This is a genomic window from Providencia sp. PROV174 (assembly GCF_028480685.1).
Taxonomy (GTDB): domain Bacteria; phylum Pseudomonadota; class Gammaproteobacteria; order Enterobacterales; family Enterobacteriaceae; genus Providencia; species Providencia rettgeri.
Window position 1 is genome coordinate 57,672 of sequence record NZ_JAMPOT010000005.1, and the last position, 57,671, is coordinate 115,342.

Below are 57,671 nucleotides of genomic sequence, written 5' to 3' on the forward strand. Positions count from 1 at the left end.
GGTATCAAAAAGGTATTACTCCTTGGTTTAATCACCGCAGCTATCCGTTATGCTTTCTTTATCTATGGTGATGCAGACCATCTATTCACCTATGGATTACTCTTCCTTGGTATTTTATTACACGGAGTTAGCTACGATTTTTACTATGTCACCGCATATATTTATGTCGACAAAAAGACGCCTGTACATATGCGGACAGCGGCTCAAGGCTTAATTACTCTCTGTTGCCAAGGCTTTGGTAGCTTACTGGGTTATAGCCTAGGTGGGCAAATGATGGAAAAACTTTTTTCTTACGGTGAACCTGTCAACGGCCAAACCTTTAACTGGGCCGGTATGTGGGGCTTCGGCGCTGCCATGATCGTCGTAATCACGATTGTTTTCATGTTGATGTTTAAAGAGTCGAGCCGTGATATTCAAGAAATTGATATTAATAAAAGTGGCGTAAAACCCACATCCAATTAGTTAAGCAATCATTAATTAAACGCCTTTATTGACCGACTGCCAACACATAAGGGCGCTGTTTTTAGCCAAAATTGAAGGAATTATAATGAACAAAGAGAACCGTATTTTAGGCACGTTTTATGGCCAAGCCTTAGGTGATGCAATGGGAATGCCTTCTGAATTATGGCCTCGTTCTCGTGTTAAAGCACATTTTGGTTGGATAGACCGCTTCTTACCTGGGCCAAAAGAGAATAATGCAGCTTGCTACTTCAATACGGCAGAATTTACAGATGATACCTCAATGGCGCTCGCTCTTGCGGACGCGATTATAGAATGTGATGGCACAGTAAATCCTGAACTTATTGGCCGTAATATTTTAAAATGGGCAGAGCAATTTGATGCCTTTAACAAAAATGTCTTAGGACCGACCTCTAAAATTGCATTAAAAGCAATAAAACAAGGAACCCCGATTTCTCAGTTAGAAAACAATGGCATGACAAATGGTGCCGCAATGCGAGTTTCCCCACTCGGTTGTTTACTGCCAACGCATTCTATTGATGAATTTATTGATGAAATTACACTCGCCTCATCGCCAACGCATAAATCGGATGTGGCAATTGCAGGGGCAGTTGCTATTGCTTGGGCGATTTCTAAAGCGATAGATGGCGAAAACTGGTCGCAAATTCGTGACCAATTACCCGCTATAGCGAAGTTAGCACAAGAAAAGCATGTCACAACCTTTAGCCCCTCAATAGCTGCACGTATTGAACTTGCTTTACACACAGTGAAAAATGCAGTTGGTCCCGAACAAGCAATGGAACAGCTTTATCAACTCGTTGGCGCTGGTACTAGCACCATTGAGTCCGTTCCTGCCGCCATTGCTATGGTTGAATTAGCGGAAACTGATCCCAACCGCTGTGCCATTCTGTGTGCTAATTTAGGAGGTGATACCGACACCATAGGGGCAATGGCCACCGCCATTTGTGGCGCACTCCACGGCGTTGATGCCATCGACAAACAACTCAAAAAACAATTAGATGATGTGAACCAACTTGATTTTGCACAATATAGCCAAGCCTTTATGGTACTGAGAACTGCAAGAGAAAAAGCTTATGAAAACCGCTGAACTTATTGCCCATCTTCCATTGCAAGCAGAGCATCGTCCTGTCTGCCTAATTGGTGCAGCCGTTATTGATGTGATTGCAGATGCATATTCACTGCCTTATCGCGGAAGTGATATCGAATTGCACCAGCAGAGTGTCAATATCGGTGGATGTGCTCTGAATATTGCAGTGGCCTTGCAACGTCTTGGTATCCAGTCACTCAATGCATTACCTATTGGGCAAGGTGTGTGGGCAGATATCATCCGCAACCAACTCAATAAAAAAGGTCTGAGTTCAGTTATAGAAACGAATAAAGGTGACAATGGCTGGTGTTTAGCCTTGGTTGAACCCGATGGAGAAAGGACATTTCTTTCCATTAGCGGTGTAGAAAACCAATGGGAGCGCCAAACCCTAGATGATTTGCCAATTACATCTAACAACATCATCTACCTTTCTGGCTACCAATTAGCCGCAAAATGTGGCGAAACTCTGCTTTCATGGCTGGAGTCACTCTCCGATAACGTCACTTTATTTATCGATTTTGGCCCTCGGATCGCCGACCTTTCGAAAACACAATTATTACGATTAATGGCTTTAAAACCAATCATTTCGTTGAACCGCCAAGAAGTCGAACATATCGTCACGTTATTCCCTGATATCGCACACCAAGGAATGGATACAGCAGCATTAGCCAATATTTGGCATTCTCAATTTTTAGTTCCCGTAATTGTTAGAGTCGACAAAGAAGGTGCGTTCTTTCAAGAAAGTGGTCGTTCATCAGGCTGGGTGGCACCATTTAAAACCACCGTTGTCGATACCATTGGAGCAGGAGATAGCCATGCAGGAGGCGTGATTGCGGCATTGGCGTCCGGCTGGGCACTACAAGATGCCGTATTACTCGGAAATGCGGTCGCATCCTATGTTGTTAGCCATCGCGGAGGAGATTGTGCACCTTCGTCAGAGCAACTCACCACATATTTACAGCAATATTAATCATCAGAGAAAAAAGAGGCCTAGCCTCTTTTTTATTCTTCAGAGACAAATACATACATATCACTGCGACATTGATTAAAACTGTATTCAATGGGCACATTTTTATGGTCGAAAGCCACCTGCTTAATCACTAAAACAGGCACGGTCTTTTCTAATTTAATGTGCGTTTGAAAGTCTTCATCTGGCATTCGAGCACTCACCTTGCTCTTTGTTCGCGTAGGATAAATATTTTGGCTGCGGAAATAATCGTACAAAGATAAGCCAATATCGTCTACGTCACCAATCAACCCAATAGGAACATATGACTCCTCAATAGAGACAGGCTGTTCATCCACATAGCGAATACGTTTTAACATAAATACATCACTATTGATGGGGAGCGCGAGTGACTCTGCCACCTCCTGTGAACAAGGTACAATACTTTTATTGACCCAAAGTGTGTTGGGTTTTTTTCCAAGTAAAACCGCTTGTTGTGAAAAACCTTTAGCTTCTTTGAGTGAATACTCAAACTTATCGCTAATTTGGGTGCCATAACCTTGTGACCGAATGATAACGCCTTCTTGTTCAAGTAACTCTAACGCTTTTCGAACGGTAATACGCGACACCCCTGTCTGCTGACCTAATTCCCTTTCACTGGGCAGCATATCACCTTGATGCAAAACCCCTGTTCGCACGGCAAATTTCACCGTTTCAGCAAATTTTACATATAAAGGTGTATTGTCTATTTCAGCAAGACGGGTGCAAAGTTGTTGGATCAGAGATAAATGCGCATCATTCATATTGAGTTAGTCACCTAAAAATCGCAGCAATAATCAATAGTACCATTATCCATAGATTTATTGCAGGTAATTGAATTAGATAAATTTATTACCAATGAAAAACAGAATGCTACAGGGTACTATTTCTGGTGAGGTACACGCTTTTCTCTGATATAGGTAAAGTCAATTGCTGTTGATAACCATCCAGTGTTTCTTTCGCTAATATTGCCAATGCACGGTAAAAATCACTGTTAGCCGAATCTATCAACACTTCGAGAAAATGTGCCGACCAAGGTAATAAATGCCAAGCGAGCAACTCTTCTAAATCCGCTCTGCGATTTTGCTCAGCCAGCCAAGCCGCTAACATCAAAATCAACCCAAAGTGGTCTTCAGGCTCTTTTTGTGTCGTTACGGATTCAACACCTTTAGTACGCATCCACTGGCGCAACTCAACGGTTGAGTCGCCAAAAACAATCTTTTCTTTATCTAGCCAAACCGAACCCCAAGGTGGAGCTGCTAAAGCATAAGGCCCAATAAACAAGCGCTGCCATGCTTCACTCAGTGGTTCATTTTCCTGAGCACTGGATTGCAAAAGCTGGCTAATTTTCACTAAGGAAGGTAAAGCAAATGGCCATTCTTCATGCCAAGTCGGCTCTTGTAAAATCGCGATAATTTCTGCATTGTTTTCATTCTCTGGGGAGAAATAAAATAAAGATCCCAAAACCCGCCCTGTCACTGCGACGTGTTCAAGAAAGTGCGCTTGTTGCATATTGATTGTCTCTGAAGTTATCAGCGCAGGGAAATCACACCCTGCGCTGAAAGTTTACCAATTAAGCTACAGCCATGCCGACTGTCATATGTAAACCATAGAATAGCCCACGACCAATAAATTCACCAACCAGTACCAGCACGGTACCAAGAAGTAAGCTCAGCACCGAAGGCTGATTTTGTCGCACAACAGGTAAAATCCATAACAACAGCCCAAGACTTGTCACCACAATACGTACCACTTGTAAAACACCAAAATCAGGGACTAAATCCACGGCTTTTTGTACTGAGGTGGTGATTAGCGCAATCTCACCACTTTGCAGTAGTACTGATGCAATAGTCACGATATAAGCAACGATGCTAATTGCCGCTAATTTACCACTATTAAATGGAAATTTAGCCACGCGTAATAGTAAAGTACCTAAAATTGGCCCCACAACAAACAGAGTCATAAAGAAGCCGATAGTGGTATGTGGCGTGTTCCATGTCGGAACTGTGCTTATCATATAGACTCGTGTCATTGCCCAAACAAATAGCAATCCCATCAACATGGTGATGATTAACCACACCTTATCGAGTCCTGTTGGCATCTTTTTGATTGCGGATAACAACCACCATAGGCCACCCAACACAAAGAAAATAGAGCCGAATAACACTTCGTTACTCAGTGACGAGGCAAATACACGATTCATCGAGTTAAATGCGCGCATCGGTGAGCCCATATGCATCATAGAAGCGAGAAAGCCTAAGCCCATCAATACCCATAATGCCAACATCGCATTCACAATGCGCTGTTTTTGGGGTTTATCGTCTGTCGATAACCATGCAAGCCCGGTTACAATCACACCACCTGCAATACTTTGGCCTAATACCGTAAATAAAATTAGCGGCCATTCATGTAATCCATTGCCCATGTTATACCTCCCGAGGATTGGCTAAATGGCCTGTCGTATCATTGACAGGGCGACTATTGGCATTCGGTTTAATGACAAGATTGGGTTTGGTATAGTGCGCTTCAGGTAGTGGCGCAATCTCGGCCAAATTACCATGTTTTTCACGTAATTCATCAATGGGGCCAAAGTCTAATGCACGCAGTGGGCAAGACTCGGCACAAATCGGTTTTTTACCGACCGCAACACGCTCATAGCAACCATCGCACTTGGTCATATGCCCTTTTTCGCTATCAAATTGCGGTGCACCATATGGGCAGGCCATATGACAATAGCGGCAACCAATGCACACGCTTTCATCTACAACAACAAAGCCATCTTCACGTTTGTGCATCGCACCGCTTGGGCACACTTTGACACAAGCAGGGTCTTCGCAGTGGTTGCATGAAATCGACAAATAATAACTAAATACGTTTTGATGCCACACACCGTTATCTTCTTGCCAATCTCCCCCTGCATATTCATAAATGCGCCTAAAATTCACCGCAGGAGATAAATTTTTGTAGTCCTTACACGCTAACTCACATGTTTTGCATCCCGTACACCGTGCGGAATCAATATAAAAACCATATTGTGTTGTCATGATTTATCCCCCTATACCCTTGCCACTTCAACCAAATTACTGTGTTGCGGATTACCTTTCGCTAACGGTGACGGGCGTTGAGTCGTCAGGACGTTTAGGCTACCACCATGGTCCACCTTGTTTTCATCAGGCGCGTACCAAGCCCCTTCCCCCATTGCGACAACGCCTGGGATGATGCGTGGAGTCACTTTGGCAGCAATCTGCACTTCCCCTCTATCGTTGTAAATTCGCACCATGTCGCCATCTTTAATATTGCGACGTTTTGCATCAATAGGGTTGATCCACATCTCTTGTAAACAAGCCGCCTTGATCACATCAACGTTACCGTAGGTGGAGTGAACTCGTGATTTATAGTGGAAACCACTCAATTGCAGTGGATATTTTTCGGTGAGCTTATCATCATGGCTTTCAAAGCCTGGGGAATACATTGGGAGTGCTGATATCAAATCACCTTCCGCTAGCGTCCATGTTTTCGCAATATCCGCTAAGCGTGATGAATAGATCTCAATCTTTCCTGACGGGGTATTTAATGGATTACCAATAGGGTCTTCACGGAAAGCTTTGTGCGCCACAAAATGCCCTTGCGGGTCCATTTTTTTATAAATTCCTTGCTGCTGGAATGTCTCAAAATCAGGTAGCTCAGGTAACTTTTGTCGTGAGATTTCATACAAATGGCGTAGCCACTCTTCTTGAGTTCGCCCTTCGGTAAATTTCTCTTCAACGCCCATGCGACGCGCAATTTGTGTACACATTTCATACACTGTTTTACTCTCAAAACGTGGTTCGATGGCTTGGCTAGCGAAAATGACATACCCCATATTACTGGCAGCGCCATCCAAGCAAAAATCCATTTGTTCAGAGGCAGTGCAATCTGGTAGGACTAAATCCGCATATTTCGCTGAGGCGGTCATATGGTTATCAATCACTACTATCATTTCGCATTTTTTATCATCCTGAAGAATGTCATGCGTTTTATTAATATCAGAGTGTTGATTAATTAAGCTGTTGCTGGCGTAGTTCCAAATAAACTTAATCGGAACATCCAGTTTATCTTTACCGCGTACGCCATCATGAGTTGCAGTCATTTCTGGGCCACGCTCTATTGCATCAGTCCATAAAAATACAGAAATGCTTGCTTTGACTGGGTTTTCTAACGTTGGCATCCGCTCAAATGGAATATCATAATTCCCTTCACGAGCCCCTGTATTACCGCCATTGATGCCAACATTACCGGTTAAAATCGGTAACATCGCAATCGCACGTGCGGTTTGTTCACCATTCGAATGACGTTGTGGCCCCCAACCTTGGCTAATATAAGCAGGTTTTGCAGAACCGATTTCACGCGCGAGTTTAATGATTTTATCAGCCGGAATACCGGTAATCTGCGCAGCCCATTGTGGTGTTTTTTCTACGCCATCATCCCCTTGGCCTAAAATATACGCCTTGTAGTGACTGTTTTTTGGGGCATCTGCTGGCAGAGTTTTCTCATCATAACCCACACAATATTGGTCTAAGAAGGGTTGATCAACCATACCTTCAGTGATCAACACATGGGCGATCCCAGCTACTAATGCGGCGTCTGTTCCTGGGCGGATTGGGATCCACTCATCTTCACGCCCTGCTGCTGTATCAGTATAACGCGGGTCGATCACTATCATTCTTGCATTAGAACGCTCACGGGCTTGTTCTAATTGATAAGTAATCCCACCACCGCTCATACGGGTTTCTGCAGGGTTGTTACCGAATAGAACCACCAGCTTTGAGTTTTCGATATCGGAAACGCTATTACCCGCCCCGCTACCATAGGTATACGGCATTGCACAGCTGATTTGTGCCGTACTGTAGGTTCCGTAATGGTTTAAATAGCCGCCCATACAGTTCATCAAACGGGCGATGGGTGAATTCGCTGGCGGCCATGAACGTGCGACTGTGCCACCTAATGTGCCAGTTCCATAGTTCAAATACACCGCTTCATTACCATAATCGGCAATAATTCGTTTTAGATTATCACTGATTAAATCGTAGGCTTCATCCCAACTGATTTGTTTGAATTTACCTTCACCACGCGCCCCAACGCGCAACATTGGGTATTTCAAGCGGTCAGGGTTATAGACACGACGACGCATTGAGCGCCCACGTAAACAGGCTTTAACTTGGTGCTTATTACCGTAAACATCATCACCAGTATTGTCGGTTTCAACATATTTGATTTCACCATCAACCACATGCATACGCAGTGGACAGCGGCTCCCACAGTTAACGGTACATGCACTCCAAACTATTTTTTCTTCAGGTATGGCTGTTTTGGGTGTTATTTCACTGGTTTCAGCAACACTATTAAAAGGTAAACTTAGCGCTCCACTTGCAAGTGCGAGTCCCCCGACGGTACTGGTTTGCATTAGCTTCCTGCGGCTGATCTCCGATTGGAGTACTCCCTCAGATAATGCTTTACTCATATCTGCCTCACTTTACATTGCTTCAGCGTTTTAAAATGGTTTTCTGAAATTTATTTTTATCTTTAATTTACTTATCTACTCTCAATGACCATTCTATCGCTGAGGCTTGGTAGGGCATTTGTGCACGATCAATAATCCAATACAAAGTGTATGGTTTTTATCTATTCATAATCATTAAACAGCATTGAAAATAAAATCATCCCAGTTTTTATCATTAAAAATTAATTTAATTAAAATAAATATAGCGAAGTTATTTCTTTAAATTAGTTGATTTAACTATTTCAAAGTCTTTTTATATACCTATTATTTTCTGCTTAATACATTGTGCCATTCGCTTCTATTGTGCAAATGAACAATCAAATTAACAATTAGCCGTATAATAAACACAGCTATCTTCACATTATTTTAATGGCACTTCCCTACTATTAAGATTACCTCCAACCACAGCCAATCATATATATCACATCATATCTAAATTAATTAGATACATTCCTTCTAATCAATCGGTATTATTAATAGGACTGTAAAAATGAAAATAAACATATTATTAGATTTAAAGAATAATTTAGGGGAAGGCCCTGTTTGGGATACGCAACAGCAACGCTTATATTGGATTGACAGTTTAGATGGTCGCGTATTTTCCTGCACAGAACGTGGAACTGAAATTAAAAGTTGGGATGTTAGGCAAAAAATCGGTTCAATGGCTTTGTGTAAAGATGGAAACTCCGCAGTCGTTGCACTCGAAAAAGGAATTTATCTCCTTGATTTCACTACGGGTGAAACAAACCTTCTACATTCACCGGAAAGTGATAAACCCCATAATCGATTCAATGATGGAAAAGTTGATAGACAAGGACGCTTTGTTGTCGGCTCAATGGATATGCAAGAAGAGACCGCGTCAGGTGCGTTATATCGGCTAGATACGGACTATTCCCTTCATAAAATTGAACAAAATATCATTGTCTCGAATGCGCCTTGCTGGTCGCCTAAAGGCGATATTTTCTATTTCGCCGATACATGGACAGGTGAAATATGGAAATACGATTATGACGGCTCAACAGGCAATATCAGTAACCGCCAAACATTTTGTGCCGTTGACACCTCATCGGGCGGGGCTGCTGATGGTGCGACCGTTGACAGTGAAGGCTATCTTTGGAATGCCCTTGTTTATGCAGGAAAAATCGTTCGGTATAGCCCTTCTGGCGAGATTGACAGAATTATCGAAATGCCTGTTAAGAAAGTCACCAGCGTCGCTTTTGGTGGTGAAAACTTAGATATTTTATATGTCACATCAATGGCAAGACCACCATTACCTCGCTTTCCTGAAGATGGCCAGTTACGCGGAAGTGTCTTCTCTATACATAATCTTGGTGTAACCGGTATTCCTGAAAAACGATTTGGGGGTTAAATAACGTTTAAATCACAAGTGAATATCACGGGTTCTCAAATTATTATACTTATAAAAGAGCTGCAATTATGATTAAAAATAACGCTTCAAATCATAAAATATCATTTAAAAAAATACACCGTTTCTCATGGGTTTCATTATTTGTTTGTTGGCTTATTTGGTTATTAAATGCTTATGATAGAGAAATGATATTAAGGCTAGGCCCTGTTATTTCTCAGGAATTTAATTTAAGCCCTGAAGAGTGGGGGAATATTGTCGCTATTATTATGATAGCCCTCGCTATTTTAGATATACCCGGTTCAGTTCTCAGTGACCGATATGGTTCGGGTTGGAAACGCGCTCGTTTTCAAGTTCCTTTAGTATTAGGTTATACCGCTATTTCATTTATTTCTGGTTTTAAAGCCATTAGCCATAACTTAACCTATTTTATCCTATTACGGTTTGGTGTGAATCTCGGTGCAGGTTGGGGTGAGCCGGTTGGAGTAAGTAATACGGCAGAATGGTGGCCGAAAGAAAAAAGAGGTTTTGCTCTCGGTGTACACCATACTGGATATCCCATCGGGGCTTTATTAAGTGGCGTTGTAGCAAGTTTTATTATTTCTGAATTTGGGGAAGCGAACTGGCGATATAGCTTCTTTATACCACTCGTGGTCGCGCTGCCTATTATGATTTTTTGGGCTAAATATTCAACCGCCGCACGAATTTCAATATTATATGAACATATTGAAAAATCAGGTATGACCAAACCCGCAGAAAGTAGTAGCACCCAAGTACAAAAAGGCCAAGGTGTTAAAATTTTTCTCGCCACATTAAAAAATAGAAATATTGCACTAACAGCAGGGAACACATTATTAACTCAGATTGTTTATATGGGGATCAGCATGGTATTGCCTTCCTATTTATATCATGTCTCTGGGTTATCTTTAGCCGCCTCAGCAGGGCTGAGTATTATTTTCACATTAACAGGCGTGCTCGGGCAAATTATTTGGCCTTGGTTATCCGACATTCTCGGTAGAAAAAGAACCTTAATTATTTGCGGTTTGTGGATGAGTATTGGTATCGCTTTATTTTACTTCGCAACGTCAATGCCAAAAATTATCGCGATACAACTGTTCTTCGGCTTGGTAGCCAATGCCGTTTGGCCAATTTACTACGCCATGGCATCTGATAATGCTAATGACCAATCCATTTCGACTGCAAATGGTATTATCACCACATCTATGTTTATTGGTGGCGCATTATCACCGTTATTAATGGGCTGGTTAATTAATCTTGGGGGCGGCTGGAATAGCTCTTTAGGTTATATTTATACCTTCTTTGCGATGGCAGGCTGCGCACTACTTGGCGTTATATTACAGCTCTTTACTACCCACACATCACTACATGAAAGCCATACATCAGGCGAATAAGTCACCTTAAATAAGGTTGTTTAAACACATAAAAAATCCCCTTAAACGAAAATTAACTAAAACGTTTAAGGGGAAACATAGAAACCAACCTTATCTAGTGACTTTTTTCTTTTAACAGCACTCAAAACTGGCAATTACGCCGTTAACCCACCATCTAAGACCAATGTTTGCCCTGTTAAGTATTGGCTGTTATTACCAATCAAAAATTCAACTAACTCTGCCACTTCTTGAGGTTGCCCTAAGCGACGTAAAGGGATGTTTTGGCACATCGCTTTTAATTTAGCTTCAGGCATTGCACGGGTCATATCACTATCAATAAGCCCCGGAGCAATACAATTCACACGTAATCCAAAACGCCCAACTTCATGAGCCAATGAACGCGTCAACCCCATCATCGCCGATTTACTTGCTGCATAAGCTGTTTGGCCAATATTGCCTTTTAACCCAGTAATTGATGACATCAAGACGATTGAGCCACTCCCCGCCATCAACATGGCAGGTAATAATTTACGGTGCCAATTCATCACGGAAATGACGTTGTTCTCTAGCACATCTCGCCAGATTTCAGCATCTTGATGAATATGTAAGGCATCCCTAGTGATACCTGCATTATGAATAATCGCCGTAGGCGCTCCAAATTGTTCCAATAACGAGCTAGAAAGCGCATCAACTTGTGCTTCATTCTTACCATCACACGGAGATCCTTTCACCCATGTATCTAAATCGGGGTTTTCAAGGTTCGCTTGAGTTTCATTAACACCATCAACGCTACGCCCAGTAAAAACCACATTCCAGTGGCGTCGCAATTCGCTAACCAGTGCAAGTCCAATTCCTCGGCTGCCCCCCGTCACGAGTACCCATTGATTATTTGCCATATTAAGATTTCGACTCCTTATCAATATGTTCACACAACGCTTTCACCGAAATTTCTGGATGTTCTAGGAAAAATTCCGCATCTAAAGCAACATTAAAATCACGTTTAACAAGCACCATCAGTTCAACATAATCTAAGCTATCAAACTCTAACTGGACTAAAGTCATATCCGCATTCAGCTCTTCTGCTTCTAAATCTTTTGCGTCACAGATCATGTCACTAATTTTGGTATAAATTTCTTGGTATTGGCTCATTTGTTTTATCCTTGCATTCTTATTGAGTTATTGAATTAACTTTCAATGTTATTGAATTATTTATTATTTTTTCTTTGTAACGAGCAGCGATACTAATACTCACTAATCGACCGCTCTCACTATCCGCGATCACTAAGGCCGGTAAAATACGTAGATAAATAGGCTCAGGAGAGGTGATAGGAACCCATTTCGTTAGAAGTTCACGGTCAAACACCACCTCTTGATGGGTTTGTACGATAGGATAACGGCAAAAAATATCTTTCAATGTTGAGCCGACCGGCAGCCATTGTGCGATCTCTTGTTGTTCAAATAACGAGCTATCATGAATTAAGTACCAGAACAAAACTGCATCAATAAACTGCCATTCATACATTTCGTTGGAAAACTGAGAGAATATTGACTGCAATTTCACTATCTCTGCGGTCGAAATCATTATTTCATTCGCAATTTCATGTAATACCGGTGGAGGGGTGAGTGACAATTGGCAAGTTAAGCAATTTTGTTGTTCATCAGAAGAGAGTAAAGCCACAGACCCCGCTTTATTTCGTGCAACTAATTGATAATCTTTATCGTTCCACAGGGGATTGCGCAGCCGCACAACACATTTGATAAACTCAGGGGCGGTAACCTCTTTTGAAGCCAATAATGGGTGATTTAATGATTCACTTGCGAATTGTTTCACATCGAGTAGTGCACGCATGCCATGCACACTCAGTTGATCTCCACCCTTTGCTTTGACCCATTCAAGATCGAAATGAATAGGGTTATCATCACCAGAAAATGAGGCCCACTGTTTTGCATCCTCAAGGGTATAGCGTAAAGTCCTCATGACGCTTTCTCTAAAATCAGTGCCGCATTTGCCCCACCGAAACCAAAACTCAGATTTAGTGCACGCTTAACGTCACCAATGCGGTGCTCATTAGGGATATAATCGAGGTCACATTGCGGGTCCGATTGATGTAAGTTCGCGGTTGCGGGCATCACGCCATGCGCCATCGCTTGCAAGCAAATAATGGTTTCAAAGCTACCAGCAGCGGCGATTAAATGTCCGGTATAGGATTTCGTACTGGATATTGGGACTTGGTAAGCTGCCGCACCTAATGCCTTTTTCAATGATTCTGTTTCATTTAAGTCATTAAGAGCCGTTGAGGTTCCATGAGCATTGATATAATCGAGAGATTCAGGAGCGGCTCCCGCTTGTTGTAAAGCCATTTCAATGGTTTTCACTCGGGCAACACAATCTTCTGCTGGTGAGGTAAAATCAAAGGCATCAGAAAAATTCGCATACCCTGTAATCTCGCCCAAAATGGTGGCGCCACGAGAAATAGCGCTCTCACGCTCTTCTAAGCACAACACGGCCGCACCTTCAGAAAGGACAAAACCACTGCGATCTGCGCTAAATGGACAACTGGCACGAGTCGGGTCTTCCGCTTCACGTGTTAAAGCACCAAGAACATCGATATTCCATACAGCACAATCTGTCCGCAAGGACTCCCCTGCACCAGCGAGCATCATATCGGCTCGTCCATGACGAATCGCTTCAAAAGCATCACCAATCGCAATAGTGCCAGTCGCACAAGCCGCGATGGTGGTATTTTGATACCCACGCAGGTTCCAAAACTGGCTGCACGCCGCCGTTGTCACATTTGGCATTGCATAAAAACAGTTGAAAGGCGAGGTCATCCCTGTCGCTTCAAATTCACTTACTGACATATAACTTTCATCAAGCCCTGCCCATCCCGTTCCCATAATGACACCGCACATCAGTGGGTCATAAAAATCAGTTAATGGCGTGCCTGCGAAGGCCATATCCATGGCTTCTCGCGCTGCCCCCAAGGCTAAACGCGTATGGCGTGGTAAACGACGACGAATAGCCGCAGGAACCCCTTTTAAGCTGGGTTCATTATCAATAAGCCCTAAAAAATGACTGTGGATATTTTGCGCAGTTTTATCAACGTAACGATAACCGAGCTTTTTATCCATAATCGCTTGCCAACATGCTGAAGCCGTATCCCCCAAAGGAGTGACAGCCCCATAGCCTGTGACAACAACGCGTTTAAAGTGAGATTTTTGGTTCATAATGGGTTGTCCTCCTGTCGAGCGCTACCGCCACCTTGTGCTAGCCAAAGTTGTAGCGTTGCATAAAGATAATCGTATTGATTTTGCGCTAATGAGTTCTCAATAGTTAAAAGGTCATCTTGCGCATTAAGCAGTGTTTGATAATCGACAGCACCTGCTCGGTAACGGCTGCTGGTTAGTTTTAGCCGCTGCTGGCTAAGTGATAATGACTGTTGCAATTGCTGACGAATTTCATCCGCAGCAAAACGGGCCTCCATCGCATTATCGACTTCTGACAAGGCGGTATAAGCCGCGCTACGAAATGCCACTGCAGCTTGTTGCACTTGTAAATCGGATTGTTCAATGGTCAATTTCACTGTGTTCCACTGAATAAATGGCAAAGAAATCGAACCCCCAACAACACGTGTTGGGTCACTAAACCATTGAGAAAACAGCTGGCTACCCGCATTAAGCGCACCTTGCAAAGACAGTGTCGGGTAGAAGCTCAATTTAGCAGCGTCAGAATCAGCAAGCGCGGAACGTAGACGTGACTCGGCAGCTTGAATATCCGGACGCTGTGCTAATACGGCCAATGGTGTTGCGTTAAGAATTTCAATCCGTTGATTTCGATTAAGTGCGCTAAGCTCACGCACATGCTGCTCCGCAGGGCGGTTTAACAATAGCGCTAATGCATTACGGGAACTGTCACGTTCTTTAATGAGTCGTCGCAATTCATTTTTTCGACTAATCACCGTTTGCTGTGATTGTAAGAAATCCAGCTGGCTAACTTTTCCTGCCAAATACCATGACTTAATTTGCTGCTGACTTTTTTCTGCAATCTTTTGGCTCGCTATCAGGTTATCAACCTGTTGATTTAACAGTGCAATATTCCAATATAATTGCGCCGTCGTATTAATAACCACCAATGCTGTTGCATGGTAATCCTGTTCGGTTGCTATAGCTTCCCACTCATTCTTTTCACGAATACGTGCCAATTTTCCCCATAAATCAATTTCATAATTTAAGGTTAGATTTGAGCTATAACTCTCTTGGGGGGAGGTTCCATGGCGTATAGATTTTGTATTACTTGCTGAGCCCCCAAGGGAGAAATCTGGGGTTATATTGGTATTTGCTAACCCAGCAGTACTTCGCGCAAGCTTTAATTTAATTGCCGCTGTGGCTAAATCATTATTATTTTCTAATACCTGATTGATCAGTTGGGATAGCTGAGGATCTTTAAACTTATCCCACCAATTTCCAGCAACATTCCCCCCCTGCACTGACGTAATCACGTCATTCGCACCAGATTGGCGTATTTTATCATCCCACTTCTGAGGCAATGTGAGTTCAGGGCGTTGGTATTCGGTACGCGTAAAACTGCCGCAGCCATTAAGCAAAAATAAAGCAGAAATAATATAAAGTGATTTGATATTCATTCGCGTGCCAATGCCTCCGTTGGGTTGAGTTTGGCAGCTCGGCGAGCAGGAAAATAACCAAAAACCAAACCAATTAAAGCTGAGAAACCGCACGCTAATAAAACAGGGAACAGAGTAAACACCATCGTAAATTCAGTGGTGAAATAAGAGAAAATCCACCCCGTTAACCATGAACCGACAATACCAATTAACCCGCCAAGCGAGCAAATCATCACGGCTTCTATCAGAAATTGGTTCATAATATCTTGAGGACGCGCACCGACGGAAAGGCGGATCCCGATTTCATGAGTTCGTTCCGTTACAGAAACCAACATGATATTCATCACCCCAACCCCCCCAACCAATAAAGAAATCGCGGCAATCGAAGTGATCAGTAATGACATCGAATCGGATGTTTTTTGTAATGCATTGGCGAGCTGGTCATCCGACTGAATAAAAAAGTCCTTTTTACCATGTTCGCGTAGTAACAAACGCTCAACCTGTAATTCAGCTTGTTGAGAGGTTAAGCTTTCAGGGAAGCGCAATGAAATAAACTCAATGGGTTTGTCCCCGACCACACGTTGCTGCAACGATGAGTATGGTACCCACCCCATAACAAAGCCGCTCGACATTTTGGGCCCCGGTTTACGGGCAATACCAATAATTCGCCATGGTGAATGGCCAATCTGCACAATTTGCCCTAACGGTTCTTCTTCTGGCTGAAAAAGTACTTCTCGGCTTCCTTCATCCAATACAATAACGGGCTCGCTGTCAGCCATATCGAGCGTACTGAATAAACTGCCATGTAAAAGCTGAAACCCTTGTGCCGCAAAATACTCTTCTGAAACACCATTAAGCATGATGGAGTTATCCAAGCCTTTATTAACGACCATCGTCATGCTACTCGCGACGGGGGAAACAGACTCAATCCATGGCAGTTGCTTTAAACTTTTAACATCATTTAACGATAACGCACGCTCCATATCAGGCCGCTTAGCCCCCCACCCAGTACCGGGGCGAATTTCCAGAGTCGTGCTGCCGAGCTTCCCGATTTCATCCATGATGGAGCGTCTTGCTCCTTCCCCCACGGCCATTGATGACACCACCGAAGAAATACCAATGATAATTCCCAACATCGACAGAAATGCACGCATGCGATGACCGAGTAAGGCCCGCCATGCCATACGAATGGACTCAATAATATTGCGCCACATCGATGCACGGCCATTATCTTCAACAGCAGGAAGCTGATGCCGCTGTTTTGTGTCTGTCTGCGCTTGGTTCTGCTTATCAGAAACAATTTTTCCATCACTAATTTCAATAATTCGCTGAGTTTGCTGGGCGATATTTTTATCGTGGGTCACAATCACAACAGTGTGCCCATCGAGATGAAGCTGATGTAAAATATCCATCAATGCGTGGCCACTGGCACTATCTAATGCCCCTGTAGGTTCATCCGCAAGAATGATTTGTGCACCATTGACCAAGGCGCGACAGACACTAACACGCTGCTGTTGCCCACCAGATAACTGATAAGGTTTGTGATCCAAGCGTGTTTGTAACCCTAACTTTTCTGCTAATAAAGCAACTCGTGCGCTCCGCTCATCTTCTGGCATTGCCGTATACAAAGCTGGGATCGCAATATTTTCCTCTGCAGTCAGGTAGGGCATCAGGTGATAACGTTGAAAAATAAATCCAAGATATTGGCTACGCAATTCCGCCAGCTGGTCACTGTTCACCTCATGAACCGCAATCCCATTGATAAACACTTCTCCTTGAGAAGGTTTATCTAAACAACCAATGATGTTCATCAGAGTCGATTTACCTGAACCTGATGCGCCAATAATCGCGACCATTTCTCCTTGGTTAATTGATAGCGAAATATCATTCAAAACAGGAATAGTTTGCGTACCGGCTGAAAACTCACGGTAAACATGATGAAGTTCAATCAGAGGACGGGTTAAAGATACATTTCGTGTCGTCGCCATCATTAACTCGCCACATTATCTGATTGAATAACAACGTGTTCACCCTCGCTAATCCCCTCAAGTACTTCGACGAAATGGCGATCATTAATCCCCACTTTGATAGTGCGAATTTCCGGTTTTTGATTGTTGATCACGGTCACTTCATATTGGTTTGCACCCACCGCTCGCCCCAGCGCACTAACGGGGAGTCGTATGGCATCTTTTGCTTGTGCAACACGAATAAATACTTGCGCTGTCATTGATGTCTTTAATGCACGATCGGTGTTATCAACCTCAAATGTTCCGTTGTAATAAATTGCACTGTTCTGTTGCCCCCCAGAATTATTGTTATTTTCATCAAGAGCTTCGGGAGGAATGGGTTGAACATACCCCATGGTACTTTCGTAGTGCGTTTCAGGGTCCGCAATCACATAGAATGTGAGGGGTTGGCTTGGGCGAATTTTTTGAATATCCGCTTCCGAAATTCGTGTCTGAACCTGCATTTTATCTAGGTTCGCCAGCACTAAAATGGTCGGTGCTGTCTGTGAAGAAACGATGGTTTGCCCTTCGTTCGCCACAATACCCAGTACTTCGCCACTAATCGGCGCGATGATCCGTGTAAAATTGAGGTTAGCTTGTGCAGTTTGCACGTCCATTTCTGATTGCGTGATTAACGCCTCATTGACATTAACCTGCTGTAATTGCGCCTCATATTGGGCTTGTGCTTGTTCATATTCACTGCGAATACCAGAGCCATCTCGTTGCATCACCACCTGACGCCGATAGGCTTTGATATACTGTATTAATGTCGCTTCTGCAGCCCGTTTTTGCGCCTGAGCACTGGATAACCGAGCGGTTGCATTTTTGAGCTCAGACTGCTGGATAGTTGGGTCGATTTCTGCCAACAATTCCCCTTTAACTACTTTGTCGCCTTGTTTTACATACAGTTTTTTGATTTGCCCGTTAACCTGAGCCCCTACGTTAACTTGCATTGAGGGCTTTAATGTCCCCGTGACCATGACAACTTTTTCAATATCGCCACGTTCCACCGATAAAATTACGTTTTCATGCAACGCTGGCGCGGGTGATTCCCAAACAAAACGGCCGATCACCACAATCAGCACAAGTAGTGCTACCAACCCACCTAAAATGCGTAATCGTTGAGTCGTTAAACCCAATTTTGGTGCTACGTGGCGAGAGGTCATAAGGAAGTTCCTTCCATTGCCGCTAACAAAGAAGGTTCAGATTGAGGCATGCCTGTTGCCACACAAGGGGCTTTATTGGGGTTGTTCTCAAGACTTAATTTCCCATCTACGATTCGGTAAAGTGCATCGAAATTAGCCGCCAGCTCTTCACTGTGAGTGACAACAATCAATGTTTTACCCGTTTTCTGGCAATGTGACTGAATGGTCGCCATGACTATTTTCGCCGTTTCTTCATCCAAATTGGCAGTGGGCTCATCCAATAACAAAATAGGACGGGCACTGTATAACGAACGAGCCAATAACAAACGTTGACGTTGCCCAAGCGACAGCGCCGCATGGCTTTCTCTTATCAACGCATTAACCCCACCAGGTAATTGATTAATCACTGCACCGAGTGCCAATTTATCAAGCAGCACTTCGACTCTTTTTTTATCTTTTTCGCGGAAGTTAGGGTCAAATAGCGTGATGTTATCTAAGACGGTCGCATTAAATAAAATATCTTCTTGGCTTTGCAAGCAAACCAATTGCGTAAGCTGCTGCACACTGACGGCCTCACCGTTGGACTCGCATATTCCTTGCTGTGGGCTGAATAAACCCGCAATTGTCCGTAATAACGTGCTTTTTCCTGCCCCTGACTCCCCAACAATGGCAACCTGCGTGCCTGAAGGTAAGTCTAATGACACATTATTTAAAATCGGTTTCGCAGGGTCATAACTGAAATGAATCCCGTTGAATGATAAGTGAGGTGCTTTTCCTAGCGCTGCGGCGTGTTTTTCATGGAATGGCGCGGTGTCCTGCTCACTTTTCTTAGGGAATAAAGAATGGGCGCGTGTATCAATAATATGCAGTTGCGACTTATGGATAATCGCATAAAAAATACGCGTCACATAATTGGTGAAAATTTGACGCAAGAAACTATAAGCAAAGAAATCCCCCAAAGAAATTAACTCATTGGCCACCATGGGTAAAACCACTAACATAAAAATGACCATCTCCAAACTACCGGTTAATTGATAGATGCCATCTTTAATTTGTTGATACACATTTCTGCGCTGCATACAGGTAAACAATTCACGGCTTAACCATGCAAATTGCGCCTTACGCTGATTTTCAATCCCTGCTGTTTTTATGGTCAGAATGCCTTGCAGCGTCTCCATAAAAAAGTCATTTAATTCTGCTGATTTTAACTGTAACTGTTGGGTATACCACCGATCACGAATTATCGCCCATACACTAATTAAGCCCATCACAGTGACACCCGCAGCTGAAATAGCCGCTAATACGGGCGCAATCCAAAACATGGTACCTAATGCTATCGCACAAATAACCCAATCTGTTCGTAGCCCGTTATCCAGCTCAATTTTTTCAGTTAAGGCCCCCTGCCAAGCGACAAAACGGCTAAAAACATCCCCAGGTGCGCGTTTTTCAAAAAAGCGCAATGGATTACTCAATAAACGTGAAAAACCCACCCCGCTTTTAATCAACACAAAGTGTTTTACGAAACGCTCGCTTAGTATTCTCACCCCGAGTGCTAATAGTGTTGCAACCACAAAGGCAACAATGAACCAGCCGTAAGGAAAAATGGCATTTTTAGCGTCGGAAAAGGCTTGGTTGATCGCATTGCTCACCATGGCTGGCATTAAAAATAGCGTTAACGAAACCAAAAAAGCGAATATCATCAACCAATAAACACCGCGAATTTCTGAGGTTTCTTTCAGGCTCATTGCATGAGGAGCTTTTTTCCCTGTAGTCCCATCATTTCTGTCTTCTGGTGCTAATGATTCAATTTTTTCCAGCGCGGTATCTGGTTCTAAAATTAATGCATAGCCGCTAATTTCCGCTTTTAATGCAGAGAAAGGTAACCACTGCTGCCCAATTGCAGGGTTCATCACGCACACGTTATTTCCTTTGCGATAAGCAAGCAGCACAAAATGGCTTGCTCCGTAATGTAAAATAGCGGGAAGTGGTAAGCTATTGAGCTCTTGGTGCTCAAATAGCACCGGTGTCGTCGCAACACCGTAATTAGCTAAAATGGACGAAAGGTCAATCAAAGAAGTTCCATGATCCGATGCTGGATACACCTCTCGCAGCGTTTCAAGAGAAACATTGAGACCTTGAGTTTGTGCTAACATCGCAATACATGCTAAGCCACATTCATTGGTTTCTTCTTGAGAAACAAAATTTGGAATAATATTTTTCATTATTATTTAATGGCTAATAAAATAAAGTGAATGGCTATGCCATAAAAGCCAATCATTGGGATAATGACGAACCGCATTTTCAATGATGGCGGGCATTTGAGTTGCAACATCTTTTGCTGCAACAGGCGGATAAACCTTGATTTTTAAACCGTTTTGGTAGTACAGATGATAAAAAACCACCTGTGCCGAAATCGCACTGGATAAACGCACGACACCATTGTGCAGCTTCGCTGCACGGTTGAATAAATGGCACGATAATTTGCTCGACGCCCCTTCCTCTGTTTGAACCGTGTAATCAGGGGTGATATCAGGAAAAACAATTATATTCTTTTGCCCTGTCGCCGTTTCTGTCATCGCAGTCATTAACTGGCTAGCTAATACTTTATTTCCCTGATGAATAGAGCAATATGATAAATTCACCTGGCCTAACTCACGTGCCGAAGCGTTATACTTTTGCTGTTCTGCACTCGACGAAACCACCACCGTCGCATTGCCTGGGGTCACCCCTGCACCAACCATGGTGGCTAAAACATCAGAAACCATATGCAATGGAGCAAGCACAACGGGTTTATTTTGTTGGTGCAAAGGCGCAACGATGCTATCAAGTTCAAGAGTACAAACTCGAACTTGCGCCATGATTTTTTGGTTTTGTCCCCATGTTGCAGCTTCTTCCAAAATGAAGCGTCGAACAGCTATCCAGCTCATATCAATATGCCCTTTCGTTTCCATTAAACTACGAAAGTTTTCCGTGGCGACTTTATTCCGATTACGATATTGACGACCTAATAAGCCTACGCGACATAATAAATTGGAGACAAATAATACCGATGTGATATAGCCCCGGCGCAGTAACAACCGTAAAAAGGTAAGTCCACTATGATTAAGTTTTTGATATCCTTTTTTAAACGGCATCAAACAGTTTTTCGCTGTAAATACCGTCCAGACAATGCAAAACCGGATCACCGTAACTCCTCATTGCTTTTGTCTAATAATTCAAGCATATAAGCAGTAAAGTCTGCAAAATCACGGTCTTGATAGACGACATAGCGTTTATTGATAATAAATGCAGGTGTTCCAGTAATTTGATAAAACTTGCTAATTTCAAGCATGTTTTTCAGACGTTCTTGAACCGCTTGGCTTTCACTGGTTTTTAGATATTGGGTTGAATCAACATTGTGCTGTTTTAACCATTGGTTTAAGACATCTTTATTAGCTAAATCAAGCTTATCATTGATAACTGCGGTATAAAGATCCTGACGGTATTGAGATTCCACCCCCATCTCTTCCAATGTCGCAAAAATAGGCGCATAGGCAGCAAGCCCCAGATTATTATCCATGGCTAAATGCACGACTTTAAAGTTGACGTTCTCAGGGAGTGTTTTTTCGAATTGACTGACATTATCATGATTTACGGCACAATAATGGCAACCATAAGAAAGGACTTCTATGATGCTGTTATTTTCTTTTATTGGACTCAATAGAACTTGTTCACTATTAAATTCAATAAAAGAAGAGCTTTGTGCATCATCATTTGAAAAAGTATTAAAAACAAAAATATGATAGAACAAAACCGTCATGAGTGAAGAAGCGATAATAACAAATAGAGTATAAAGTGTAATAGTTATTGGTTTAAAACGAGTATTCATAACAGTTAATTCCATTCAGGTACGAAAAATACATGGGGATAACTCCCCATGTATCAATTAATAAAAATCAAATTTAATACTATGGAGCTGTTACATCACAGTTTGATGCACCAACAGCTTTTGCTTTGTATGTTTTATTACCGTGCTTATCAGTACAAGTGGTCACTAATTGGCAAGATTTAACACCACCAACAGTGATGCTCTCGTAAGAATTAGTACAAACTTGTTTTGTTCCACCAACTACAGCAGCAGCTTCGATAGCATTTAACTTTTTCATGTTATTTCCTTTAATATAGATTTAAATTAATAAAACGCCCTATTTATTGATAATTAACACCAATAAATCCTTTAGATTTTTAATTAATATACAAATTACCGCATGAATAATTAAAAATTCAATCCTTCTAATTTCTCATTATTATCAAATAAAAAAATCGCTTTTTCTTTGACGCTTTTTGCTTTCTCTTTCTCACCTAATTCATTTAAAACAAGGATCCAAGAAAAATAAACATTAAGATCTGAGCAAGAACGTGAATAGTTTTCTGCCCAAGATGAAAATAAATTCAAATAATAAGGGTCTTGCGTCTCGTTATAGCGTAATAAATACCCCATATTGAGATCCAATTTGTAACGATCATCGATTAAATAGTATTTCCATTCACTATAATCAGGCTCATTCATCGAAAGAAGATACTGCTGCCCTGTTTTTTCGATATACGTTAAATATTGCTGTGTTTGCAAAGTAAAATACAGCAACCCCATGGATAATAAACCACCTAACGCAATAATTGTTTTCGAAAAATACCCTACAAACTTATTCAATGAATATTTTTTAGTTGGAACATCGGCACAACGCATTAACAATATCAATACCACCCCATGAGGTATTGATAACCACAATGGAAACTCTGTCATCATATGAAAAACAATTGGTAACGCAATAACTAAAAAAACATAATTGTTATTTTTATTTTTTAATGAAGAATAAAGTAGATGCACACCACCAATAATAACTAACAATATTGCCGCAAAACCAACTAACCCACCTTCAACCATCCAACGCAATACCTCATTGTGTGGATGTGAAATAACCTTTTCACTGGTTCCTAGCAAACCACCACCAAAACGCTCTAAAAATACAGATTCAAAACTACCAACCCCAGAGCCAAATAACATATTTTCGCTAAATAGATATAAACTATGTTGCCATAGCACCCATCTAATATGTGATGTTTGTAATTTACTGTCAGAAAAGTCAGAAATATTAAAACTAACTTTTATTCCATAACCAATAATAAGACCGATAACAATCGCTATTAAAGAGTAAACAATATATTGACGATGATACGTTGCGAAAAAATAAAAAACAATAACAATTAATAATAAATTTAAATATCCAGTTAATGATTGGGACAATGGCAATACCATACTCATTAAAATGAGACTCACAATGATAATGGCAAACGCATACCGTGTGACAGTTCTCATTAAAATAAACATGCCTATTGCACTGGCAATACCAACACAAATAAAACTAGAAAGAACATTAACTTGTTGGAATACACCATATGGCCTATCCCCTGATATCGGAAAAAAATTAAAAACCTGTGCTATTGAATATAGACTCTCAATAATAGCAGCAAATAATACACTGCAAACAATTATTTTCAATACAGTTTCTGAAATATTTATTTGCAATAAAGCTTGATAAAAAAACAACGCCCCCAATAACCAATACGCAGTCAAGTACGCATTAAACTGGTAATTTTCTGGCGCAAAAAAACACAAACCTAATAATAAGACTAATCCAATCGTAATATAATTACTCGACTTAGAATAGTATAAGTTTAAATTTTTAATTTGTGTAATACTAATCATCACAATAAAAAACGCAATAAAAAAACCACTAATTATATTGAATGGCAATGACAAACCTGTTCCGCCCATATTCGGCAGATAAATATGCAATATAATGCCAAAAAATATAACGACAAAACCTAAAAGCACCCATGGATAACTTTCTTTTTTATTATCTTTAATTTTAATTGCAAACGTCATGTTTTCATTCGTTATTGATAATTTAATGTATAGTATGCAGTACTATAAAAATTCCCATAGATAATCGTTTCGTTAATTCTCGCTTCTGGTTCAGCCTCGACATAAGCCTTAAATTGAATTTCCGTATCATTTTTTGCCAAATTTTGCGCTAATGATGGCGTATTCAATTCTATGGGTGTTTCATTTAAATTTAATAACCCAATACCGATTCCACTTGCCTCACTTTGGTCACTAATCGCAAGATGGTCAGGAAGATTTTTATTTTCAATTCCATTAAAAGTCACTGTCACCGATTTAAATATGGTCGTATTACAATTCGTTAAATGAATTGAGAAAATTAAAGGTTTCGACTTGCCTTCTTTATAAAGATCTTTAACCGAGATTTGTTGAAAATCAACAGGGACCTTCTCACTTCCAGGTGCTATCTGACATGGCGTAGCAACAACCATGCCTCTGAATGAATAGCTTCCCATATTACTCGGGATCACACTTGCACTCACCGACCCTGAGACTAATAAATATAAGCCAATCGACAATAAATATTTATTACGCTTTATCTGATTATTATTTCGCATGATCGGCCTCATTGGAATTCAGCAAGAATTGTCCCGGTGCTTGTAAATTCACCTTCTTCCACGCTACTACCAGGCGCAGCTATTGGCGCAGCCGTTAAGTTCCAGGTGCCTTGGTTATTAATAAAATTAGGCACTTGATAAGCTTGGTTCGGTCTTACCAAGGTTCCGGTCAAATTATCAGTCACCACAATGCCAAGATTTGTGCGTTTCACACCGTTTTTTAACGTACCGAAATAATCAGGGTTAAAATCCGCGCTACCTGACGCTCCCGGCAACAATGACAGCTTGATATTTAAATCACCTGTCGTAAAACTGCCTCCGGTACATTTAACTGGGATCTTAAAGGGCTGAGCATAATTAGTGCCATTCAACTGTTCACTCGTGTTTGCCACATCAAGAAAATTAATATCTATTGGGTTGCCTTCATTAATCGTACACTCATCAGCAACCGTGATAATTCCTGCCCCTAGAACGACTCGCGTTGATGGAATTGGTGCATAAGCTGTACTGCCATTCGCTGGGCTGCCTTTTTTAGCAAAAACCTGTACCAGTTCCGCTTGGTTGATGGTAATGCCATTAATAATCGGTTTTTTCAGCCTAAACGTGATCGTTCCACTCGATCCCGTCCGTAGCTCGACACCATAATCGCGGCTATTAACTCTCGGTGGTGTACACTCTATTGGGTCAGAACCCCCATTCCACATATCCTTTACTGGGACAGCAACTTTCTGGCCAACCTTTCCCCCGATTTGAATTTCAACTTTTACATCAAAATATTCATTGAGGTTCAGGTATCCTGGGTTTTGCATTGATGTAGGAATGGTTGACATTAAATCAAATGTCATCCCTGAATCTGGATCTGAATTCCCAACCCCCCCCGGCTTCATATAGCTTTGGCAATAAATATCAAAATAAGGCCAATTACCCACATCAAAATTGAATACTGTTTCTGCATCCTTCTCATTAACGAGCAATTGATTATTCATTCTTGCTTCGAATGTATACGTTCCCCCATCCGGTATAGCAGAACCGTGGGGAGCCCCTAAAGCAGATAACGGCAACGCCCCGACGGTAAACAGACCAACAGCAATAGTGATATCTTTTAGTTTTTTATTGTTGTAGACAAACATGGTTATAAATACTCCAGTTTTAGCCTAACTAATCCGCTAAAGGTTCCCGCCGAAACAGACCGTGCTGTAGATTCCAATGATGCATTAAGTGTGAGGTTATTATCGCCAGGTTTGATCACCCATGAACTTGTTGGCTGGTTGACCATTAGGTTTTGATGTTCTTTACTGGAAATACGCAATCCGGCACCTCGAATATCACCTGTAACTCGCACCAAATCAGGGTTAAAAAAATCCGTATCTCCCGCAATGCTCAATGAAACAGCACTTTCTCCCGTCAAGTAATAACGCTGCGCATTTTGAGTTGCTTCTCCAGCAGAATTCACAAATGACTTGGATGCTCCGCGTTGGCAATCTTTGAGGCGAATATTAAATGCAACAGGAGTACTTCTATCGCCAATGCGATGAAATTCTCTGGCATTTATTTCACCTAAATCGACATACTGCTCTTGTGTTTCTAATTCAAGAACACAAGGCGATGCATAAACGCTCCCTGTAAAATGCACAGTACTATGTACGTCTAGCAATGTTTGGCGGGACAGCTTTTCATCCGCAATTTCTGCAACCGCGGAGAAACTTCCTAGCCCCAATAATACGATCCCTAAGCACCTAATGTTCATATCAATACTCCTAGCGAATCTGTTGCTCTGGTGGTAACGCTTTACACGTATTTCCGCTACAACTGTATTTAAGTTCTGGATGACCACCATAATCATTCACATACATCATGGTGAAACTCTCGCCTGAACTATTGACCTTAATATCGAGATGCGATTTAGGTGCAATCATCACCCCTGGAAAATCAGTTAGTTTTTTTCCACCTTCTGCCACCGGTTTATTATTAAGGCTAATAATGGTCACAAAATAAGGAGTTGGGTTTTCAGCGCGCCAATTATTTCCCTGTTTATAAAATATGACTTGGTCTTGCCAAACTGCACTTTTAGACTCAGGAATAATGGCTGTCGGCCGATAAAACAATTTAATCCGCGATTGCATCGCTAACTGTAAAACATTCGGTTTATCGGGTTTTGGCGGAACTTCGCGTACATTTAAATAAAACAGGCTTTCTCGGTCTTGGGGTAACTTATCTATCTCGGCTGTTTTTGAAACACGGGCAACCCCTTTTTGCCCACCATTAATGCGCTGTAATGGTGGCAATACAACTAATGGCGATGTAATTTTTTTCCCATTGGCATCTTCAACCCATGACTGAGCAAGAAAAGGAATACTTGAGCTGGTGTTTGATAAATTAGCACTCGCAGAATTTTCATCGCCGGTAATAATCAGTCGTGTTCTATCCAGTGAAATACCCGCATATGATTGCCCTACGCCAACCATCATAACTAGCAAACCACCTACCCATTTATTTATACGAATCGCCATTTTCTCTACCTTATAGAATACTTTTTCAAACTGTCATTACATTATTGGCAAGGCAGCAAAACTGACATACCCGAATTAATTTTTTCAGGCAGTTGAATTTTACATTGCGCTTTTCCGCCCCAAGATACCGTTAATGTTTCTTTAGGATTTACTGCCATCAAATACGCCAATCCATTTTCCATCAGCATGGCAATGTTAATGCCATCAGCGTTTGTCACATCAGCACCAAATGGAGGTACCGTATCGTTATAACGAATAGTTGCTATGAGCTTTTCACCTTCTGCAACATCAAAGCGCTGATAACCTATTGCGCCTTCTGTTAAGGTCGATGTTGCTATCGCCTTATTGGTATCAACGTTATTTTTTAACTTATCGACATCAATACGCGTGTCGAAGCTGTAATAGCTGACAATATCAGGCACAACAGAAATACCGGCCCAGTTAGTTCGTGTTTTTTCATGGTTAAACGGCACGCCACCAACACCGTTGGTATCGACCATAATTCTTGCTGTATCCGTTGTACCGGTACTGTTATGTAACGCAGCTCCATGCTTGGTAGCAGTGAAACCACCGCGCAATGTCCCGTTGATCGATGCCGTTTGTCTTTCTTGATAGCTGACATTAGTATTAACTTCAGCAAGTTGCGTCCGTTTTTGATAATATCCATCAAACCGTACGCGATCATCACTGCTTCGACCGGCTCTAACTCGCCATAAGTTATTCATATCCCTATTGTCACTGTAAGACAGCATGTGGCTGGTCTTACTGCCACTATTTTGCAAGTCATATCCCGCCCAACGGCTATCACCAACAGGCACTGAAACCGAAAGTGAAATGCTATCGTCACGTCGACCCCGATAGTCAGAACGGTAGGCCGCAATATTGGTTGAAACACCATTGATGCCCATTAAACGAAATGTTCGACCCACAGATAAGCCATATCTATCTTGAGATGTCTGGTCCCAAAAGGTCTGATGGGTATACGTTAAGAATACTGTCGTTCTCCAATCAGGATCATCAGCCCAAAAAGTTTTATTCCCTGTCACGGTATACATCTCTTTTTGACGGCCAATACCCAGATATTTGTTTTCACGCTCATCTAAATATTGCGACAGTGTTCTAAACTTATCCTGCGAGAAGCGGTAACCCGCAAAAGAAATCGTACTGTTAAGTTCATCAAATGATTTTGAATAACTCAGGCGATAGGAAGAACCCGTTTGCGTGTTATCACCTGGCATTCGGCTAATGGATTGTGTGACATCGGCAGAAAGTGCCCCAAATACAGATAAATCACGCCCTAATCCAGCAGATATAGCGGTATAATCCCTACCCGCAAAAAGTAGACCACCAATGAGTGACCAGTTATTGCTCAGCCCCCAAGAGAAATCTCCCGTGGCAAACATTGGCCCCTCTGGTTTGTGATTAAATCGTGATGGTTTACCGACCGAAGCGTTATAACGCACATAGCCCGGGCGCGTTAAATAAGGAATATTTGCTGTATCAACTTGAAAAGTCGATACCTCGCCGTCATCCCCTTCAACTTTGACATCCAAGGTTCCACGAATTGAACTTTGCAAATCCTGAATACTGAATGGCCCTGCAGGTACCGTCGTTTCATAAACGACACGCCCAGCTTGAGTCACAACAATTTTTGAATTGCTTTTCGCAATACCATTAATCTGTGGTGCATATCCTCGCAGATTTGGCGGTAACATACGTTCATCACTGGCAAGGTTAAAGCCAGTGAAGCGAATCGTGTCAAAAACCTGAGAATTTAAATAAATTTCACCCAGTGTCAGCTTGGCCGCCATGTGGATCAGAGGACGATATGCATAAAACTGGTTCCAATCGAATTTTCTATCACCACGCTCGTTATAATTAGCTTGATAATCAGCTCTAAAGCGCCACGCCCCCAAGTTAAAACCCGTCTGACCATATGCTGACAATGAGTGCTTATTTGTATGTGTCGTCAAGGAACGAGAAACTGACCCGGTCAGGTTATAATCAAATATAAGACCTGAAACCCCCGAATCCCAACGCTCAGGCGGCACCCAGCTAGGATCGGAATATTTCATCCATGCCTGTGGAATAGTGATATCCAGCTTGCCTTCATGATTATTAATTTTAACACCTGAAATAGGTAAAATATTTGAACATTCAGGGGATATGGTTTGGATTTTTTTTAACGCATCTTCTTTGAGCGCTAACATTTCAATTTGCTTAGGCGTAAAACAGACTAATGATTTTTCACTATCTTGAGGATCGGTAATATAAGTGACCTTCTGCTGTGACAATGATTGTCCATTAATATAGACATCCAATAAATAAGTCCCAGGAAATACGAAGTTATCTTTAGAGAATCGAGTTAAATCAATATTGTTACGATCACCAACATCTAATACGTCAACATTAAACTCAACAAGGTCATTTGCAGACATATTTGGTGAATAGCAAAGCACTGCAATATATATTGCAAATAGTTTTTTTATATTATTTATATTTCCATTTAAAATAATCATTTTAGTTACTCAGTATTCACTCATTTGGCTAGAGATTTAGCTCAATTCTCTTTTATATGTAATTATTATTAGTTTTAGAAATAATCCATTCTAAATCGTAGAACTCCTGCGAAATCACCTGCCTTAATATGCTTTTGATAAGCAACTAAAATTGCAGTAAAATCTAATTTATTGTGCCCTTCTAATAATGTGTAATCCGGCATTCTTCTATTAAGTTTAAGTATTTCACCGTGAGAGTCCCTAAATTGAATTCCAAATCCTTCTGAATCACCACTCACTTGTAAAAGTTGATCATCATTAACAGAGGTTCCCATCATAGTTATTTGCGCGCGCGATGCACTACCTTTGTCATTAGAAGGCAACGTACATCCAACAAGCTTTATAGCAAAATTCTTACTCACCAACATATTGACTTCAGGGGTGATTTCTCGGGCACTGATTTCACCAAAACTAACCCAAAGTTCTCGGCTTTCAGGATCAATCGTGCATGAGGCTTCTATTAATTCACCTTGCATTACAATATCACCAGGGATGTTATTACCAGTCATTCCCCAACTTAATAGAGGCCATAACAAACTAGATCCTAATGCTATTTTTGCAACCCGAATTATCATGAACAATACCATTTAGTTATTGGTAGATTTTATTAATGCGGAGTATTAAATACTCCGCATATTGATATAAAACCAATTACAAATTATTGGTAATCAATTTTGAAATTGATAGTTGAATCAAAGCTACCTGGAGTCACTGCATTAGATGCATTATCAGATTTTAAATAAGCAACGAATGGAATAGCAGTTTTACCTTCAGTTAAATTAACTGCAGTAGAAGCTTGTCCCCAAACAACATCTTTATTTCCATTGTCTCTTAAACCAATACCAGCACCACTTGCAGTACCTGAAGTGAACGCCGCTAATGTATTATCATTAGGGTTAATAGTTGATGGTGTGTAAGTTACAGTTGCAGTTTGTGCAACTGTAGTATCACAACCTTGCAGAACGATATCTTTCTTGATATTACCTGCACGCTCACCATTTTTTAAATTAGAAACAGGGATCTGATAAAAGTTTACTTTTACAGGACTTGATTCTTCACTTAAACCACAAGCAGAATTCACTAATTCACCTGAAAATTCGATAGTACCGTTAGTAGGTGTACCCGTATAAGCTGCCATTGCTGCGAACGAAGCAAAGCCTGATGCAAATACAGCACCCATTACAAATTTATTCAATTTCATGATTATTTAATCCTGTATAATACTTGTATAATGTATGTTTCGCCATAAGAGTTGTTAATAACAACTTTAGATAAAAGTAATCATTATTTTAATTAAATTAATGATTACTTTTAATAAAGTTATCATATTAATAGGCTAAATTTATTATATGTACTAATTACACTTCACCAAAAAGATTTGATTTTTTATTGGCCGAATTAACGCCACATTTTTTTAGTGTCTTTATCTAAGATAGCAAAATAATTATTTTCATTTTTTATGGTATACTGTAATCTTTCATTATCGTATCTATCTATTACATGATTAAAAAGGTCTCTCCATGACTTATTGAATATCACTAAAATTGTATCCATCATTTCAAATGTCAGCTTTGTTTTTCCCGTTTCATATCGGGATATCTGCTGTTGGCTAATATTCAACTTTTTTGCCAAATCTTCCCCTGTTAAGTTTTGCTCTTTTCTAATTCCTCTCAAATACTGCCCTATTTCTTTATTTATCTCATTAGAAAAATAAGTCATTTAATTTAACCTTTATATTAAAAATTAATTATAGGCACCATCTGAACCATAGATACCGTCCTAAAATTTTTGATGATTATATGTCTGATTATTTATTTTGTATAATCGATAGGGCAAATTGATTACCATTAAAATCATTTATCGCTCTATTAACATAGGATAAATGTAACAGAAAATAACCACACTGAAATTTATAATATAAATAACAGCATGTTATAGACATAAAACTTCAGCCAATCACCTTTCAAATTACATTTTGATACATTTGAAAATATTAAAACATATCTTTTACTAATCAGATGTATTTTATGGTTAAATTTCAACCATAAAATACAACTTAAAAAAGTAGTATTACTCGAATTTTGAGTTTGTAAATTATTAAATATTTTTTTTAAGATTTATCTTAACTTCATTATTTACAAACACCAACAAATTAATTATAAATAATTGTAAAGTTTATCAACGAAATTATATCTCACAAAAATCATCACCCACATATAATAAATCCCGATACTACCCGAAAATAAGGATATTAATTACGCAAATAACGAGTATTTAAAAATTATATATCAATGTATAACTTTAAGCTTTAAAGAAATTCTAATGAAAACTTCTTTTAAATATTTTTATCTATAGAAAGGTGAGAGCCTTGCTAGCCACACTAAGTTTAAGAGCAATTCAAAGAGTGACGATTTAACGGTTATCGTAAGAAGGGGTTGAGTAAGGTGGTAAAGTATTATCATAAAACGAAGCATAGATTTGCTTTACACTATATTGTAATGCACACCAAATGCCTAATCCTAGCAAACCGTAGTATTAGGCATTTTATAATACCAAGTAAGAATACAATTTAAGCACGCCAACCTTTATGAAGGTTTTATTCGTTGTGATTGCTGGTTCCACATGCGATAGACCAATGCACTCCCCACGGCGGCTAAATAGATAAATGGCTCAGGTGTTAAGGTTTTTAATGACAGCATGTAGTGGCAAAATGCGAGTAAAATCGTTGGGTAAAGCAGCATATGAATTCTTTTCCACCATACGCCCAAATAAAGGCGTATACGGTTGAATGAACTGACCGCCATCAACAACAAACACAACCAAGCTACCGCGCCGATCACTAAATAGAGGCGCGAAAAAATTTCTTCGAAAAATAGCGCTAAATTATTTACACCAATTTCCAGTAATAGATAACTACTTAAATGCAGCACAGCCCAGAAAAAACACCATAACCCCAGTAATTTTCGTGTTTGAAACAATACCGTAAATCGCAATAATTTTGCAGCCAGAGGGATCAATACAATAACGACAAGCAAACGTAAAGCCGCTATTCCTGTAAAATGTTGGATATCTTTGGCGGGGTCAGCTCCAAGCTGTTGAGTATCGACTAAAAAAATCAGCCATATCAAAGGGAGCAAAGCAATAAGATGAAAGCTCCCTTTGGTTAATCCAACGATGAATTTATTGTCCTGGGGCATCAATAATTTCTCCGCAAGTCCATTCCTTGATACAAGCTTGCCACTTGTTCACCATATCCATTAAACAACAATGTTGGCTGACGAGTCACTTGACCTAAACCTCCTGCACCAATAAAACGTTCGGTGGCTTGTGACCAACGAGGGTGGCTTACATCTGGATTCACATTGGCAAAAAAGCCATATTCGCTCGGCGCTGATAAATTCCATGTAGTGTCAGGCATATGCTCAGTAAGACGAATTTTGACGATCGATTTAATCCCTTTAAAGCCATATTTCCATGGTACAACCAACCGGATCGGTGCTCCGTTTTGGTTGGGTAATGTTTTTCCATAAACGCCTGTCGCCAGCAAAGTCAGCGGGTTCATAGCCTCATCTAAGCGTAGCCCTTCCACATAGGGATATGATAATCCACCACCAATATAACGACTTTTTTGTCCCGGCATTTGTTCTGGAGCGTAGCGTGTTTCAAAAGCCACATATTTGGCTTTGCTAGTGGGTCCGACTAAAGCCAATAATTTCGCTAAAGGAAAACCAACCCATGGGATGACCATCGACCAAGCTTCAACACAGCGCATACGATAAATGCGCTCCTCTAAGGGAAACTTAGTGTTTATATCATCTAGATTAAGCGTTAGGGGACGATTTACTTCCCCATCAATCGTTACCGTCCACTCATCCGTCACTAAAGTATGGGCATTCTCGGCAGGGTCGGATTTCCCCAACCCAAATTCATAAAAATTATTATAACCAATCACTTTATCTTCAGGTGTGAGGGTTAATGATGGCTGAAATTCTTCAGGTTGAATAAATGTCAGAGGTTTTCTTGGCTTCATCGGAGGTGCTGACGCATCGTCACTGAACCAAGAAAACAGCCCCGCATTGGCCGTCGCCGCAACGGTTAAACCTGCGGCTCCAATGCCTAATGCCTTAAGTAACTGACGGCGTTTCATAAAAAAGAGGGTTTCATCCGTGATTTGAGATGCGGGAATTTTAGGTAACTTTTTCATCATGCGCTCCATAGCAAAAGGGAAATGAAATTAGTTATACCGAAAGCGCAGTAAAAGTGGCTGACAGTAAGATGACAAATTTGTCATCTTACTTAATTGTAGGAAATTTCAGTGTAATGGTACTGGTTCCTGCATGGTGCTCAAAGCTCACTGAGCCGCCATGTAATTCAACTATCGCTTTCACAATCGCCAACCCTAGCCCTGTTCCCTCTGTGGTTCGAGCATTATCCCCGCGCCAAAAACGGGTGAAAATTTCATCACTGTTTTGTAGAAGTTCCCCTTGATTAGTGATTTTAATTTCCCGTTGCTGTGGCAGCGCATTAATTTGGGTAACGACACGAGTGTCCGGGTGAGAATATTTAATCGCATTGGAGACAATATTCACTAAAACTCGGCTGAGTAATACAGGGTCAGCATTAAGAGTCAGGGATGAGGGCTCGCTATACAGCTCAATCTGTTTTTCTTCTGCATAGGCAGAAAAGAGTTCATAGACATCGTTAACTAACGTATATAAAGAAAGGTTTTCTCGATTTAAGGTAATATTTTTATTTTCAGCACGGGCAATAAATAAGGTACTTTGGATCATTTGTGACAGTTTATCGAGCTCCTCAATATTACTGACTATCATCCCTTCATATTCGCTAACACTGCGCGAGCGCTGGAGGGTAATTTCATTTTGCACCCGAATTGCATTAATTGGGGTTCTCAGCTCATGCGCCAAATCATCGGCAAATTGGGTAAGTTTGACAAAATCATGCTTTAACCGCTGGCGCATCGTGTTCATCGATTCGCCCAGCTCTTTCAACTCCTGTGGTAACTGGTCAATATCAATTGGGTCATTTAACGCATGAACATCTGTTTTGACCGTTATCTGACTCAATGCTTGAATGTCGGATAACCCTTTTTTCAGCAGCCATAAGCTGAGTAGCCCCATCAACAAAATTGAGAGGACAGAAATCACTACGCTTTGGGTGAGATATTGAGTCAACACGCCACTACGGTCGACAGACACTTTACCAAGTACCACATGGAGCGGCCCTTTTGGGGAGTTCATCGAGAAATAAACCGCAGAAATAGGGATACCTTGAGCGGTTTGCCAATGGTTGATGGCATTAATATTTAGCTGTTCAAGTTTGACTAACTGAAGAGGTTGAGAACCTAATAATTCGCGATTGGTGGTGACCAATATGTGCCCCGCCGCATCAGAAATTTGGATTAAGTCTTGTCGCATGTCCATCATGCTTTGGAAATACATGGGAAGTGTTTTGATATCAATGCCACCAGCAATGAGTTTGGCAAGTTGCTCCGCACGGTTAACCAGTAAGTTATTATCTTGTTCAGATAATTCATTTTTGAGTGAATGATACAAAACCCATGTCACCACCCCGGCATTAGTAATCATAAGAATGATAAACAGAGAAATAAGTTTAAAACGAAGTGACTTCTTTTTCATTCTATCGGCCTATTTAAGCGGTATCCCATCCCACGAATAGTTTCAATGAGTTTAACGTCAAATTCATCATCGATTTTCTTTCTCAATCGACGGATTGCCACATCAATAATATTCGTGTCACTTTCAAAATCGATACCCCAAACTTCGCTAGCAATTAAGGTTCTAGGTAAAATTTCATCGCAATGTAGAACGAAGAACAGTAATAAGGAAAACTCTTGCCGAGTTAAGATGATTTTCTTTCCAGCACGCTCAACATCATGGCGAGTTAAGTCGATTTTTAAATCCGCAATAGCCATGGTGGTTGAGGCTGGCTGGTTAACTTTTAATTGGTTTTTAACCCGAGCTAATAATTCAGAAAATGAAAACGGCTTAACGAGATAATCATTAGCACCCAACTCTAAGCCTTTAATTCTGTCATCAACGGCATCCCGTGCAGTGAGGCAGATAACTGGAATATTTTTAGCTGTGCGTAAGATTTTTAAAATCTCCCAGCCATTCATACCGGGCAGCATGATGTCGAGGATTACCAACTGATAACTGTTTTCTAAAGCAAAATAGAGACCGTCGCGACCATCATCAGCTACATCCACAAGAAAACCCGCTTCTTCTAACCCATTTTTGACCCACCCTTGGGTTTTTAGGTGATCTTCAATTAATAGTATTCTCATGAGAACCTAACAGTGACTTTATTTGACTTAATTTCATTTCATCTTAAAGAAATTTTCAATTTAAAGATATGGGTAGGAATTTAACCATAAAATACGCAGAGAAAACATGACACTAGCTCCTTAAAAATAACTCGTAGAATGATTAATAGCTCGGTACGAAAAATGGAAATTAGCTGCTTTTATCGACGAGTAAGTATTGTTTTACAAGTAAATAATCTCTTTTCTCTCACATTTATAAAGCAGAATAAAAACTGCTTTATAAAATATAAAATTTTAGTTAATTAATCTTTGATTACTGACCTGACGGATAATAAATAATTTTTTATTTCACCTATAGAATAAAAGCATTATATTTATCTAAAAAAATTAATATGTTAGGCCGATTAATTTAGATATGATTGACCTTTTTTGACTAAATGGGGAAACGTTCATGTCCACTCGTAAGTATTTAACTCAACAGGAAATATCTCGACTTTTAGCTGCTTGTCATTTGTCACGACATCCCGAACGTAATTCTTGCTTAATTTATATGTGCTTTATACATGGTCTAAGGGCAAGCGAGGCCCTATCACTAAAATTATCTGATCTTAACTTAGAAAGTAATGAGCTTTATGTACATCGTTTAAAGAATGGTTTTTCCGTTAATCACCCACTGATTGATGAAGAGATCCCACTCATTAAAGCTTGGCTAAAAATTAGAAATACATGGAAAGGGAAAGAAAGTCAGTGGTTATTTTTATCTGAAAGAGGGACTGCCATGACTCGTCAGCGCTTTTATCAACTTTTTTCACGACTTGGTGAGCTAGCTGAGCTAACCCTAGGTATTCATCCCCACATGTTACGACATGCATGTGGTTATGCATTGGCGGATAGAGGCGCCGATACGCGCCTAATTCAGGATTATTTGGGACACACGAATATACAACATACCGTACGATACACAGCAAGTAACCCAGCAAGATTTCGGGGAGTATGGTGAGACAAATGCGTTAAAAGAGTTGTCAAAATGCACCAAATTGACAAACGTAATGAATTAGGTGCATCTTAAGTTAAATGAAAATACACGTCAAATACGTAGCGTGTAAATAACGCTATGTATATATTACTAAAAATAAGCACATTCCATTATTAAAAGATCATTGAATTTATTAATTTTTTCACACGTTAAAACTCTCCGTAACATCTCAAACTTACACATTGTAATATTCTGAAATGTTTTATTTGGAATAATTATCCGATAATTTTAAAAATAAAATATAAAATTTAAGTTAACAAGTAATTAATGAAATATTTAACTAACAATATACAACTATTGTCAATTTGGTGCATTTTGACAACAGTTAAATTAGTAAATCATTCAGTTTCATGAGGAGGATTTTATGCAATCTAACTTATCTCCTAAGGAAATTGTTGGGAGCAATATACATAAAGCTCGCCGAGCTAAAGGGCTAAGTGGTTCTGAGCTAGCTGACTTACTTTTATGCTCACAGCAACATGTTTCACGTATTGAGCGCGGCGTTATTCGACTACACCTAGAGCAAATTAAGCAAATTGCGAACTCGCTTGATATTGATATTAATTGTTTATTAGATGGCGTTGGATTTCAAAATAACTCAGTAAATTATATCCATAATATGGAATGTTATTTTAAAGCTGAAGGATGGTTTTCAGGATCTAGTCAATTTATGAAATAGGCTTAACCTTATGTCAGAAAATATAATAAAACCAACATTTAATATTATTGTAGGAAAAAAAATAAAAAAACACAGAAAAGAAATGAAATTAACTGCTGAGGAGTTAGGGAGATATATCGGTGTAAGTCAGCAGCAAATTTCTCGTTATGAATCAGGCATTAATCACATTAATATTGATTTTTTATCTCAATTATCTGAGTTATTTAAAGTACCAATTCAAGTTTTCTTAATAGAAGACTAAATATATTTTTTAATTATTAATAATTAAATTTAATTTTTAGTATTTGATTTTTTTAAATCAAATACTAGTGCTTTGCTTTTTTCCAGTTCATTGCAAATAGAGTGTCTGCAATGAGCAATGAAAACTGACACTCATTCTTTATTTAACAAAAAACATAGGACTTTATATTCATGAAAATGAAATCTATTGCAATGGCAACTTTTATGGCTCTGGGTTTAGCTTCTGCAGCAAATGCTGCTGATCAAGGCCACGGTAAAGTAACGTTCAAAGGCGCTATTATCGATGCTCCATGCTCAATCTCTCCTAGCTCAATCGACCAAACAGTTGAATTAGGCCAAATTTCTAACATGGCATTAGTTGATGGCGGTAAATCAACTCCACGTCCATTCGAAATCACTTTAGAGAACTGTGATATCACTAAACTGACTAAAGGTGTTCAATTAACCTTTAGTGGTGCTGCTGCATCTTTCGACAATACCAATAAAACACTGGGTATTGTTGGTACTGGTGCTGGCGCTGGTGTTCAGATCACTAATGGTAGCGGCAATGTGGTGACTTTAGGAACAGCTGCACCATTCCAACAAGTTCAAAATGGTAACAACACACTGAATTTCGCTGCTTACTTAAAAGGTAATGGTGGCGATATCGACACTATCACTGCCGGTGACTTTAGCTCAGTAGCGGATTTCACTCTGTCTTACGAGTAATTCATCTTGAGCCAACAAATTAATTTGTTGGCTCATTCCGACTGAATTGGGTGTAAGAGAGGAAGCAATGAATCATTCGATAACCAGTGGAGTGTTTTCATTGATCTTAAGTATAGGCACGTTGACTGCGGTATCAACTGCACATGCTCAAGGCTCAGTGAGTATGAATGGAAGCATTATTGAAACAGCATGTGCAATTGATGTCGGCAGCCGTGATCAAACTATTGATATGGGAAGTATTGCGCTGACTCAAATTCGCCGTGATGGGCAAGGACCTGCTCGCCCTTTTGTTATCCGATTAGTGAATTGTGTTCTTGAACGCCAAAATCCTGACAAACCGAATTGGCAATACTTTCGCGTAACATTCGATGGCTCCCATGACAGGGGGTTATTTGGAGTAAACGGACAAGCTCAAGGTGTTGGATTACAAATTCAACGTGAGGGAGACGGTGAAATTGCCATACCAGGCCAAGGAATGTCAGTGAGCGCACTAACAGCTGGAACAAAAGATCTCACCTATCGGCTACGGTTGGTAGCGAACAACCACCCATTGGCATCAGGTCAATACTACAGTCAATTACGTTTCAAACTGGATTATGAATAGTCGGTTCCTCTAAGAAATGAAGATCTCCTGTAGGATGAGCTTCGCGAGCGAAATGACATTACGGATAAAAGAACGCAAAAGAAGGTCGAGATGATGACCCTGAATTTCATTCACACGCCTGTGTTACGGATAACTCGGCCTTGCAGATTAGGGCTTTTAGTCGCGCTGGCTATCAGCTTTGGTGGTCACGCATCCGATATTACATTTAATATGGATATGCTAGACGTCAATGATCGAAACAACATTGATTTAAGCCAATTTGCGCGTCCAGGCTATCTCATGCCTGGTGAATACAGTTTTACGGTTTTCTTAAACAAGCAAAGCATGCCGGAAGAAACTGTCTTTTACTATGCGCCTGAAGGTGAGTCGGATGAAAGTCTCCCTTGCCTGAACCCTGCTTTAGTTGAAAAGTTCGGTATCAAGCCTGAATTGATGTCGACATTGAAGTGGTGGCACGAAGGACAGTGTTTATCACTTGAAAGTTTACCCGGAACTGAGGTTAAAGCCGACCTTGCGACTTCGGCTATGTATATTAGTTTGCCGCAAGCCTACCTCGAATATACCGCTGAGAATTGGGATCCTCCCGCACGCTGGGAAGAAGGGTTACCCGGCGCATTGTTTGATTACAACTTAAATGCACAAGTGGGCCAGCAAACCCGCTCAGGACAACAGACCAACTACAGTACCAGCGGTAATGGGGTTGCTGGTGTTAACTTGGGTGCTTGGCGTGTTCGTGCTGACTGGCAAATGCGTATTGATAAGCAGCAAGGACAAAGCACGACCACATCACTAGATTGGACTCGTTATTATGTCTACCGAGCAATCAAATCATTAGGTGCAAAACTCACTTTAGGTGAGGATTATTTAACCTCTGATATTTTTGATAGTTTCAGATTTACAGGGCTTAGTTTGGTTACCGATACCAATATGCTTCCACCCAATCTACGTGGATACGCACCAGAAATTACTGGGGTCGCAAAAAGTAATGCGACAGTTATTGTGAGCCAGCAAGGACGAATTATTTATCAAACTCAAGTCGCTGCGGGCCCATTTCGTATCCAAGACTTGAATGATGCATTAGCTGGGCAAATCGATGTTGAAGTTAAAGAACAAGACGGTTCAACACAGAATTTCACTGTCAATACTGCAAGTGTTCCGTATTTAACACGCCCAGGACAACTGCGTTACAAATTAGCCGCTGGGCGCCCAACAAATTGGCGCCATCATGTTAGTGGCGATACCTTTGCAAGTGGCGAGTTCTCTTGGGGGGTTAACAACGGCTGGTCACTGTATGGAGGTGGAATTGGTGCGGAAAACTATGCATCCGCGGCTATAGGGATTGGTCGTGACTTAATGGTATTCGGTGCATTGTCATTCGATATTACTCATGCCCGGGCGCATCTAACCAACTTAAGTGATATTAGCGATAAAACGTATCGCGGAAGCTCGTATCGTTTAAGTTACTCTAAACGTTTTGATACCTATAACAGCCAAGTGACATTTGCAGGATATCGATTCTCTGAGCAAGGTTTTATGAGTATGTCTGAGTATTTGGATGCGCAGGAAACAGGTGCTCGCCAATACAACAGCAAAGAAATGTATACCATCTCTTATAACCAACAGTTTTCCGAGTTAGGGCTAAGTGCGTTCATCAACTATTACCATCAAACCTATTGGGATCAACCCGATAACGACCGCTATAGTATTTCATTAGCGCGCTATTTTGATATTGGTAAATGGAAGAATCTTAGCCTCAACTTGACGGCCTATCGAAATCGTTATCGTGAAAGTAATGATGATGGCGTATATGCGTCACTCACCGTGCCTTGGGGTGAAAAAAGCTCCGTTAGTTATAACAGTAGTTGGGATAAAAATGATAACTCACAACGTGTGAGTTACTACAGCACCATCGATGAGAGAAATAACTATCAGCTAAGTACCGGATGGGCGCGTTCAGGTGCGCTCGTGAGTGGCTATTACACTCATCAGGGGGACTTAGCACAGCTCAACGCAAACGCAACGTACCAACAAGACCGTTATCGGTCTGCGGGGTTCTCTTTGCAAGGTGGTTTCACTGCAACAGAGAAAGGTGCCGTACTGCATCGTGGTAGCCAAATTGGCGGTACTCGCATATTTGTTGATACCGATGGTGTACCTAATATTCCACTACGTGGTTACGGCTCTATTGTGCGTACCAACCGCTTTGGACAAGCCGTTATTAGTGACGTGAATAGCTATTACCGTAACCAAATTAGCGTTGATTTGAATGCATTACCAGATGAAGCGCAAGTGTCTCAATCTATAAAGCAAGGCACTTTAACAGAAGGGGCAATTGGCTACCGCCAATTTGATGTTGTCGCAGGAAGCAGTGCGATGGCGTTGTTAAGGCTATCGGACAATAGCACACCACCTTTCGGAGCAATAGTCTTAAACGGTCGTGGTCAGCAAGTCGGTATGGTGGGTGATGATGGAAATACCTATCTTACTGGTTTAAATGCAAAAGATACCTTGCAAGTTCGTTGGGATGACCAAGTGCAGTGTGAAATCACACTCCCTGATACCTTGCCAGAAGATGAATATTTACAGGCAAGCTGGTTACTACCGTGCCACAAACCGGGAGCAAAAGCCGCATCGCCAGCGACCATAAAAACACAATCAGCGAGTCGTGCATTAGAAGCAATGCCGAAAGCAGCAGAACTGGTTGTGCCTGTAGTTGAAAGAACGGCGCCAAAGGAACCAAGTCGCTGGTTACAAAAATAATAAAAATGGTGGTACGCAAAGAGCGATGAGTGCTCCTTAACCATAGAAGATAACAATATGATGAATAACATGATGAAAAACAAATTAATGAACAAAAAAAATGCCCATAGAGCAGTATTCGCATTGGCTGGCGTTGTGTTGACTTCAACAACGCTATCTTCTGCTCAAGCGGCAGTTGCATTAGACAGAACTCGAGCGATTATTACGGGAGACGAAAAATCGATCAGTTTAAATATCAGCAATGAAAACAAACAATTACCTTATCTTGCTCAAGGTTGGGTGGAAAATGAGAAAGGTGAAAAAATAAGCGACCCATTTACGGTATTGCCACCGGTGCAACGTGTTGAGCCAGGGGCAAAAAGCCAAATCAAAATCCAAGCACTGCCAAGTGCAGCGGCACTGCCGCAAGATAGAGAATCCGTGTATTACTTTAATTTGCGTGAGATACCACCAAAAAGTGATAAGCCCAATACACTGCAACTGGCGTTACAAACACGTATCAAATTGTTTTATCGACCGAAAGCCATCATTCCGACACGTGAGCAAATGGATAACCCATGGCAGGAAAAAGTGACTCTTACTCGCCAAGGTAACCAGTATACGATTAATAACCCAACAGCCTATTACGTTTCTTTTGTCGATGCTGTTCCCAACAAAAATGGACAAACGGTCGCAGGGTTTGAGCCAGTGATGGTGGCACCAAAAAGCAGCAAAGCACTGAACGTCAGTGCAGACGCATTAGGTAATAAACCTGTGCTGACCTATATCAATGATTACGGTGGTCGTCCAACACTGTCGTTTACATGTCAGGGAAATAGCTGCCATGTGGTACCTGAAAAAAAAATAGACTGATTTGAAATGCGCGATGAGATAGCAGGAGAATATCATGGCAAACACAAGCAGGATGCTCCGTTATGTGGGCTTAGGAAGTTTAGCGCTGAATTTATTCAGTAACATGGCGATGGGAACAGCTCTAAATAAAGTTGATAACTGGGATGTAGATGGTTCACATGGCACGCTATATGTCCATGGGGCCTTGACGGAAAGTGCTTGTCGTTTAGCAATGTCATCAGCATATCAAACTATTAATTTAGGTACTGTGGGAACCGGACAGCTTCAGCATGTCGGGCAAACAGGTCATCCTGTTGCGATTGAACTGCGTTTAGAAGATTGTCTAAGTGGTGAAAGCCGCAGCCGTACTGCACAGGGAAATCTTTTGTGGAGCCAACAAATGCCTTCAATGAAGATCCGCTTTTTGGCTCCTATAGATACTCAAGACCCGCGCTTGGCAGCTGTTATCGGTGTTCAAGGGATTGGCCTGCAATTAAGTGATGCAGCGCGTTCACCAATTAACTTAGGTGAGTACAGTACACCACAGTTGGTTTCACCTGGACAAAACCAATTAACTTACTATGTAACGCCGGTACGTACCTCCGCTCAACTGAATGCTGGAGCTTATCAGGCGTTAATTAGATTTCAGGTAAGTTATGAATAGGAGCATGGAGATGAGAGGAACTTATTTTCTTACGATATGCTTTAAAGCGCTTGTCCTCGCTGGGGTAATTCTCTTTGGTGCTCTGATTTCACTCAGTTTTTCTTACAATGCTATCGCTGCAAACCTAAGCACTAATATCCAAATCCGCGTGACGGTATACGGTGAGCCGGAATGTACCCTTGGCGGTGCAACAACGACTTCGGTAGATTTTGGCGATATACATCAGGCAAAGATTGATGGTACTTATGGGCGCTCACCTATTAATTACAACTTGATATGTAATGGCTTATATAAGAATACATTAAAGATGACGCTGAAATGGACTGATAGGCAAATTAATGGTGAGTCATCCGTGACAACCAATCTCCCGAATTTAGGTATTGCCATTTACCGTGATGGAACCCGGCTCAGTAATGGTGCGACACTCAATTTTAATTATGGGAGTTCGCCTGCTTTGTATGCCGTCCCCGTTAAGCCTACAGGAGTAAACTTAACATCAGGTGGGGATTTTACGGGCAATCTCACGATGGTATTGGATTACCAATAGGATGATATCAATGAAATTATTCCGTTATCTTCTCTCGGTCTGCATGATGCTTAGCCTGTTTAGCCAAAGCCAAGCAGCAACACTTGGTATCCAGCTAAAAGGTCGATTATTGGTGACACCGCCCGAGTGCATTTTGAATAACAACCAACAAGAAACTATACATTTTGGCGATATATTGCTTCCGCGTATTGATGGAGTTCAATACAAGCGTACTGTACCAATGAGACTCAGCTGCACAAATCTAGCGAAAAACGCTATAAAGCTCACGCTTGTCGGTGATGGAACATCATTTAATAGCAATGGCGCATTAAAAACGAGTAACCCAAAACTCGGGCTTTCCTTTTATGTGAACAATGCTAAGCAAGTTATTAACCAGCCTTTCAATGTGTTATATACAGCGCTGCCAACCTTGGAGGTTGCTCCAGTAAAAAACAGTAATGCCAATTATACGAATACCGATGGCGGATTTTTTACAGCGCTGGCAACACTGAAAATTGAGTATCAGTGAGAATGATTATGTGGAATAACAATCAAATTAAGCATTGGATGGCAGGATTTATAATGGTGATGTCCATATCTTCAGCGCAAGCAAATTGGGCATTTGATGGTACGTTAATTATTCCTCCTGTTTGCCAATTAAGCCATGACGACCCGATAAAAGTTTCATTCGGTAAAGTCGGTGTACGAAAAATCAATGGTACCGCCTTCAAGCAATCTATTCCTTTTCAATTAGATTGTGTTGGCGATATGACACAACCATGGGATATCAGCTTGATATTTGGAGGAACACCTGCGGGAAGTGGATTTGATAATGCGACATTAAGAACGGTGACACCGTTGAATAATGGCAAATTAGGAATTCAAATTCAGAAAAATGGGCAACCTCAACCATTGAATGAACCCTTTTTGATTAATGCGGCTTCCCTACCATCCCTTTCAGCGGTTCCTGTCATGCGCTCAGGAAGCGAACTCGTAGGGGATAATTTTACTGCATCAGGCACGTTAACCATTATTTTTGAATAGGAGGCGACAGTCATAACTATGAATATTAAACGTAATATGAGCTTTGCCTTTGGCTTATGGTTTTTGGGTGCCACTGCCGCTTTTCCTGCCAATGTGGAATTTGATGGCACGCTAATTGAAGATGCTTGTGACGTCTATCCTGGCGACGAGTCGATTGAATTAGATTTCGGTACGATAGTAGATAAATACCTGTATCTGAATACTCAAACCAATAGCCAACCTTTTACCATTCGCTTAATCAATTGCGATTTAGCGTTAGGCCATGAAGTGAAAGTCACATTTATGGGCGCAGAAAGTTTGGCTTTACCTGGTTTATTAGCGTTAGATGCTGGAAGCCAAGCAACAGGTGTGGCGGTTGGTATTGAAAGTATTTCCGGTGCGGCAATCAAAATTAATAGTGGCAGTTATACCCAAGGGTTGTATACCGGAAATAATAATGACCTACGATTTCAAGCGTATGTGAGAGCTGAGCCAGTTGCATTGCAAAATAAATCAATTGTGCTCGGTTCATGGGCTGCGAGTGCCACGTTCAAATTAGATTATGAGTAAATCATTATGTATGCGAAAAAAGCAAAAATATACGGAATGTTAAATACAAGCCATTTGAGTATTTTATTATTAATCATCGCATTAGCGTTTCTATTTCCTTCTCGCCCTGCCAATGCGATTGCGTATGTAATGCCTGTGAGTATGACCTCTGGAGCTTGGCCTCGTGTTGAGATGGACATTCTTTCTTGGAGTGAAGCAAGTGGTGTTACTAACCCTTGTTATGGATCAACCGAATGCTGGGTAGGCCCTGATGTTCTGTATGCATCTGGTGCGCCGTCGTTGAGTGGATCTTGCTTAGATTATGGTAACTGCATTCGAATTAACCAGTATCGAACAGCGGAAGAAGTCGCAGCGGCTTTTCGTAGTGCAAAAGGAATTCCTTATCGTGCATCGTTTGTCATTGATAGCCCAAATGCGACTTGTATTGGATTATTCTATGTTAACCATAAACCAACCCCGGGAGTTAGGAATGCAATCCAGTGGCCAGGTAGCGTCTGTGGTAAAATCCCACCTACAAATCAAACATGTAGTATATCTCTGCCTGCTTTTGTTAATCACGGGGCACTCAGTAACACGAGTTTAAATGGTAAAACAAACTCAGTTTCTGGCAATATCACTTGTACACAGGCGACAAATATCAATTTATTTGCTCGTTCAACCACAGGTGAGCGTTATGTATATTTAAATTCGACTTCTAACTTTTATTCAAATCCATTAATTAATAATCAAAATGGCTGGAATGGCGCGAACATGAACATTTCTGGGAATAATGCGGCGAATTCATTCACATTTACTTCTGAATTACATGCATCAGGAACGGTAACACCTGGGTATTACACTGGAAATGCAGTCGTCATTATTGCATTTAATTAGTTAATCAAAACCTTCGAAAAACCAATTCACTGACTTGATAATTGAGCAGCGTATTTTTTAATAAAATACGCTGCTTTTATGAATATTAATTAGTTTTGCTTTTCATATCTAGGCACTGATATTTCTTTCAGTGCCTGATTTATCAACCTTATTACTAATAATCCAATCAACGGTTACTGCTACAAAAATAATCACAAAGCAAATAGTCATTCTGTGATGGCCATCTTACTTTTGTTTTTACGCTATTCTCAAAAATATCCAGTCTTTTAATGGCAAATAATATAAATTAACACTTTATAATCGCTAATAAAAACCTCGCCTTCGCGAGGTTTTTATCTCTTCAGAAAAGCTCAAAACGAATTATACATTTTTCCTTTCGATGGTTTCTTCCCCCCAATATAGCCTATCCGCAGTGGTCTTCGAAAAGGCCAGAGGTAAAACTTCATCAGAACCTTCTTCCCAAATTTGTTCCGCTAACACTTCATCATTATTCGCTAATTCAAAAATAGCTTGAGCAATTTCAATTGAGGTTTCTCTAACTTTAGCCCATTCAGCTATATGGTGAGGATCTTTCATTATTCGCTCCTGATTAAATGGTTCTGGTAGAAATATTGAGAGATTTCAAGTCTGTGAATAAGATCACTACGACTTTAAATATATTACCATTTTTACTTTTTAGTGACGATCTATTGAGCCCGCCACTATTCACTCACTCTAGTATATGACGATAAGTTAAGTAATAGGGATAAAAAAGTCATGAATATTCGCCATGTTGTTGCTATTGATTTAAGCGCATCTAGCGGTCGTGTCATGTTGGCTTGCTATAATGTGCATAATAAAAAATTATCATTAGATGAAATTCATCGTTTTACAAACCATTTGATCACTAAAGGTGAGGTTAATGGCCACTACCGTGTTCTAAAAAACATTATGAGGTTATGGTTATTCCAACGTATTTGCCTCGAGCACGATGTGCAAGATATTTGCAGCCTCATTGCTATTGAATGTATGCTCGAGAGTATCTCAAATATTTTTTGTATTAATGACTGAACATAAAAAGATAACTAACCAAATAATCACATACCCATACTATCATTGATGATAGTTTTTGATAAAAGGATGAATAATAGCCCTCCAATCAATAAAAAAATCCCTTAAACCGAAGAGTAACGAAAAGTTTAAGGGATAAATGCGCAAGTCTAATTAGAAGTATAAGAAGTAGAAAGTTACAACAAGGTTAACTATTGCGGCAACTGCCATTGGGATTGCCGTCCGTTTTACTATTTGAAACGGTGAAACCCCCGCAATCCCTGCAATTGCAACAATTGCTGCAGTGATAGGTGAAACTGTACGTCCAAAGCTTGTCATGATCTGCATTGGTAAAATGAGCGTCACCACATCCACTTTGAGAAAAGCAGCAATTTTCGGTGTCAATGCAGCAAAAGAGAAGAATGCTGCATTCCCTGAGCCCATTAGGAACGCCGCAAGTGCAAGGATGGCACTCATAACAATAATCATCGCCCCGATACCAAAGCCAGCATCTTGAGCAGCACTAATTAACGTATCCACCGCTCCACTTTTGAGTAATCCATTTGCGAAAAACTCCCCTGAAACAATCAAAGAAACCACTAAAACAAACTGTTTCCCCATGCCTTCAAAGAACAACATAAAGCTGTCCATGACGGCTTTCGCATCACGTAAACGGACGTATTCAAAAATCAGTGCAATGACAGTGCTGATGATCATCGCAGTGGTGACTTCCAACTTAATATATGGATGTAATAATGGGCTAAATCCGATAATTAAGATCAATGGAATAACTGGTAACAACGCATAAGACAATGGAACTTTATTACCGCTATCTTCTTTAATAGAATCAATTTTACTCAAATCAAAAACAAACCCCTCACGCTTATCCCACCAACGCTGGATAAAGAAATGGGTGATTGCCACTGCTATAATAATAGGGATAGTTACGGGTAATTGATACTGAACAAAGTAAACGGCGGGTTCAATATCTGCTGTTTTCGCTGCCATAATGACATTACCGGAACCGGGTCCATGGTCAATAAACTGGCAACAACCGATAACTGCTAAAGCAGAAAGCGGGCTGATACCTGAACGAATTAATATTGGGTACATAGTCACCATTAGTAGCATCCCCAACCCGGCATGGCTTGGAATGAAAATAACGAGAATTTGCGTTACTAAAAATGAAATCACTAATAGCAAATAAGGTGATTTAATAGTCTTTAGTGGCTTTTCAAAAATAGCAAATAATGCGCGACTTGCCCCCACATGCTCCATATAACGGGAGAATCCAGCAATCGCCATTAATGTTAACCCTAGACCTGCTAATCTAGAACTCATGATATCAGTAAAAATTTGGAAGATATCAAAGTACTTAAAATGCGTAGTTTTGTTTTCTGGTAACAATGAATTAAGATCTAAAGATGCGGTTAGGAGCAGCAAAAGCAAGCCCCCTAGCAACAAGACTGGCTGAGGCTTATAACCTCGAGCCAGCAGGTAAACAACCAGCGCTGTAACTAGCGCGGCAATGATTAAACCTGTCATAGAAGAATTCCCCGGTATTGGTGCAGCTTTATTGTTATTGGTTTAATGTTGAAAATGCTTGTGTAATATCGGATATCAAATCATCCACAGACTCCAAGCCAATATGTAAACGAACAAAAGGCCCGTGGCCTTCACGCCAATCTGATGCTGTTCTTGCACCGACTACGTTAGCGGGTAGTGCGAGGCTTTCGAACCCACCCCACGATGCACCGATACCAAACAGGGCTAAAGCATCAATAAAGTTTTCTGTTTGCTTAGTGGTATATTGTTTTTTGAATTCAATGGTTAATAAGCCGTTACTACCTTTGCAGTCACGCTTCCATAGATCATGTCGTGGATGAGATGGTAATTCAGGGAACCAGACTTTTTCCACTTCAGGACGCGTTTCCAGCCATTGTGAAATCGCTAACGCGGCTTTGCCATGCGCAGCTAATCGCTGCCCTAAAGTCCGCATTCCTCGTAAAACTAAAGCTGCATCATCGGGGCTACTGGCTTGACCTAAAGCTTCTGGCAAGGCACCAATTTTTTTCCAAGCTTTTTCTGTCGCGACCATAATTCCCATCATCACATCAGAATGCCCGCAGAGGTATTTTGTTGCTGCAATTACAGAAACATCCGCGCCTAATTCTAGTGGATTATAAAGCCATGCTGAGCCCCAAGTATTATCAACGCCGACAGGAATATCTCGTTCATGCGCGATGCGGCATATTTCGGGTAAATCCAACATTTCATAAAGTAATGAACCAGGGGACTCAACAAAAATAAGCTGTGTATTACTCTGAATTTTTTGTTCAAAATCTGAGCCATCTGTTTTAAAGAAGCTATAGGCAATATTGTTTGGTTTTAAAAAAGCATCGGCAATTTTGCGCACAGGCTCATAAACCGAATCCACAAACAATACATGCCCACCACTATGTACATAGCCCATAATAGTGACGGCAATCGCGGCTAGACCTGTAGGAAATAACTGTGCTCTATAACCTCCTTCTAATTCAGTTACCAAGCTTTCAAGTGCAAATGCTGTTTCTGTACCTCGCGCACCGTAACTTAAAACACGTTCCGTTGCGCGGCGATCGCGAACATCACGCCAGCTTTTAATTGAATCAAAAACAATAGTGCTCGCTCGCATTACTGGTGGATTGATTGGTCCTGATGTTGTAATAGTTTGTCGTCCACTATGTATCAATTTTGTATATTTATTTAATGTCATTATTTATTTCTCCAAATATAAGAATAGATCCCCTGATAATTAAAAGGAAGATTATTTATTTTTGATAATTTTTAATTCATATTATGTATATCAAATTACTTTTCTTTTAAAACATGTCTTATTTAAAAAGATGATCTTCATCATACAAATGAGCATTAATTAAATTAATGAAAACTTAAGAGAAAATTAAGAATTAAAATCGATAGATAACAAACAATAAATAAAAATACAACGTATTGATTTTAATGAAATTATAAATACATAAGAAAGCCTTTAATTAACATTAATCTTATTAAGGTGTTTATTTTTATTATTTGTTGCATAAATAAAGAAACTCTCTAACAAATAATTGCTTTTTAATTTTCAATATTATTCTTACACAGGGGAATATTATGGGTACTAGTGTTTTTGATTCGGTATTATTAAAGAACTTATGGTCTACAGAAGAAATGCGAGCTATTTTTTCTGATAAGGTCAGAATGCAAAATTGGCTTGATTACGAAGCAGCATTAGCAATTGAACAAGCTGAATTAGGCTTGATTCCAAAGCAAGCTGCGAAGATCATTGCTGATACAGCAAAACTGGAAAAGTTAGATATGGATTTCATCTTAGAGCAAGTGCGTTTAACTCGTCACCCACTTGTTCCAACCATCCGTGGTTTAGAGCATGCTTGTCCTGAACATTTTGGTGAATACGTCCACTTTGGACCCACGACACAAGATGTTATGGACACAGGCTTAGTGCTTCAACTTAAAGAGGCTCATAACGTTTTTTTACGTGATATCAAAATATTAGGGCGTTCTTTATTATCGTTAAGCGAAAAGCATCGCAATACACCAATGGCAGGACGAACCTTAGCCTTACAAGCCTTACCGATTACCTTTGGACACAAAACTGCAATTTGGTTAACTGAATTAGCACGCCATTATCAACGATTAAAAGAAATCGAACCTCGCTTATTCGTTGGTAGCGTTGTTGGCGCTGTTGGAACTAAGGCCTCATTGAGCGACAAAGCAGATGAGCTTGAAGTTCGTGTATTAAATCGGCTCGGTTTAGGCACTCCTGAAATATCTTGGCAACCCGCTCGCGACCGATTTAGTGAATATGGCATGCTGATTGGTTTAATTAGCGGCACGTTAGGAAAAATTGCCAATGAAATTTTATTATTAGCTCACAATGAAATTGATGAACTTTCAGAGCCTTTTAGTAAAGGTCAAGTTGGCTCCTCAACGATGCCACACAAACGTAATCCTGCCATTGTCGAAAATGCGGCATGTGTCAGTAATACATTGAAAGCTAATCTTTCAGTACTTACCGACATGATGAAACACCAACACGAAAGAGATGGTGCGATTTGGAAGATGGAATGGAAAGTGATGCCAGAAATGTGCCTGATGCTTTCGGTGATCTTCGATAACATGAAAACGGTATTAGGGGGATTAAACGTGCATGTCGATAAGATGCGCCAAAATTTAGATATTTTAGGTGGATTTATGCTCGCTGAGCGCGTCATGTTTGCTTTATCAGACAAAGCGGGTAAACAAACTGCCCATGAAATTGTTTATGAAGCTTCTATGTCTGGCCAAGAAGAAGGCATCACCTTTATTGAGGCCATTAACCGTGACACGCGCATTCGTGACCATATAACGCAAGAAGAACTTGATGCCCTATTAGATCCAACGACCTATGTGGGAAATGCTCCTGAACAAGTCATTCGAGTAATAGAACAAACCAAAGCATCCGGTTGGCTTAATGACTAATTCATTTTAGCAAAGTTTAAATCTCTACTTTCTTAAAGCCAGTCAAGTGCTGGCTTTTTCATTCACCAGAGGTATCTATGACATTAAGCCAACAGCTAAGCCAATTTATCACATCCCTATCATTTTCTGATATTCCACCGCAGGTTGTTGAACGCGCCAAATATCATTTACTCGATACATTAGGCGTTGCACTTGCCGGAAGTCTCCAACAAAGTGCAACACAATGCCGTAAGGGAGTCGCTTATTTACCTGATCATCAAGGAAAAATTCCAATTTGGGGAAGTAACCAAACCGTTTCAACTACCACCGCCGCTTTAGTAAATGGTATTTCTTCACATGCATTAGATTTTGATGATACACACACCGACTCAATCACTCACGGTAGTGCCGTACTTACCCCTATCGCCTTTGCACTCGGAGAACATTTACAAGCAACAACGCAAGAGCTCCTTACTGCATGGATTATTGGCTGGGAAGTTGCTGCCAGAGTGGGGTTAGCAAGCCACAGCGGGTTCCATCAACGCGGCTTCCATTCTACCGCCATAGCCGGTATTTTTGGCTCGACAGCTTGTGCATCTTCATTACTTAAATTAACTCGGGAACAAACGGTTCATGCTCTTGGACTAACAGGAAGCCAAGCCAGTGGTGTTGCTGAATACCTAACCAATAGCTCGTCTGCAAAATGTTTTCATGCGGGCTGGGCTGCGCAATCAGGCATTATTGCAGCTTGTTTAGCTAAAGGCGGAATGACAGGGCCAGAAACTATTTTTGAAGGGCGCTATAGCCTGTACCAAACACATGGTCTTCGTGAAAATGCGCATCCCGAGCAAGTCACCCAAGACTTAGGTAATGTTTGGCAGTTAATGAATGTTTCCATTAAACCCTATCCTGCTTGCCATTTTGCTCATGCCACTGTCGATTGTGGGAGACGATTATTACAACAAGGAATAACCCTCGAGCAAATTGCTAAAGTAGAATGCGTTGTCGATCCCGTTGCAGCTGCCTTAATTTGTGAGCCACCAGAACAAAAATGGGCTCCTCAGAGTGCCTATGCAGCGAAATTTAGCCTCCCGTGGTTGTTTGCCGCAGGCTTTATCGAAGACAAATTAACATTAAGTTTGCTCTCAGCCCAAAATTTACAGCGAACAGATATCCAAAACCTCGCGAAAAAAGTCAGTTATCGTTATCCCACTGAAAATGAAATTCCTTTTCCAACCTATTTTCCCGGCTTAATTTTTGTCACATTAACTAATGGTGAAACAATAACGGAACGATTAGATATCCAATACGGTAACCCACAAAATCCAATGTCGTTGGAGGATATTGTGAGCAAATTTTATGACAATGCAGAGTTGGTAATGAAAAATGAACAAGCTGCGCAGCTTGCTAAAAGTGTATTGTCCTTCGAAACGAAAACTATACCGGCTATCACACAGTTATTGCGTGTCGGTATTTAATAATACCGACTAACGAATAGAAGCCCACACTAAATGGGCTTCTATTTTTCTTTCCCCTTATTATTCATTTAACTGAGCAATAATTTGCTGTAAATGAGCAATAGCAACATCATTGAGAGGTTCTTGTGGAAGGATCGGGTCACCAACATTAAACCCTTGAATGTTTAAAGATGCTTTAATACATGATGCTAATGCATATTGCGTAAAAGCTTCGTTGATTTGCCACATTTCTTTCTGTTTTGCTAACGCTGTATCCCAATCCCCTCTAGTGGCCAACTCATATAGTTCAACACATTGTTTTGGCAATACACAGGCAGGACCCGCCATCCAGCCCACGCCACCTAATTTAATGACTAGTAAAGGAATATGAGCTGAAGCACTAAAAATTTTAACTCGCTCACCGAAGGTGTTGATCATCGTTAATAACCTTCCAGTATTACTCGATGCATCTTTAACATATTCGATATTAGGGATATAGCTTAATTCATTCAAAAGAGAAATTGACAGCACATCCCCTAATAAACCAGGATTGGTATAGACCGTCATCGATTTTTCAGGAAAAGACTCTGCTATTGTCTGGAAATAACTCAATTGAGCTTTGTCACTCAGAGGGTACATTTTTTGGGATATCAGTACCATACCATCCACACCTAACTTGGCATATTGCTCTGCTTGTGAACACGCATCTGATGTTGAGAAACTGGCGACCCCCGCTAATACGGGTACCCGCCCCGCGGCTTGATCAACCGTAATGCGAACGACTTCATTTCGCAATTCTTGTGACAAATATGCGTATTCACCAGTACTCCCTAACGGACTCAACCCGTGAACTCCGCTCGAAATAAGATGTTCAATTAGATGACGAAGGGATGATTCAAGAATAACCCCTTTAGCTTGGTCAACTGGTGAAACAAGATAAGGAAAAATACCGTGAAAATGGGTCATAATCACTCCTAATTTTAGTTGTTATGGGAGATAACGTCTGTTTGTTCATTTTTTAATGAGTTAAAAAGAATTTGGGCGGCTTTAGTTGGGCTTTTTGAGTTGAGGTACAAGTTATATCGAATTGCCGGAAGTGCTGGTAACCCTTCATCTTCACCGAGTATGCGTAAATCCTCCCCAGAAAGTTCAATTGAACGCGCCATAATGCCCAATCCCGCCCTAACTGCAGCACGTGCACCAGATAATGTTGTTGCCATGTACGCAATTCGCCAAGGTATTTGCTGTTGATCGAGGTGATTGATCATCATCTCACGGTAAGTGCTCGGTTCATCTAGCACAACTAATGGCAGTGGCTGCTCTAAATTAAAGGTAAAGTGCTTCCCGCAATACCATAGCGAAGGGGAAACACGTAAAACAATTTTAGGGTAACCAACATGTTCCTCGGTTGAAATGGCCAAATCGAGTTCATTATCCTCTAACATTGACATAAGAAATGGGCTACGTTTGACAATAATATCCATGATCAAATTTGGATAAGCCCCTGAAAATCTGGCTAGTAAATCAGGTAATATGGTATTCGCTGTGTCATCTGGCGAACCAATTTTTAATACCCCGTCAATTTCTTCATAAACTAGCGATAAACATGCCTCATCATTAAGCCGCAGAATACGACGGGCATAGCTCAATAGTTGTGTACCAGAATCCGTCAATGCTTTATTTCTGCCTTGCCGCACAAATAATTCCTTGCCAATGAGTGACTCCAACCTTTGCATTTGTTGACTCACCGCTGATTGCGTTCGGCAAACAGATTCTGCAGCGGCGGCAAAAGTTGCACCATCAACAACCGCAATAAAAGTACGAAGTAAATCAAGCTCCAAATTAAAAATAGGGCGTTTAGCAGCTGGCATTTTAGTTATCTCTTTTCTTAAGGTATAAGATATCATTAAACAAGAGTGTTTAATTTACATACTAAGAAAAAAGCCTTAAAGAATCTATGTTAGAGCTCAATTGTTTGGCTCTAAATTGTAGCTACTTAATAATAAATTTGGCCACTTGAATATCCGCCATAACACGTTAATCTTGCAGAATTAAGAAAACAAAAAACCGTCGAAGAGCAGCGTAGCAGTAAAGACTTCTTAAGCACTAGCAGTGAACACACTATCCAACACGATGAAACCACTCATGAAAAAGGCAGCTTGCTCAGTGACGAAAAAGTTACCATTACCACAGGGAATGACCTGACTGTCAAAGGCTCCTCGGTGGTGGCAAAGAATGATGTCACCTTAACCGCTGGCAACAATGTCAACATCACCGCCGGCAACAAACTGCATATGGGCGGAGCTGATTGCTCAAAAAGACTTGAACCTCACGGGCGATAGCGTCCAAATCGACCCGGGCTATGATGCCAAACAACAAGAGGTCAGCGTCGGGGCGGCTACAAGGACTGGCAGGTGATAATTTAGCAAGTGCATTGGCAAATGCCTCGTCTCCGTACTTAGCGACATTGATAAAACAGCAAGTAGATGAAGATAATAAAACCGCGAATGCCATGGCATATGCTGCGTTAGGCCTGTTATTGCTGAGCTAAATAATCAATCCGCTGCTGCGGGTAGATTGTGCCATATTCTTTATCCTCTCACCTCTGAGCAAGCATATACTCTAAATAATTCGGATTACGTGTAGGCAGCTAGTGAAGATAGCCGAGGAGCATAGATAACTATGTGACTCAGATAGCTGAACGAAGCCAACAACCCTGTAATTCGAAGTATGACGAATATACATTCATTATCGAAGCGACGTATATACTCACTCGGGGGTTAATGTGGGTTGAGTTAAGTTGACATGCATTGACTGAAAATGCGGAGAAAGTCTTGCAAGCACTGGATTTTAGATACAAAAAAAGACGTCGGTTGACGTCTCTTGATGTTCTTATGGTGCGAAGGCCGGACTCGCAAAGAAAGACTAACAACATGAAATTTAAATAATATATTTTTTAATATAAATTTTATACCCGTAAATGTACCCTTGCCTGATGAAATATCTGATAGATAAAACCAAGTTTTATGTACAGGTACTGATTCACAATTTAGGAGTAACTTTTATTGTACATACTAGTAACATTATTTTAAATAGATTCAGCTTTCATTTTAATTTCATTTTCTTCCACTTTGAACTGCTCTACTACTTCAGGAATAAAAACACCGCATTCGACTAATTCTTTTACATCATTTTCTCTTCCCCAAAATGACATTTTGATGCTATGAGAAAGTACATTACTCCAACGCATTTCTTCACTAGAATCTGGGAGCGAGCTAGCCATTTTGATATTACGGGAGCTATAGATTTTTAATACGGATAAAGTGAATGGGATATCTGGTTTATTCATTTTATATTCTGAACGCTCTTTTAAAATCCCATCAAAATGGTTTGCCTGTTCAATTATGCTTAAAGGAACAGGTTGCTCACTTATCTGTAGAGCAGATACTAAAGTAATTGCTTCCATAGATTTCATTCCTGGAAGAATAAAATCATTAAGAATGAAATAAAATTGTAGCTGTTGAGCCACAATATCTTCCGCTGTTTTTCTAGTACCATCAAAAAGTTGTTTACTTCTATGCTCCTTAGATAAACACATAGTCTTCATCTCTCGGATAATGCTATCCTCAAAAAAACCAGTCATTTTTACTGTAATTAGGGCCTGTCTATAGTCTTCGCGCAAA

General features: G+C 40.7%; 56 protein-coding genes and 2 pseudogenes (2 of these 58 cut by a window edge). 23 read left to right on the forward strand and 35 right to left on the reverse strand.

The annotated features are described in order from the left end of the window. The 3 genes from PSE60_RS02400 to PSE60_RS02410 all read left to right on the forward strand — a co-directional run. Positions 1-462: the end of a nucleoside permease gene (locus PSE60_RS02400; RefSeq protein ID WP_004259450.1), read on the forward strand. It extends 810 nt beyond the left edge of the window; only the last 462 of its 1,272 coding nucleotides appear in the window; its start codon lies beyond the left edge, outside the window; it ends in the stop codon at positions 460-462. Positions 463-547: 85 nt separating this feature from the next. Beyond that, positions 548-1,567: an ADP-ribosylglycohydrolase family protein gene (locus PSE60_RS02405; RefSeq protein WP_272664472.1), complete on the forward strand. Its 1,020-nt coding sequence runs from the start codon at positions 548-550 to the stop codon at positions 1,565-1,567. Next, positions 1,554-2,537, forward strand: coding sequence for a PfkB family carbohydrate kinase (locus PSE60_RS02410; RefSeq protein ID WP_272664473.1), 984 nt, complete (start codon positions 1,554-1,556; stop codon positions 2,535-2,537). Before PSE60_RS02405 ends, PSE60_RS02410 begins: the two co-directional genes overlap by 14 nt. A gap of 32 nt (positions 2,538-2,569) precedes the next feature. Here the strand turns inward: PSE60_RS02410 and PSE60_RS02415 are convergent, their stop codons facing one another. The 5 genes from PSE60_RS02415 to PSE60_RS02435 all read right to left on the reverse strand — a co-directional run bounded on the left by PSE60_RS02415 (position 2,570) and on the right by PSE60_RS02435 (position 8,052). Next, positions 2,570-3,316: a GntR family transcriptional regulator gene (locus PSE60_RS02415; protein ID WP_272664474.1), complete on the reverse strand. Its 747-nt coding sequence runs from the start codon at positions 3,314-3,316 to the stop codon at positions 2,570-2,572. A 109-nt stretch (positions 3,317-3,425) separates the two neighbouring features. Further along, positions 3,426-4,064: a Tat proofreading chaperone DmsD gene (gene dmsD, locus PSE60_RS02420; protein WP_272664475.1), complete on the reverse strand. Its 639-nt coding sequence runs from the start codon at positions 4,062-4,064 to the stop codon at positions 3,426-3,428. 61 nt (positions 4,065-4,125) lie between these two features. Next, positions 4,126-4,977 (reverse strand): DmsC/YnfH family molybdoenzyme membrane anchor subunit, encoded by an 852-nt coding sequence (locus PSE60_RS02425; protein ID WP_272664476.1) that lies wholly within the window; start codon positions 4,975-4,977, stop codon positions 4,126-4,128. Position 4,978: 1 nt separating this feature from the next. Beyond that, positions 4,979-5,596 carry a DMSO/selenate family reductase complex B subunit gene (locus tag PSE60_RS02430; RefSeq protein ID WP_004907698.1) on the reverse strand — a complete coding sequence of 206 codons (618 nt, stop codon included), beginning with the start codon at positions 5,594-5,596 and terminating at the stop codon, positions 4,979-4,981. Between the two features lie 11 nt (positions 5,597-5,607). Then, positions 5,608-8,052 (reverse strand): DMSO/selenate family reductase complex A subunit, encoded by a 2,445-nt coding sequence (locus tag PSE60_RS02435; protein WP_272664477.1) that lies wholly within the window; start codon positions 8,050-8,052, stop codon positions 5,608-5,610. 529 nt (positions 8,053-8,581) lie between these two features. Between PSE60_RS02435 and PSE60_RS02440 the strand changes: the two genes are divergently transcribed. Next, entirely contained in the window at positions 8,582-9,460 is an 879-nt protein-coding gene (locus PSE60_RS02440; protein WP_272664478.1) for an SMP-30/gluconolactonase/LRE family protein, read from the forward strand. 68 nt (positions 9,461-9,528) lie between these two features. Beyond that, positions 9,529-10,869: an MFS transporter gene (locus PSE60_RS02445; protein WP_210837179.1), complete on the forward strand. Its 1,341-nt coding sequence runs from the start codon at positions 9,529-9,531 to the stop codon at positions 10,867-10,869. A 134-nt stretch (positions 10,870-11,003) separates the two neighbouring features. Here PSE60_RS02445 and PSE60_RS02450 read toward each other — a convergent pair whose 3' ends face one another. The 24 genes from PSE60_RS02450 to PSE60_RS02565 form a co-directional block, all read right to left on the reverse strand. Then, on the reverse strand, positions 11,004-11,744 hold the full coding sequence (locus tag PSE60_RS02450) for an SDR family NAD(P)-dependent oxidoreductase (protein WP_272664480.1): 741 nt from the start codon (positions 11,742-11,744) through the stop codon (positions 11,004-11,006). A 1-nt stretch (position 11,745) separates the two neighbouring features. After that, complete coding sequence (locus PSE60_RS02455; RefSeq protein WP_210837181.1) at positions 11,746-11,997, reverse strand: acyl carrier protein; 252 nt, start codon at positions 11,995-11,997, stop codon at positions 11,746-11,748. 19 nt (positions 11,998-12,016) lie between these two features. Then, positions 12,017-12,826: a MaoC family dehydratase gene (locus PSE60_RS02460; RefSeq protein WP_272664481.1), complete on the reverse strand. Its 810-nt coding sequence runs from the start codon at positions 12,824-12,826 to the stop codon at positions 12,017-12,019. Further along, on the reverse strand, positions 12,823-14,076 hold the full coding sequence (locus PSE60_RS02465) for a beta-ketoacyl-[acyl-carrier-protein] synthase family protein (RefSeq protein ID WP_272664482.1): 1,254 nt from the start codon (positions 14,074-14,076) through the stop codon (positions 12,823-12,825). The genes PSE60_RS02460 and PSE60_RS02465 overlap by 4 nt, the downstream gene beginning before the upstream one ends. Next, positions 14,073-15,485: an efflux transporter outer membrane subunit gene (locus PSE60_RS02470; protein ID WP_272664564.1), complete on the reverse strand. Its 1,413-nt coding sequence runs from the start codon at positions 15,483-15,485 to the stop codon at positions 14,073-14,075. Before PSE60_RS02470 ends, PSE60_RS02465 begins: the two co-directional genes overlap by 4 nt. A gap of 2 nt (positions 15,486-15,487) precedes the next feature. Then, the gene (locus tag PSE60_RS02475) at positions 15,488-17,461 is read right to left on the reverse strand and encodes an ABC transporter permease (protein ID WP_272664483.1); all 1,974 of its coding nucleotides are present in this window, start codon (positions 17,459-17,461) and stop codon (positions 15,488-15,490) included. After that, positions 17,461-18,642 carry an efflux RND transporter periplasmic adaptor subunit gene (locus PSE60_RS02480; RefSeq protein WP_272664484.1) on the reverse strand — a complete coding sequence of 394 codons (1,182 nt, stop codon included), beginning with the start codon at positions 18,640-18,642 and terminating at the stop codon, positions 17,461-17,463. Before PSE60_RS02480 ends, PSE60_RS02475 begins: the two co-directional genes overlap by 1 nt. Then, positions 18,639-20,843 carry a peptidase domain-containing ABC transporter gene (locus tag PSE60_RS02485; RefSeq protein WP_272664485.1) on the reverse strand — a complete coding sequence of 735 codons (2,205 nt, stop codon included), beginning with the start codon at positions 20,841-20,843 and terminating at the stop codon, positions 18,639-18,641. Before PSE60_RS02485 ends, PSE60_RS02480 begins: the two co-directional genes overlap by 4 nt. 6 nt (positions 20,844-20,849) lie before the next feature. Then, entirely contained in the window at positions 20,850-21,803 is a 954-nt protein-coding gene (locus PSE60_RS02490; protein WP_371031956.1) for an ABC transporter, read from the reverse strand. Beyond that, the gene (locus tag PSE60_RS02495; protein ID WP_272664486.1) at positions 21,803-22,489 is read right to left on the reverse strand and encodes a thiol:disulfide interchange protein DsbA/DsbL; all 687 of its coding nucleotides are present in this window, start codon (positions 22,487-22,489) and stop codon (positions 21,803-21,805) included. The genes PSE60_RS02490 and PSE60_RS02495 overlap by 1 nt, the downstream gene beginning before the upstream one ends. A gap of 79 nt (positions 22,490-22,568) precedes the next feature. Next, a complete protein-coding gene (locus tag PSE60_RS02500; RefSeq protein WP_004907658.1) occupies positions 22,569-22,766 on the reverse strand; it encodes a DUF4762 family protein in 198 nt (65 codons plus the stop codon). Positions 22,767-22,876: 110 nt separating this feature from the next. Then, positions 22,877-24,547 carry an O-antigen ligase family protein gene (locus PSE60_RS02505; RefSeq protein ID WP_210837187.1) on the reverse strand — a complete coding sequence of 557 codons (1,671 nt, stop codon included), beginning with the start codon at positions 24,545-24,547 and terminating at the stop codon, positions 22,877-22,879. 11 nt (positions 24,548-24,558) lie between these two features. After that, complete coding sequence (locus PSE60_RS02510) at positions 24,559-25,122, reverse strand: fimbrial protein (protein ID WP_247605332.1); 564 nt, start codon at positions 25,120-25,122, stop codon at positions 24,559-24,561. Positions 25,123-25,130: 8 nt separating this feature from the next. Further along, entirely contained in the window at positions 25,131-26,252 is a 1,122-nt protein-coding gene (locus PSE60_RS02515) for a fimbrial protein (protein ID WP_210837189.1), read from the reverse strand. A 2-nt stretch (positions 26,253-26,254) separates the two neighbouring features. After that, positions 26,255-26,869 (reverse strand): fimbrial protein, encoded by a 615-nt coding sequence (locus tag PSE60_RS02520; protein ID WP_272664487.1) that lies wholly within the window; start codon positions 26,867-26,869, stop codon positions 26,255-26,257. 10 nt (positions 26,870-26,879) lie between these two features. Then, positions 26,880-27,632, reverse strand: a complete 753-nt coding sequence (locus PSE60_RS02525; RefSeq protein WP_109912784.1) for a fimbrial biogenesis chaperone — start codon at positions 27,630-27,632, stop codon at positions 26,880-26,882. Between the two features lie 41 nt (positions 27,633-27,673). Next, the gene (locus PSE60_RS02530; protein ID WP_210837192.1) at positions 27,674-30,151 is read right to left on the reverse strand and encodes a fimbria/pilus outer membrane usher protein; all 2,478 of its coding nucleotides are present in this window, start codon (positions 30,149-30,151) and stop codon (positions 27,674-27,676) included. 74 nt (positions 30,152-30,225) lie between these two features. Beyond that, positions 30,226-30,765 carry a fimbrial protein gene (locus tag PSE60_RS02535; protein ID WP_210837193.1) on the reverse strand — a complete coding sequence of 180 codons (540 nt, stop codon included), beginning with the start codon at positions 30,763-30,765 and terminating at the stop codon, positions 30,226-30,228. A gap of 83 nt (positions 30,766-30,848) precedes the next feature. After that, entirely contained in the window at positions 30,849-31,391 is a 543-nt protein-coding gene (locus PSE60_RS02540; RefSeq protein WP_004907632.1) for a fimbrial protein, read from the reverse strand. Between the two features lie 197 nt (positions 31,392-31,588). Next, positions 31,589-31,909 carry a helix-turn-helix domain-containing protein gene (locus PSE60_RS02545; RefSeq protein WP_004907630.1) on the reverse strand — a complete coding sequence of 107 codons (321 nt, stop codon included), beginning with the start codon at positions 31,907-31,909 and terminating at the stop codon, positions 31,589-31,591. Between the two features lie 866 nt (positions 31,910-32,775). Further along, positions 32,776-33,387 carry a sulfite oxidase heme-binding subunit YedZ gene (locus tag PSE60_RS02550; RefSeq protein ID WP_272664488.1) on the reverse strand — a complete coding sequence of 204 codons (612 nt, stop codon included), beginning with the start codon at positions 33,385-33,387 and terminating at the stop codon, positions 32,776-32,778. Continuing rightward, positions 33,387-34,397: a protein-methionine-sulfoxide reductase catalytic subunit MsrP gene (gene msrP / locus PSE60_RS02555; RefSeq protein WP_272664489.1), complete on the reverse strand. Its 1,011-nt coding sequence runs from the start codon at positions 34,395-34,397 to the stop codon at positions 33,387-33,389. Before msrP ends, PSE60_RS02550 begins: the two co-directional genes overlap by 1 nt. Positions 34,398-34,482: 85 nt before the next feature. Beyond that, positions 34,483-35,847, reverse strand: coding sequence for a heavy metal sensor histidine kinase (locus tag PSE60_RS02560; RefSeq protein ID WP_272664490.1), 1,365 nt, complete (start codon positions 35,845-35,847; stop codon positions 34,483-34,485). Then, positions 35,844-36,515, reverse strand: coding sequence for a heavy metal response regulator transcription factor (locus PSE60_RS02565; protein ID WP_210840356.1), 672 nt, complete (start codon positions 36,513-36,515; stop codon positions 35,844-35,846). Before PSE60_RS02565 ends, PSE60_RS02560 begins: the two co-directional genes overlap by 4 nt. 430 nt (positions 36,516-36,945) lie before the next feature. On the opposite strand from PSE60_RS02565, the gene PSE60_RS02570 reads away from it, so the two are divergent. The 13 genes from PSE60_RS02570 (at position 36,946) to PSE60_RS02630 (ending at position 47,008) form a co-directional block, all read left to right on the forward strand. Next, positions 36,946-37,494 (forward strand): tyrosine-type DNA invertase, encoded by a 549-nt coding sequence (locus PSE60_RS02570; protein ID WP_014657972.1) that lies wholly within the window; start codon positions 36,946-36,948, stop codon positions 37,492-37,494. A gap of 400 nt (positions 37,495-37,894) precedes the next feature. Continuing rightward, positions 37,895-38,209, forward strand: coding sequence for a helix-turn-helix domain-containing protein (locus tag PSE60_RS02575; RefSeq protein WP_004907614.1), 315 nt, complete (start codon positions 37,895-37,897; stop codon positions 38,207-38,209). 10 nt (positions 38,210-38,219) lie between these two features. After that, on the forward strand, positions 38,220-38,450 hold the full coding sequence (locus PSE60_RS02580) for a helix-turn-helix domain-containing protein (protein ID WP_210839958.1): 231 nt from the start codon (positions 38,220-38,222) through the stop codon (positions 38,448-38,450). 170 nt (positions 38,451-38,620) lie between these two features. Further along, on the forward strand, positions 38,621-39,157 hold the full coding sequence (locus PSE60_RS02585) for a fimbrial protein (protein ID WP_004907609.1): 537 nt from the start codon (positions 38,621-38,623) through the stop codon (positions 39,155-39,157). Positions 39,158-39,224: 67 nt separating this feature from the next. Further along, entirely contained in the window at positions 39,225-39,761 is a 537-nt protein-coding gene (locus tag PSE60_RS02590; RefSeq protein WP_210839935.1) for a fimbrial protein, read from the forward strand. 90 nt (positions 39,762-39,851) lie between these two features. Continuing rightward, on the forward strand, positions 39,852-42,521 hold the full coding sequence (locus PSE60_RS02595; protein ID WP_272664491.1) for an outer membrane usher protein: 2,670 nt from the start codon (positions 39,852-39,854) through the stop codon (positions 42,519-42,521). Between the two features lie 57 nt (positions 42,522-42,578). Continuing rightward, complete coding sequence (locus PSE60_RS02600) at positions 42,579-43,373, forward strand: fimbria/pilus periplasmic chaperone (RefSeq protein WP_272664492.1); 795 nt, start codon at positions 42,579-42,581, stop codon at positions 43,371-43,373. Between the two features lie 34 nt (positions 43,374-43,407). Then, positions 43,408-44,016 carry a fimbrial protein gene (locus PSE60_RS02605; protein ID WP_210839946.1) on the forward strand — a complete coding sequence of 203 codons (609 nt, stop codon included), beginning with the start codon at positions 43,408-43,410 and terminating at the stop codon, positions 44,014-44,016. A 10-nt stretch (positions 44,017-44,026) separates the two neighbouring features. Then, positions 44,027-44,563 carry a fimbrial protein gene (locus PSE60_RS02610; RefSeq protein ID WP_247605450.1) on the forward strand — a complete coding sequence of 179 codons (537 nt, stop codon included), beginning with the start codon at positions 44,027-44,029 and terminating at the stop codon, positions 44,561-44,563. Between the two features lie 10 nt (positions 44,564-44,573). Beyond that, positions 44,574-45,071 (forward strand): fimbrial protein, encoded by a 498-nt coding sequence (locus tag PSE60_RS02615; protein WP_272664493.1) that lies wholly within the window; start codon positions 44,574-44,576, stop codon positions 45,069-45,071. A gap of 2 nt (positions 45,072-45,073) precedes the next feature. Beyond that, positions 45,074-45,586, forward strand: coding sequence for a fimbrial protein (locus PSE60_RS02620; protein WP_042851490.1), 513 nt, complete (start codon positions 45,074-45,076; stop codon positions 45,584-45,586). An 18-nt stretch (positions 45,587-45,604) separates the two neighbouring features. Continuing rightward, positions 45,605-46,135, forward strand: coding sequence for a fimbrial protein (locus tag PSE60_RS02625; protein ID WP_272664494.1), 531 nt, complete (start codon positions 45,605-45,607; stop codon positions 46,133-46,135). 6 nt (positions 46,136-46,141) lie between these two features. Next, on the forward strand, positions 46,142-47,008 hold the full coding sequence (locus PSE60_RS02630) for an MrpH family fimbial adhesin (protein WP_210839953.1): 867 nt from the start codon (positions 46,142-46,144) through the stop codon (positions 47,006-47,008). Between the two features lie 360 nt (positions 47,009-47,368). Here the strand turns inward: PSE60_RS02630 and PSE60_RS02635 are convergent, their stop codons facing one another. After that, positions 47,369-47,584 (reverse strand): YccJ family protein, encoded by a 216-nt coding sequence (locus tag PSE60_RS02635; RefSeq protein ID WP_047756975.1) that lies wholly within the window; start codon positions 47,582-47,584, stop codon positions 47,369-47,371. Between the two features lie 180 nt (positions 47,585-47,764). On the opposite strand from PSE60_RS02635, the pseudogene PSE60_RS02640 reads away from it, so the two are divergent. After that, positions 47,765-47,890 (forward strand): annotated as a pseudogene (locus PSE60_RS02640) (FGGY family carbohydrate kinase); the annotation flags it as partial. 321 nt (positions 47,891-48,211) lie between these two features. On the opposite strand, the gene dcuC reads toward PSE60_RS02640, so the two are convergent. After that, positions 48,212-49,582, reverse strand: a complete 1,371-nt coding sequence (gene dcuC, locus PSE60_RS02645) for a C4-dicarboxylate transporter DcuC (protein WP_004907576.1) — start codon at positions 49,580-49,582, stop codon at positions 48,212-48,214. 34 nt (positions 49,583-49,616) lie between these two features. Beyond that, positions 49,617-50,792, reverse strand: a complete 1,176-nt coding sequence (metC, locus tag PSE60_RS02650; RefSeq protein WP_210839956.1) for a cystathionine beta-lyase — start codon at positions 50,790-50,792, stop codon at positions 49,617-49,619. Between the two features lie 392 nt (positions 50,793-51,184). Here metC and purB point away from each other — a divergent pair, with 392 nt between their 5' ends. Then, complete coding sequence (gene purB, locus PSE60_RS02655) at positions 51,185-52,552, forward strand: adenylosuccinate lyase (protein ID WP_272664495.1); 1,368 nt, start codon at positions 51,185-51,187, stop codon at positions 52,550-52,552. Between the two features lie 77 nt (positions 52,553-52,629). Further along, complete coding sequence (locus PSE60_RS02660) at positions 52,630-54,009, forward strand: MmgE/PrpD family protein (RefSeq protein ID WP_210839109.1); 1,380 nt, start codon at positions 52,630-52,632, stop codon at positions 54,007-54,009. A 60-nt stretch (positions 54,010-54,069) separates the two neighbouring features. Here the strand turns inward: PSE60_RS02660 and PSE60_RS02665 are convergent, their stop codons facing one another. Then, the gene (locus PSE60_RS02665; RefSeq protein ID WP_210839107.1) at positions 54,070-54,954 is read right to left on the reverse strand and encodes a dihydrodipicolinate synthase family protein; all 885 of its coding nucleotides are present in this window, start codon (positions 54,952-54,954) and stop codon (positions 54,070-54,072) included. A gap of 14 nt (positions 54,955-54,968) precedes the next feature. After that, a complete protein-coding gene (locus tag PSE60_RS02670; RefSeq protein ID WP_004907568.1) occupies positions 54,969-55,859 on the reverse strand; it encodes a LysR family transcriptional regulator in 891 nt (296 codons plus the stop codon). A gap of 249 nt (positions 55,860-56,108) precedes the next feature. On the opposite strand from PSE60_RS02670, the pseudogene PSE60_RS20590 reads away from it, so the two are divergent. Next, positions 56,109-56,330 (forward strand): annotated as a pseudogene (locus PSE60_RS20590) (hemagglutinin repeat-containing protein); the annotation flags it as partial. A gap of 23 nt (positions 56,331-56,353) precedes the next feature. Further along, the gene (locus PSE60_RS02675) at positions 56,354-56,539 is read left to right on the forward strand and encodes a hypothetical protein (RefSeq protein WP_272664496.1); all 186 of its coding nucleotides are present in this window, start codon (positions 56,354-56,356) and stop codon (positions 56,537-56,539) included. A gap of 537 nt (positions 56,540-57,076) precedes the next feature. On the opposite strand, the gene PSE60_RS02680 is transcribed toward PSE60_RS02675, so the two are convergent. Continuing rightward, on the reverse strand, positions 57,077-57,671 hold the 3' portion of the coding sequence (locus PSE60_RS02680) for a hypothetical protein (protein WP_272664497.1). Its footprint extends 815 nt past the window's final position; the window shows 595 of its 1,410 coding nt (coding positions 816-1,410); its start codon lies off the right edge, out of view; the stop codon is at positions 57,077-57,079.

Bases quoted from the DNA above. Each gene is read 5' to 3' on its own strand.
- PSE60_RS02405 (WP_272664472.1), top strand. From the start codon at position 548: ATGAACAAAGAGAACCGTATTTTAGGCACGTTTTATGGCCAAGCCTTA.
- PSE60_RS02410 (WP_272664473.1), top strand. From the start codon at position 1,554: ATGAAAACCGCTGAACTTATTGCCCATCTTCCATTGCAAGCAGAGCAT.
- PSE60_RS02415 (WP_272664474.1), bottom strand. From the start codon at position 3,316: ATGAATGATGCGCATTTATCTCTGATCCAACAACTTTGCACCCGTCTT.
- dmsD (WP_272664475.1), bottom strand. From the start codon at position 4,064: ATGCAACAAGCGCACTTTCTTGAACACGTCGCAGTGACAGGGCGGGTT.
- PSE60_RS02425 (WP_272664476.1), bottom strand. From the start codon at position 4,977: ATGGGCAATGGATTACATGAATGGCCGCTAATTTTATTTACGGTATTA.
- PSE60_RS02430 (WP_004907698.1), bottom strand. From the start codon at position 5,596: ATGACAACACAATATGGTTTTTATATTGATTCCGCACGGTGTACGGGA.
- PSE60_RS02435 (WP_272664477.1), bottom strand. From the start codon at position 8,052: ATGAGTAAAGCATTATCTGAGGGAGTACTCCAATCGGAGATCAGCCGC.
- PSE60_RS02440 (WP_272664478.1), top strand. From the start codon at position 8,582: ATGAAAATAAACATATTATTAGATTTAAAGAATAATTTAGGGGAAGGC.
- PSE60_RS02445 (WP_210837179.1), top strand. From the start codon at position 9,529: ATGATTAAAAATAACGCTTCAAATCATAAAATATCATTTAAAAAAATA.
- PSE60_RS02450 (WP_272664480.1), bottom strand. From the start codon at position 11,744: ATGGCAAATAATCAATGGGTACTCGTGACGGGGGGCAGCCGAGGAATT.
- PSE60_RS02455 (WP_210837181.1), bottom strand. From the start codon at position 11,997: ATGAGCCAATACCAAGAAATTTATACCAAAATTAGTGACATGATCTGT.
- PSE60_RS02460 (WP_272664481.1), bottom strand. From the start codon at position 12,826: ATGAGGACTTTACGCTATACCCTTGAGGATGCAAAACAGTGGGCCTCA.
- PSE60_RS02465 (WP_272664482.1), bottom strand. From the start codon at position 14,076: ATGAACCAAAAATCTCACTTTAAACGCGTTGTTGTCACAGGCTATGGG.
- PSE60_RS02475 (WP_272664483.1), bottom strand. From the start codon at position 17,461: ATGATGGCGACGACACGAAATGTATCTTTAACCCGTCCTCTGATTGAA.
- PSE60_RS02480 (WP_272664484.1), bottom strand. From the start codon at position 18,642: ATGACCTCTCGCCACGTAGCACCAAAATTGGGTTTAACGACTCAACGA.
- PSE60_RS02485 (WP_272664485.1), bottom strand. From the start codon at position 20,843: ATGAAAAATATTATTCCAAATTTTGTTTCTCAAGAAGAAACCAATGAA.
- PSE60_RS02495 (WP_272664486.1), bottom strand. From the start codon at position 22,489: ATGAATACTCGTTTTAAACCAATAACTATTACACTTTATACTCTATTT.
- PSE60_RS02500 (WP_004907658.1), bottom strand. From the start codon at position 22,766: ATGAAAAAGTTAAATGCTATCGAAGCTGCTGCTGTAGTTGGTGGAACA.
- PSE60_RS02505 (WP_210837187.1), bottom strand. From the start codon at position 24,547: ATGACGTTTGCAATTAAAATTAAAGATAATAAAAAAGAAAGTTATCCA.
- PSE60_RS02510 (WP_247605332.1), bottom strand. From the start codon at position 25,122: ATGCGAAATAATAATCAGATAAAGCGTAATAAATATTTATTGTCGATT.
- PSE60_RS02515 (WP_210837189.1), bottom strand. From the start codon at position 26,252: ATGTTTGTCTACAACAATAAAAAACTAAAAGATATCACTATTGCTGTT.
- PSE60_RS02520 (WP_272664487.1), bottom strand. From the start codon at position 26,869: ATGAACATTAGGTGCTTAGGGATCGTATTATTGGGGCTAGGAAGTTTC.
- PSE60_RS02525 (WP_109912784.1), bottom strand. From the start codon at position 27,632: ATGGCGATTCGTATAAATAAATGGGTAGGTGGTTTGCTAGTTATGATG.
- PSE60_RS02530 (WP_210837192.1), bottom strand. From the start codon at position 30,151: ATGATTATTTTAAATGGAAATATAAATAATATAAAAAAACTATTTGCA.
- PSE60_RS02535 (WP_210837193.1), bottom strand. From the start codon at position 30,765: ATGATAATTCGGGTTGCAAAAATAGCATTAGGATCTAGTTTGTTATGG.
- PSE60_RS02540 (WP_004907632.1), bottom strand. From the start codon at position 31,391: ATGAAATTGAATAAATTTGTAATGGGTGCTGTATTTGCATCAGGCTTT.
- PSE60_RS02545 (WP_004907630.1), bottom strand. From the start codon at position 31,909: ATGACTTATTTTTCTAATGAGATAAATAAAGAAATAGGGCAGTATTTG.
- PSE60_RS02550 (WP_272664488.1), bottom strand. From the start codon at position 33,387: ATGCCCCAGGACAATAAATTCATCGTTGGATTAACCAAAGGGAGCTTT.
- msrP (WP_272664489.1), bottom strand. From the start codon at position 34,397: ATGATGAAAAAGTTACCTAAAATTCCCGCATCTCAAATCACGGATGAA.
- PSE60_RS02560 (WP_272664490.1), bottom strand. From the start codon at position 35,847: ATGAAAAAGAAGTCACTTCGTTTTAAACTTATTTCTCTGTTTATCATT.
- PSE60_RS02565 (WP_210840356.1), bottom strand. From the start codon at position 36,515: ATGAGAATACTATTAATTGAAGATCACCTAAAAACCCAAGGGTGGGTC.
- PSE60_RS02570 (WP_014657972.1), top strand. From the start codon at position 36,946: ATGTCCACTCGTAAGTATTTAACTCAACAGGAAATATCTCGACTTTTA.
- PSE60_RS02575 (WP_004907614.1), top strand. From the start codon at position 37,895: ATGCAATCTAACTTATCTCCTAAGGAAATTGTTGGGAGCAATATACAT.
- PSE60_RS02580 (WP_210839958.1), top strand. From the start codon at position 38,220: ATGTCAGAAAATATAATAAAACCAACATTTAATATTATTGTAGGAAAA.
- PSE60_RS02585 (WP_004907609.1), top strand. From the start codon at position 38,621: ATGAAAATGAAATCTATTGCAATGGCAACTTTTATGGCTCTGGGTTTA.
- PSE60_RS02590 (WP_210839935.1), top strand. From the start codon at position 39,225: ATGAATCATTCGATAACCAGTGGAGTGTTTTCATTGATCTTAAGTATA.
- PSE60_RS02595 (WP_272664491.1), top strand. From the start codon at position 39,852: ATGATGACCCTGAATTTCATTCACACGCCTGTGTTACGGATAACTCGG.
- PSE60_RS02600 (WP_272664492.1), top strand. From the start codon at position 42,579: ATGATGAATAACATGATGAAAAACAAATTAATGAACAAAAAAAATGCC.
- PSE60_RS02605 (WP_210839946.1), top strand. From the start codon at position 43,408: ATGGCAAACACAAGCAGGATGCTCCGTTATGTGGGCTTAGGAAGTTTA.
- PSE60_RS02610 (WP_247605450.1), top strand. From the start codon at position 44,027: ATGAGAGGAACTTATTTTCTTACGATATGCTTTAAAGCGCTTGTCCTC.
- PSE60_RS02615 (WP_272664493.1), top strand. From the start codon at position 44,574: ATGAAATTATTCCGTTATCTTCTCTCGGTCTGCATGATGCTTAGCCTG.
- PSE60_RS02620 (WP_042851490.1), top strand. From the start codon at position 45,074: ATGATTATGTGGAATAACAATCAAATTAAGCATTGGATGGCAGGATTT.
- PSE60_RS02625 (WP_272664494.1), top strand. From the start codon at position 45,605: ATGAATATTAAACGTAATATGAGCTTTGCCTTTGGCTTATGGTTTTTG.
- PSE60_RS02630 (WP_210839953.1), top strand. From the start codon at position 46,142: ATGTATGCGAAAAAAGCAAAAATATACGGAATGTTAAATACAAGCCAT.
- PSE60_RS02635 (WP_047756975.1), bottom strand. From the start codon at position 47,584: ATGAAAGATCCTCACCATATAGCTGAATGGGCTAAAGTTAGAGAAACC.
- dcuC (WP_004907576.1), bottom strand. From the start codon at position 49,582: ATGACAGGTTTAATCATTGCCGCGCTAGTTACAGCGCTGGTTGTTTAC.
- metC (WP_210839956.1), bottom strand. From the start codon at position 50,792: ATGACATTAAATAAATATACAAAATTGATACATAGTGGACGACAAACT.
- purB (WP_272664495.1), top strand. From the start codon at position 51,185: ATGGGTACTAGTGTTTTTGATTCGGTATTATTAAAGAACTTATGGTCT.
- PSE60_RS02660 (WP_210839109.1), top strand. From the start codon at position 52,630: ATGACATTAAGCCAACAGCTAAGCCAATTTATCACATCCCTATCATTT.
- PSE60_RS02665 (WP_210839107.1), bottom strand. From the start codon at position 54,954: ATGACCCATTTTCACGGTATTTTTCCTTATCTTGTTTCACCAGTTGAC.
- PSE60_RS02670 (WP_004907568.1), bottom strand. From the start codon at position 55,859: ATGCCAGCTGCTAAACGCCCTATTTTTAATTTGGAGCTTGATTTACTT.
- PSE60_RS02675 (WP_272664496.1), top strand. From the start codon at position 56,354: ATGCCAAACAACAAGAGGTCAGCGTCGGGGCGGCTACAAGGACTGGCA.